The sequence below is a fragment of the Streptomyces sp. NPDC055025 genome (genome assembly GCF_053608565.1).
This window is the reverse complement of the sequence record NZ_JBSGVS010000002.1, coordinates 101621-159291: the sequence shown is the minus strand read 5'-3', so window position 1 is coordinate 159291 and position 57671 is coordinate 101621. Positions and strand designations below refer to the sequence as shown.

The window sequence follows — 57671 nt, the reverse complement described above, 5'->3', positions numbered from 1 at the left end:
ACTCCGGCTTCGAGAACACCGGTACGCGGTCCAGCCCGAAGCAGCAGTACGCGAGCCCGTTCTCGGCGAAGACGGGCCAGGACACCCCGACCCGGACGGGCGCGAAGATCGTCGACGGCGAGGTGTACGTCAACAACGGCTTCTGGGACACCTACCGGACGACCTGGCCCGCGTACTCCTTCCTCACCCCGGACCGGGCGGGCGAACTGGTGGACGGCTTCGTCCAGCAGTACAAGGACGGCGGCTGGATCTCCCGCTGGTCCTCGCCGGGCTACGCGGACCTGATGACCGGCACGAGTTCGGACGTGGCGTTCGCCGACGCGTATGTGAAGGGCGTCGACTTCGACGCGGAGGCGGCGTACGAGGCGGCGCTGAAGAACGCCACGGTGGTGCCGCCCAGTTCGGGTGTGGGCCGCAAGGGCATGGAGACCTCACCTTTCCTCGGCTACGCCTCCACGGAGACGCACGAGGGCCTGTCCTGGTCGCTGGAGGGCTACCTCAACGACTACGGCCTGTCGAAGATGGGCGAGGCGCTCTACAAGAAGACCGGCGAGGCCCGGTACAAGGAGGAGTCGGAGTACTTCCGCAACCGGGCGCAGAAGTACGTCACCCTCTTCGACACGAAGGCGGGCTTCTTCCAGGGCCGTGACCTCAAGGGCGACTGGCGGGTGGACTCGGAGAAGTACGACCCGAGGGTGTGGGGTTACGACTACACCGAGACGAACGGCTGGGGCTACGCCTTCACCGCCCCGCAGGACTCGCGCGGTCTGGCGAACCTGTACGGCGGGCGCGCGGGCCTCGGCGAGAAGCTGGACACCTACTTCGCCACGCCCGAGACGGCCGGTCCCGAGTTCGTCGGCTCGTACGGCGGTGTCATCCATGAGATGACGGAGGCGCGCGACGTACGGATGGGCATGTACGGCCACTCCAACCAGGTCGCCCACCATGTCACGTACATGTACAACGCGGCCTCGCAGCCCTGGAAGACCCAGGAGAAGGTCCGCGAGGTCCTGGGCCGGCTGTATGTCGGCAGCGAGATAGGGCAGGGCTACCACGGCGACGAGGACAACGGCGAGCAGTCGGGCTGGTATCTCTTCTCGGCGCTCGGGTTCTATCCGCTGGTGATGGGCAGCGGGGAGTACACGATCGGCTCGCCGCTCTTCACCAAGGTGAAGGTCCATCTGGACAACGGCCGCACGCTGGTGATCAAGGCCCCGGAGAACAGTGACAAGAACATCTATGTCCAGGGCCTCACGGTCAACGGCAAGGCGTGGAACTCCACGGCGCTCCCGCACGAGGTGATCGCGAACGGCGGCACGCTGGACTTCACGATGGGCCCGAAGCCCTCGGCGTGGGGTACGGGCAAGGACGCGGCGCCGGTCTCGATCACCCAGGACGACAAAGCCCCGTCCCCCCGGACGGACGCCCTGCCGGCCTCGGCGGGCCCGCTCTTCGACAACTCCTCGCGCACGGAGGGGACGGCCGGGTCGGTGGACCTCCCGGTCGGCTCGGCGACCCGGGCGGTCCAGTACACCCTGACGTCCTCGGCGGCCTCGAAGGCCCCGACCGGCTGGACCCTCCAGGGCTCGGCGGACGGTACGACCTGGCAGACCCTGGACACCAGGTCGGCGCAGTCCTTCGCCTGGGACAAGCAGACCCGGGCCTTCACGATCGCCGAACCGGGCGCGTACGAGAGGTACCGCCTGGTGACCACCGGCCCGAACGACACCCCGCCGACCCTGGCGGAGGTGGAACTGCTGCGGTGACGGGGTGAGTTGATCCGCCAGTACGGATCACGGGAACGGGCCATGGGAACGGGCCACCGGTACGAGCCGGTGGCCCGTTCCCGCCGTTCCGCTCACGGATCGGCGCGACCGCGCGGCGCGACCACGGGGCGCGGACACCGCTCAGTCTTTGCCGGTGGCGTCCCGGTCCGTACTCCCTACTCATCCGATCCCGGCGCGACGGCCCTCGGCCCGCTCGCGCGCCGCGACCGCGCGGGGGTCGTCATAGCCGGCGAGGAGCCGCAGCGCGTCCGTCCAGTGCGTACGGGCGGCTTCCGGGTCGTCGACGACCACGGCCTCGGCCAGTCCGTCCAGGGCCATGGCCTCGTCCCAGGTGTCACCGAGCTCATGGTGGACGGCGGCGGCCCGGCGGTGGAACTGGGCCGCCTCCTTGTGCCGGTCGAGCCGGCGGTACGTCTGGGCCGCGCCGTGCCAGGCCATGGCCTCACGGCTCCGGTTCCCGAGGCGACGGTGCAGGGTCGCGGACCGCTGGTAGGAGACGAGCGCCTCCGCCGGCTGATCGTTCGCCTGCTGGGCGTCGCCCAGGGTGAGAAGCCAGTAGCCCTCCAGCCGGTGATCGCGCAGTGCGAGCGCGATGTCCACGGCGTCGCGGGCCGAGCCGAGTCCGTTCTCCTCCTGCCCCTGCTCCAGCTCCAGATGGCTCAGGAGCCGCAGGATGTTGCCCTCGCCCCGCGGATTGTCCAGGGCGCGGTGCGCGGCCAGCGCCTGACGGGCGACGGCGGCGGCCTCCGGGAGACGGCCGGCGCGGTAGTGGGTACTGGCGAGGTTCGAGAGAGTCGTGGCCTCCCAGTGGGCCGAGTCCAGCTGCTGGAAGATGGCCGCGGCTTGCTCGAAGTGCTCCGCGGCGTCGCCGAGTCGCCTTGCGTGGAGATGGACCAGCCCCACCAGGTTGAGCGAATCGGCCTCTCCTGTACGGTCACCCAGCTCGCGCCGGATCCGAAGTGCCTCGCTGTGGTTCTCGTAGCTCTCGGCCAGGCGATTGTTCCGGGTGTGGCTCATGCCCAGTTCGGTGAGGAGCTGAGCCTCTCCGCGACGGTCGCCCAGCCGGCGTGCCGACAGCAGGCCGATACGGCCGGCAGCCGTCCAGTCCGCGACGGGAGCGGAGGGGGAGTAGGCGTTCGCCAGAACGGCGGCCAGTTGCCAGGCGAGCCGGTCGTCTCCCGCGGCCGCGGCGTCCCGCACGGACTGGAGCAGATTGGTGTGCTCACGCTCCGACCAGTCGACGGCGGTGTCGTAGTCGGCGAAGGACAACGGCTCCACGCCCTCCGCGGACAGCGCCAGCTCCAGATGGAGTTCGGCGGGGTTGATCCAGCTCTGCGCCGCGTCCGCCGTATGCAGATACCAGTCCAGTACGCGACGCAGCGCGGCTTCCCGCCGGCCGGGCGGCTCCTCGTGCTGAGCCTGGTCGGTGGCATAGGCACGCAGCAGATCGTGGAACTGGTAGCGGTCCGGTGCGGTCTGCTCCAGCAGATGGGCGCCGACCAGCGAGTCCAGCAGTTGCCGGGTACGGGCCGCGGTCAGTCCGGCGAGGGCCGCGGCCGCGTGGAGGCCGAACTCGGGGCCGGGATGCAGACCGAGCAGCCGGAACAGCCGGGCCGCTCGGTCGGGAAGGGCGCGGTAGGACCAGGCGAAGACGGTACGGACCGCTTCCGCCTCCTCGTCGTCCCCGGTACTGAGCGCGTCCCACAGCGCGCTCTCGTCCCTCAGATCGGCGATCAGGTCGTCGAGCCGTAGATGCGGCTGGCTCGCGGCGCGTTCGGCCGCGATCCGCAGGGCCAGCGGCAGCCGGGCGCAGAGCCCCGCCAGTTCGGTGAGCTTTTCGAGATCGTCCTCCGGCCGGTATCCGGCGGTGACGGCCCGCAGCAGGGCGACCGCTTCGGGCTGCGGCAGCGTCCCGAGCGTCAGCCGACGCGCCCCGTCCCGGACGGCGAGCCCGGAGAGCCGGCTCCGGCTGGTGACGACCACCAGACACCCCGCGCTGCCCGGCAGCAACGGGCGGACCTGGCCGACCGTGGCGGCGTTGTCGAGGACGATCAGCATCCGACGGCCGGCCAGCAGGGAGCGGTACAGCGCGGCGGCGCTGTCGGGGTCCTGCGGGACCGACGACGGTCGTACGCCGAGTGCGCCGAGGAAACGGTGCAGAGCCTCCTGGGCCGTGACCGGCTCCCCCGGGTCGTAGCCCCGCAGATTGACGTAGAGCTGGCCATCGGGAAAGCGGTCCTGGACCTGGTGGGCCCAGCGCAGCGCGAGCGAGGTCTTACCCGCGCCGGCCGTACCGGCGATCACATAGACCGAGATGACAAGCGGTTGGCCCTCGTCGTCGGCCAGCACGGCGTTCAGCTCGTCGAGTTCATGCGTACGGTTGACGAATCCGCGTATGTCGGCGGGGAGCTGGCGGGGTGTGGTGTTCAAGGAACTGTCCTCGTCCTCTGTGCCGCGTCCGAGTCCGTGGAAGTGGATCCCTCCGCTCACGCTTCCGGCCTGTACGACATCGCGCGACGTTCCCGACAGGTCATTGTTCGACCTGCCGAGACGCTTCTCGTCTCCGCTGTGCTCGTTGATCGTCTACTCCGCGTCCATCGTCGGCGGGGGAAGGTGCGCCACCTCGCGGTCGAAGTAGCTCTCCACGTCCTCACCTGCCGCGTAGAGTCCCCTGATGTAGCTCTCCCAGCGCTCGATGAGCTCCGAGTCGGTGTAGCGGAGGGCCCCCTGCGGGACGCCGGACTCGGTATAGAGCACGTGGTAGAGCGTATGTCCGCCGAGGATCACCACTTCGGGCAGGAGGGATTCCCGCTCCGAGGCGGCCGCCAGCTCGGCATTGACCGTACGGACTTTTTCTCCGCATTGCGCACGCTGCCGCAGCGAATGCAGCTCCCATTGCAGATAGGGCGTCAGCGGTTTCTCGACAACCCTCAGTCGGTGAAAGACCGAGCCGCGGCGGCGGTCGTCACCGGCGGCTTCGAGCAGATTGCCGCGCTGTTCCCGCATGAGGCGCAGTGCCTCGTCCCAGTCGCCCCGCGCAAGCGCGTCCCGGCTGGCGTTTCCCTGCTCCTGGAAGTGCTGGCGTCGCTCCAGCTTCCAGGAGTGCCGGTTGCGGAGCGCCGCGTCCCGTTGCCGGAAGTCCCTTTTATAGACGTCACGTACGAGCCTCTCGCCCTGCTCGGGCGGCAGCTTCGGAGCCAGTAGATCAAGCATCGGCGATATCCGCCTTCGCGGCGCTGAGCATGTTCCCGGGGATGATCACCAGCCGTTCATCCGCGGCAAGCGCGACACCTTCCGGCAACCGCGCGACATAATGCGAGGTGAGATCCCGGCCGATCACCGCGATATCGCCGTTGTCGAGCTGCCAGATGTCCGGGCATTCATCCTTACCGTTGGAATTTCCCAATTCCTTCAGCGACTTTCCCAGCCGCCGCTCGAATAACGCGGACGGATCGGGCTCCCAGGCACGTGCCATGCCTTGCCTCCACTCCGGGATGATTGAGCGCGCAACTGAACCACATTGTATATGCATCCGATTACTCAGAGCAATGTTCCGTGAGGGCGGGTTCGCGCCATCGGGACGCGGTGAGGGCCGTGTTCCGTACAGGTACGGACGGAACACGGCCCTCAGTTCACTGCCACCGGTGCCAACCGTTTGCGCTCCGGACATGGTTGACCGCTGCCGGGCTGTCCGCGAAGTGCTCGGCGGGTCTCCGATCGGTGAGGTCGCGGCCCGGTACGGCACCTCGCGCCAGACCCCGCACAGGCTGGCGGCGGCGGTTCGAGCAGGAGGGCATGGCCGGTCTGCTGGATCGCTCCCGCCGGCCGCGGAACAGTCCCACGCGCCTGTCCGCCGAGGTTGAGGCCGAGATCTGCGAGTCGCGCCGCCGGCATCCCCGGTGGGGTGCCCGCCGGAGCTCCCGCGAGCTGTCCGGCCGCGGGCTGGAGTCGGCGCCGTCGCGGGCCACGGTCCACCAGGTGCTGTCCCGCGATGGCCTGGTGACGCGAAGACGTGGGCGAAGGGCGTCACCCGGCGCAGCGGGGCCCGAGCCTCCACCGGAGCGCCGACCGGTTCGTCTGTCCGGCAAGCTCGGCCAGGACAGCGGCTCCCGACTGCCCGCTCATCAGGGCCAGGGACATCCCCTCAACCGCTTCAACCGCTGAGAAACCCGATGACCGCCTCGTTCACGGCGTCGGGCCGCTCCAGGTAGCCGTAGTGACCGCAGCCGGGTATCTCGGTGTACGCGGCTGCCGGGATGGCCGCGGCGAGTTCGCGTGACAGGTGTGGGCGGACGACCAGGTCGTCCTGGAAGGCGAGGACGAGGCAGGGGCGGGTGATCCGTCGGTAGCGCGGAAGGCGGTTCGGGATGACTTCGAGGCCGAGTTGTGCGCGGACCGTCGACGGGTCGGGGCCGGCGAGTTCGAGGATGCCGAGCCAGTCCCGCAGTCTGTCCTCGTCGTTGAGTGTCCGTGGTGAGAGGTTCTGCAGGGCTTGCCGGTACGCGGACACGGCGGGAGGGATCTTGACGCCGCTGTCGGCCAGTTCGATGTCGGCGGCCGACATGGCGGTGATCAGCGCGTCCGCTCGTCCGCAGCTGGCCATCAGGACGGCCCGCGTGACGAGTTCGGGCCGGGCGAGGAGGAGTTCCTGCGCGATGAGACCGCCCAGCGAGTGGCCCACGACCCGGCACGGTCCCGCGCCCAGGTGCTCGATCAGACCGGCGACGTCCGCGGCCATGTCGTCGAGAGTGAATCCGGCGGGGGACGGACCGGTCGGCGGGATGCCGCGGTTGTCGAGCGTGATCACCCGGTGGCCGGCCGCCCTGAGGGCGGGCACCTGGTGGGTCCGCCAGATCCGTCCCGGGGCGCCGGTGCCGGCGACCAGCACGACGGGCTCCCCCGGGCCGCCGTAGTCGTCGTAGCCGAGGTCTGTTCTGTTGACACGCGCGATCGGCATCGTCCTGTCCTTCCACCGCCTCCTGTGAGGCGGCCCCTGGCGGACGGAGCGAACCGCCACGCTGTTCGGAAACCGAAACGCCCTGGCCCGCCGACAGGTTCACCCCCACCGGCGGACCCGGATCACCTCACCGGCCGGACCACACGGGATCCCGCTTCTCCGCGAAGGCCCGTGGGCCTTCCACGGCGTCCCGGCTGTGCATACGCCGTTCCTCCCACGCGTACCTCGTGGCGAACGCCTCCTCCAGCGGCTGGTCGAGCGAGCGCATCACCGCTTCCTTGATGGCCCGTACCGACAGGGGCGCGCTGCGGATCAGGTCGTCCGTCCAGGCGTCGACCCGTCGGTCCAGGTCTCCTTCCTCGGCGACCTCGTTGACCAGTCCGAAGTGCAGCGCTGTCGCCGCGTCGATCGGCCGCCCGGTGAGCAGATGTCCTATGGCCGTCTTCAGGGGCAACTGGCGGGCGAGCCTGAAGGCGCCGCCCGCCCCCGGGACCAGCCCGAGCCGCGCCTCCGGCAGGGCGAACCGCGCGTCGTGCGAGGCGATGACGAGGTCGCAGGCGAGCGCCAGCTCGAAGCCGCCGCCGAGGGCGTAGCCGTTGACCCGTGCCACGACCGGTTTGGAAAGGGTGAACCGCTCGGTGAGCCGGGGCCAGCCTGGCAGGCCCCGGCTTCCGAACGTCGTCCGAGGGGTCCCTTCCGCGTCGAGGCGGCTGCGTTCCTTCAGGTCCTGTCCGACGGAGAAGGCCCGGTCGCCCGCGCCCGTGAGGACCACGACGCGGATGTCGTCGTCGGCCTCCACGTCGTCCCAGACACCGGCGAGTTCCTCGTGCATGCGCAGGTCCATCGCGTTCAGCACCTCGGGACGGTCGAGGGTGACGCGGGCGACGTGGTCCTTCTTCTCGTACCGCACCCGGTCACGGTCGTCGGGGCTCACCCGGTCCCCGGTCACGACGACGACCTCGCCGCGAACCTGCCCACCTTGTGGATCACGTCCTCCCCGTACAACCGCAGTGCCTGCTGGAAGGCGAACTCCGCCATGTACGCGCGAAACGCCTCGACGGGCTCCTCGGCGAGGTTGAGCATGCGCCGGTTGGCGAGCACCGCCTCGCCGTCGAGGCGCTCCAGGCTCCGCTCGACGGCGGCGTCCAGCTCGCGCGGGTCCACGACCTCGTCCACCAGCAGCCGCGCCTGCGGCTCCGTGGCCCAGATCCTGCGCCCCTCCAGGATCACCTGACGGGACAGCCGGGGTCCGGCGTATCTGCTGAAGCGGAAGTTGGCCACGCCGGGGATGATCCCTTCCTTGGCGGCGGGGAGGCTGAGGTAGGCGTCGGACGCGGCGAGGACATGGTCGAACACCAGCAGTAGCTGGGCGCCCCCGCCGATCGCGAAGCCGTCGACAGCGGCGACCCACGGCTTCTCGACGTACGGCGAGTGCCACCGGTCCGGGTCCTCGACGAGCAGGCCCCGGACGAGTTTGTGGATGTAGCCGAGTTCACGGCGCAGCAGGAAGTCGACCAGGGAGATGTCACCGGAGCTCAGGTTCTTGAGGTTGATGCCCGCGCTGAACACCCGCTTGCCGCGGTGGCGGGGATGGCTCATCTCCCCTCCGCGCAGCAGGCCGACCCGGACGGCCGGATCGAGGAGAGCAAGGTCTACGGCCGTCTCCATGTCGTCGACCTGCTGGTTGTCCTCGGCGTTGAGCCGGTCGTGCCGGCACATCGTCAACCGTGCGACGCCGTCGCGGCGTTCGAGCCGTACGGCCTCCATCTCCACGACACCGCTCCGCAGGAACTCCGGCAGCAGCCCCCGCGCTCTGGCCGTCGGCCGGAGCATGGCGTCGAGGAGGTGCGGACCGGCCGAGGCCGACCGCAGAACGGCCCTCAGGAAGATGCCCTGGTCGATCTCGTGGCCTTCCTTGTCGGCCTGCGGCCGGCTCCGCTCCTGCGCGAGCCGACCGGCGTCCGGCACCAGGCCGGGGAAGGCGGTCGCCACGGCCGCGACCAGTTCGTCGATCCGCAGGCCGCGGGTGCGCCCTTCGGTGAGCCGGTCGTACACGGCGTCGCCGTACCCGTCCAGGAACCGGGCGCGCAGGGCGCGGGCCCGGTTCTTCACCGCCTCGGCCAGGTCCCGCTGTTCGGGTGTGCGGCGCGTCGGGTACGGCAGTGACGCCAGCGTCTTGTCCACGCGCTCGGCGGCCTCCGTCAGCGCCGACCACTCCGCACGCGCGGTCTCCTGCTCCAGCGGGGCGGTCGTCATACGGCCGCCCCGCCTTCCGCCCTCACCCGGTGCGGTCGGGGGGTGTCCGCACCGGGGAGTCCGCGGCTGGGCCGCGTCATCACGCGGCCTCCTCGACGGTGCGCCGCAGAGCGCGGTCGCAGGCCGCCAGGTGCGGGCCGAGGGCGTCCTCGAAGCTGACCGTCATCGCGTCGAGGAGCAGCTGACGCCGTAGGGCGAGCTCCTTGCCGGACAGTCCCTCGCAGCGCTGGACGGCTGCGGCCACCGCGGTGTCCGGCGCCTCGGTCACCTCGTCGGCTATTCCCAGCGTCAGCGCCTCGGGCGCCGGGATCGGGTCCCCGAACAGGACGGCACGGCGGGCGCGCGCGGCGCCGGCCAGACGGGCGAGCCGGAACGCGGCCATGCCGGGCCAGGTGGCCTCCCCGTCGAACGGCAGGAGAAGACGACTGCCGCGCGTCGCGATCCGGATGTCGGCGGTGAGGAAGGCGTCGAGGGCCGCTCCGCCGCAGTCGCCGGCCGCGACCGCGACAGTGACCCCGGGCAGCCGTTCGAGCCGCCGCAGCACCCGTTCCCACTTGGTGACAAGGGAGACGTCGAGCCCGTCGGCCCAGCCCGGTGCGGGTGCACCGGTGACCCGCAGGATCGCGGCCCCGCCCCGGTCCTCCACCTCGTCGCACAGGACGGTGAGGTCCTTGACGGTCCTGATCGACAGCGGCCGGGATCCGTCAACGGCCAGTGACCGCACGGTACTTACGTCACTCACTGCGCTCTCTCCTGTCTTCACCACTGGACCAGCGCCGTTTCGAGCGTGGATCCCGGGCCCATGGTCATGAGCACTCCGTAGTCGCCGGGCCGGGTCACCCGCTCGTCGAGGAGCCGTTCGTACGAGAAAAGGAACGACCCGCTCGACACGTTGCCGTAGTCCCGCAGGACGCCGACGGTGTGGCGCAGGTCGTGGCGGGTCAGGCCGAGGTTGACGACCACCGCGTCGATCACCTTCTTGCCGCCGGAGTGCACGAGCCAGTGGCGGATGTCGCTCCTGCGCAGGCCCGTGTCCTGGAGCAGGCGGTCGACCACGATCTCGGCATGGGCACCGACGACGTAGGGGATCTGGGGGTCGAGGTAGAAGCTGAACCGGTCCAGGTCGCGGTCCCAGTCGTAGCGCATCGCGCCGATCGCGTCGGGGATGATGCAGCTGGCGAACTTCAGGAGGGTCGGGCCCTCGGCCGCGCCGGACGCCTCGTCACCGGGTCCTGACCTCAGGGCGATCGCTCCGGCGCCGTCGCCGAAGAGGCTGTTGACGACTGCGGTCCGCATCGAGGAGTCCATCGCGTACGCCGCGGAGCAGGCCTCCGCGCAGAGGACGACGGCGAGTTCGCCCGGGTGGGCCGCGGACCAGCCGGCCACGACGTTCAGCGCGTTGAGCCCCGCGTTGCAGCCCATGCCGACGATGTCGCTGCGGCCGCAGTGCCGGTCGATGCCCAGCTCACGGATCATCAGGGCGCTCAGGCCGGGGGTGAGGAAGCCGGTGGACGACACGCAGCACAGGTGCCGCAGATCGGAGAGTTCGGCGCCGGCCCGCTTCAGACAGGCGCGCAGTGCCTCGGCGCCCATCTCCGTAGCCATGGCCTTGTGCTTGTCGAGCAGGTCGCCCTGCGGCTCGGGGGCGCGGACACCGTCGGAGTCCGGTTCCGGCAGGGTCAGGTGGCGCCGGTCGATGGCGCTGTTGGCGAACACGGACCGGATCTTCGGGTCGGTGATGCGGAAGGCGTCGAGCACCTCCTGCTGGGAGTAGGCGGTGGCCGACGTGGCGGTCCCCACCCCGACGATCCGCGGTCGGTACGGCGTCTTCAGAGCGCCGTCGCCGGTCAGGACGACGGGCGCCGGAATGTCGTCCGCCAAGGCGGTCTCCAGTCCTTCCGGCCGGTCCAGATTGATGGTCATCGGAAAGTCCACCCCCACATACGCGGCTTGGTCCGCGGTCGCTGTGCATTGCTGTTCCCGATCACTTGCTTCGCCTTTCCCGGAGAATTCACGACACCGCGGCCTGCGCCTCGATGAACCGCGCGAGACGCGCGGTGCCCTCTTCGATATCGGCCGTCGTCAGATAGCTGGTGGAGAGACGGAGGGCCTGATGGCCGCCGCCCTGCGGATAGAAGTAGTTCATCGGCGTCCAGATGACGCCGAATTCCTGTGCCGACCGGGTCAGCGCCACATTGTCCGTCCGGAAGGGGACGTGGACCGTGAGGAAGAAACCACCGGTCGGTTCGTTCCATCGCACGCCCAGAGCGGCTCGCCGGGCCGCCGGCAGACGGGCGTCCAGATTGCGCAGCGTGGTCCGCATGGCATTGCCGTAATAGGCCGCCGGTTCGACGTTGATCTCGGAGATCCGGCCTTCGCCTGCCAGCAGGGCGCCCGCCACCGCGGCCTGGCTCAGCGACGAGGTGTTGACCGTCACCATGCTCTTGATCTTGGCGAGCTCGTCGGCCAGGAGACCGGTCCGGCCGAAGGCGTCGACCACCCGCTGGTCGGCGACGGCGAAGCCGACCCGGGCGCCGGGGAAGACCGTCTTGGCGAACGAGCCCAGGTGGACGACGCTTCGTGAACGGTCCATGGACTTGAGCGTCGGCAGCGGCGTACCGGGGCTCACCCTGCGGTAGGGGCTGTCCTCGATGAGGAGGATGCCGTGGCGCTCCGCCGTCTCCAGCAGCGCGGCGCGCGTCGGCGCGTCCATCGTGGTTCCCGACGGGTTGGAGTGATCGGGAATCACGTAGAGGGCCCGGGGGCGCCGTCCCCGGGCGCGCTCCCGCGCGATCGCGCTCTCCAGGTCGACGCAGGAGAACCCGTCCTCCCGCTCCTCCACGGCCGTCACCGGCACGCCCAGCAGCCGTGCCACGCCCGTGATGCCGACATAGCAGGGGCTCGCCACGAGCAGCACGTCGTCGGGGCCGGCGGTGAGGGCCCGCACCGCCAGCAGCATGGCTTCCTGCGCGCCGACCGTGATCACGATCGACTCCGCCGGGACGTCGACGCCCTCGTCCTCGCGCAGGGAGTCGGCGACGATCCCACGGATCTGGCCGGCGGTGGGACCGTACTGGTACATGGCGGTGCGGATGTCCTGCTCCGTGCGTCCTTGCGCGGCCAGATGGTCCAGGTAGCGGCGGAGGTACGTGAAGATCTGCTCGGTGTCGAAGAACCCGTCGTAGGGCCGCCCCGGCGCGAAGGAGACGGCGTCCGGGTAGCGGTGGGTGACCTCGTTGAGGAAGTTCATCGTGTCCAGGACGGGATCGGAGAGGCTGGGGTGGAGGTCCTCCTTGCGCAGGGCACCCACGGCATTTCCCTGGGCGCTCACGGCACCGCCCCGGGTGCCCGTCGGGCGTGCGGGGAGCGGCGGACGGTGTCCGGTACGGAGGCTGTCGGGGCGGCTCTCGGCGATCAAGGCGGTTCCGGTGAACGTCATCGCCTCCTCCAGTTCGCGCACGAGAGCGCCCAGCACGTCGGTGACGCCCGGCTCCCCGTCGACGATCAGCCCGTCCAGCACCAGCCGTCCCACGAGGACCGCGTCGGCCCCCAAGGCCAGGGAGACCAGGATGTCGGCGCCCCGGCGGATGCCGCCGCCGAGCAGGACAGGGCGGTGCGTGCCCGCGACCGCGGCCAGGTCGGGCAGCGCGTCCAGCGAGTCGGTGACGATGCCGTCGGCCCCGGTGTCGAACACGCGGGCGGCGTCGGCGGCAGTGCGTACGCCCGCGACGAGCAGGGGCAGCGCGGACGTGGCGCGCAGCCGCTCCAGGTCGGCCCAGTCCGCGTGGGGAGCATCGGGGCGCGCGAGTCGGCCGCCGCCCTGGGACCTCGAAGAGAGAAGGAGTGCGGCGAACCCGGCACGCTCCGCGTCGGCCACCGACCGCTCGACGTCACCGTGCTCCCGGTGGCCGTACGTGCGGAGCCACCGCGGCCCGTCGGCGGCCGGCACCGGGTTCGCGAGGTCGTTCGGGGTGACCATGTCGACCACGACGGGGAGTCCCGCCGCGTCGGCCGCCCGCAGCACGGCGGGCTCGTCCGCGGGCCGGGCGAGTCCGGTGAGCGGGCCGACGGCGATCGGCGCGGCCCAGGGACGGTCCAGGATCTTCGTGGTGGTGTCGGGCGGCCCGGACCGGGTGGACCGGCCCGGCCTCAGACCGGTTCGGTCGAAGGCCGCCCTGTTCTCCGCGGATGCCCGTTCAACGGCTTCCAGGGATTCCGCCAGAACGTGATCGAATCCTTTCCGGGCCAGTCGCGCATAGTCGTCGAGGCTCCGTCCGGCCATGGAATTCCTCCCGGCGGAATCGGGTATTGGAAGGCTGATTCGGCGTTCAGGATCACACGATCGCAATCCTCACCACAACACTGTCCAACGGTCCGAAACCGCCACTTGGACGGGTGGTTGACTTGGACGGGGAACTGTCCAACGGATGCGAAGGCTTTTCTTTTCACCGTCCATACGGAGGGCAAGCGACCTCCGAAAAAAGCACGAGTGTCGTCGGAAGATCCGCCCTGCCGCGCACCTTCAATTTCCGATATATTTTGGTGAGATGCTGTTCCACCGTACTGACCGTTATGGAGAGCCTGTCGGCGATCTCGCGGTTGGTGCGGCCGGACGCGGCGAGGGCTCCGACCCGGCGTTCCGCCTCGGTGAGTTCGGCGAGCGCCGCGGGCACCGCGTCCGTATGGGCGGCGCCCGTCGGGACCACGCCCTGGGCCGGCGGGGACGGAGCGCCCCACAGTGCTCCCAGCGGGTGCTCGCGCCCGAGCGCGATGGCCTCCCCCTCCGCACGGCGCGCGGCTTCCTCGTCGGCCCGAGCGCGCCTCAGCTCCAGCCCGTCGCCGCAGGTTTCGAGGATCTGTACCGCCTCCTGGAGCAGCCGCGGCCGGTTCCGGGACGGGCCCACCGCCGCGAGATGGCGCAGCGCGATGCCACGGGCGCGGGTGGGCCGCTCGCCGAGCCGGGCGAGGTGTTCCTCGGCCCGCTCCCGGGCCCGCCGGTGATCGCCCATGGCGATGAGGGCGGCGACCGCGTCATTGCGCCAGTCCACGAGTTCCGGTGCGTCGAGCCGCCACTTCGTCATCAGCTCGCCGCACGACTCGAAGTCCCGCAGGGCGGCGCGCGGCCGGCCCAGGGCGAGGTGGAAGCGGCCCAGGGCCTGGAGGTAGGGCAGCGCGAAGGGGGTACCGAACATGACCATGGGAACGGGCAGGTCGAGATAGGTCCGCGCCGTGTCGACATCGCCGCTGTCGGTCGCCGCGCGGATCGCCAGGGCCAGCGGCAGACCGACCGCGATGCCCCATGCCTCCGGACCGACCAGGCTCAGCGCGGTCCCGGCGGCCTCGCCCGCGTCGGCGGCGTCACCCCGGCTCAGCGCCACGGCCGCTCGGATCGTCTCCAGGAGCGCCCGCCGCATGGGGACACGCCGGTTGCGGGGCTCGTCCAACAGCCGCTCCGACCAGAGCAGCGCCTCGTCCAGCCGCTGGGCCCCGATCAGGAAGACCAGCGCCACCAGCGTGTCCGCGAACGGGCTGGCCCTGCCGGTGCCGCGCAGCAGTTCGTCGGGGTCCGGATCCTTCCCGAGCTCGACGAGGTCGGCCGAGAGCCTGAGTAAGGTGCGGGGCGACATCGGGGCGCCGCGCCGCAGACCGCGGCAGCAGAAGGACAGCCACACCCGGACCAGGGTGTGGTCCGAGCGGATGACGGCCCGGGAGTAGCCCGCGCCGTCCCAGGCGTTCTCCGCGCCGGCGCCCTCCCGTGCCTCGATGATCCGCAACAGGTCGTCGGCCTGTGCGAACTCGCCGCGCCACACCTTCTGTTTCACCACGATCAGGGCGTCGGACCCGGTGAGCAGACCGGCGCGCACCATACGGCTGAGCTGCGGGAGGTACCGGGATGCCTTCGCGGGGTCGATGAGCCACTGCGCCTCCGCGAGGGCGGCGATCACCTCCGCTTCCTGGTTGGCGTCCGTGCAGAGGCCGGAGGCGTGCCGCAGATAGTCGACGCCGGCACCGATGTCTCCCGCCGCCAGGGCCTCGCGCGCGGCCTCCCGGAGGATGTCGGGCTGCCAGGCGGCCGGGGCCGAGTCGTGGCCGGCCAGCAGTTGTTCGGCCACCACCGCGGCGGGCGCACCGCTCTCATGGAGCAGCTCGGCGGCTCGGGCCCGCAGGGCGGGGAGGTCCTTGCCGGGAATGTCCGCGAGCACGGTCAGCCGGGCGCACTCGTGGCCGAACCACGAGTCCGAGAGCAGCCCGGCCGCACGCAGGTCGGTGACGCCGCGGCGTACGGAGGTCGCGTCCTCCCCGAGGAGGTCGCCGATCAGGGCGGGTGTCACGGACTTGCCGAGGACGGCGGCGGCGCGCGCGACGGCGAGCAGGGTCGGCTCGCAGCGGTGCAGGCAGCGCAGAAAGGCGTTCCGGAACGACTCGCACGGCACCGGGGCACCCCGCCCCGCGGCCTTCGCCGTCCCCTGCCCGGCGAAGTCCTCGATCAGGGCGTCCAGCAGCAGAGGGTTCCCCCCGCTCGTCCGCGCCCACAGCTCGGCGGTCTCCGGCGCCACCGAACGTGTCGCCGGATGATCCGTCAGATATCCGGCGACCCCCTCGGCCGAGAGCGGACCGAGCCGGATCCGATGGCAGTAGGGCAGGTGGAGCGTCTCCGCGTGGAGCGTGGCGAGTGCCTGTTCGTGGCTGGAACTCTCGGTCAGGACGACCAGGACGGGCAGCGAGTCGATGCGCCGTACGAGATACCTCAGGCACTGGAGCGATGCCTCGTCGGCGAAGTGCACGTCGTCGACGTGGAGGACGAGCGGCTGTTTCTCGGCGAGTTCGGCGACGGCCCGGTAGACGTGCCGCATGAGCGCGCGTGGCACCCGTCCGCTCGCCTCCGCCGCCGTCGCGGCCTCCGCGACGTCCGGTGGCCCGTAGGCCGGGCCCGCCGCACCCATCGCGGTCACCAACTGGTCGATCAGCCCGAGCCTGTCGAGGATCTCGCTCGCGGAACCGGTCGCCGACAGGACGGCGCTCCCCTGCTCCGTCACCTGCTCGATGAATGTCTGGATCAAGGCGGTCTTGCCACACCCCACAGGACCGTTGGTAATGACCAGGGAACCCTTTCCGGCCACACACCCTCTGTAGAGACGACGCAGCAGACCGATTTCCCCGTCCCTTTCACTGAGCTTCACAGGCACCCCCGTACCTTCACCGATCAGTCAGCGCAACCCAGGTTAGCGTCTCATTCACAGCCGACACAGGCAGGGTTTCGGCCACCCAGCCAGGAAATTGGGGGTTATTTTGAGACATTGAACGGCCGAGAATTCATGGAAAATCAAAAAGGAAATGCACACCCCCTCCCGGCAGAGAGCGGAATGATTCACGCCACTTTCCTGACCCCGCACACGACTCGGGGCCGTCGCGAAAGCGCACCTTTCGCGACGGCCCCCTGCCCGAGGCGCGGGCTCAGCCGATCTGCGCGACGTCCTCCCCGACCCTCTCGGCGAACTCCGACCACAGGCCGGCGAACTGCCGGGCGAGGTCGGCCACGATGTCGCTGCAGTGCGGCGGGACGTTGCTGATGATCGCCTCCCACTCCTCCTTGCGCAGCGTGTGCGGAGCGAGCAGACGCAGCAGATTGCGGCCCGTCTCACTGAAGCGCAGTGCCGGGTCGGCCATGAGCCGCTTGACCAGCACGGCGTGGTCCGAAGCCGGCACGACGTCCGGACGGGTCCGCTGTCCCGGCCGGGCGAGCCTCAATGCCCCGAACTCCCCTCCTACGGTCCGTTCCTCGTCCGGTGCGGCCTCCCGCCGGCGCCGCCGGGGCAGCGGGTCCTCGCCGTTGCCCAGCCGGTTGCGCACGTCCCGGGCGGTCTCCGGGGAGATGCCCGCCGCTCGGGCGACCTGCCGCAGCGAGAGGTCCGGGTTCTCGGCGAGCAGCTCACCGGCGCGGATGCGGCCGGTACTGCCGTCGACCGGCCGCATCCTGCCGTCCCTGCCGAGCCGGCGCCCCTCCGGCCCCGGCCCCCGCACGACCCGCTTGCGGATGTCGCCGACGGTCCCGGGGGCGATCCCGGTGACCGAGGCCACTCTCCGGTCCGACCACTGGGGATGCGAGACGATGATGCGCTCGGCGGCGCGCTTGCGGTCTGCGAGCGCCAGCGGCAGGCCGTGAGTGACGTTGAGCCTCACCGACAGGACGAAGGCCGCCGTTTCGTCCCCGTCGAAGAAGCGGGCCGCGATCCTGCTCTCGCCGCGCAGCCGGGCGGCTTTCAACCGGTGGTGGCCGTCGATGACCCGCATCGTGGGACGGTGGACGATGATCGGCGGCAGCGGAGTCGCCACCGCCGCCAGCAGTTCGATGTGTTCTTGTCTTTCGCCGGCCAGCCGGGGTGACCCGGTCGGCCGTAAAGCGTCGATTTCCACTTCCACTATGGATTGTTGATCGATGACTCCCCCGGTCTCCACCCCTGCTCCTCACCGGTCCTCGCCGCCACACGACGAGCGGCCGTTCTCGTTCTCGAAGAGGAATTCGCTTCCGTACCGTCCGCCGCGGGATCGCTGCCGTGCGGTGCGTGCCACACCGACATCTTCCTTACTTAGGCACCTAGCGCCATAAATACCGCCCGCATCGGACAAGGCCGAACGTAACAGTCCCTCAATGCCTTCGAAACCCCTGCCGCCGGGCGAACGGCCGCTCGGCGTAGGGGGGTTGACGGGGTGACGAAAGCGGTGCCCACGACCGCCATGGAGGCGTCGCGGGCACCGCTCGGAGAGGGGATCAGCGGGTTCGGGGACCTCCCCGACCTCCCGGGCCCTCGGGGCCACCGGGACCGAAGACGACCGGCCCGCCGCCGGGCCCGCCCATCCCCGGACCACCGACCATCCCGGGACCGCCAACCACCCGCGGACCGCCGGGACCGCCGGGACCCCCAGGACCGCCGGGGCCGAAGACGACCGGCCCGCCGCCGGGGCCCACTGGTTCCGGGACCCGCTGCTCCGGCAGTCCCTCGACCTCGCTCTCGTCCTCGCCGTCGAGGGCCGGCCGGGCGAACTGCGTGCGGTAGAGCTCGGCGTAGAGCCCGCCGAGCAGGAGCAGTTCGTCATGGGTGCCGCGCTCCACGATCCGCCCCTGGTCAAGGACGATGATCTGGTCGGCGTCCCGGACGGTGGACAGGCGGTGCGCGATGACCAGCGAGGTCCGGCCGGCGAGCGCGGTCTTGAGGGCCCGTTGCAGGGCGGCCTCGGACTCGGAGTCGAGATGCGCGGTCGCCTCGTCGAGCACGACCACCGGCGGGGCCTTGAGCAGCAGCCGGGCCATGGCGACGCGCTGCTTCTCGCCCCCGGAGAGCCGGTAGCCGCGGTCGCCGACCATGGTGTCCAGGCCGTCGGGCAGCGAGGCGACGAGCCGCCAGATCTGTGCGGCCCGGCAGGCCGCGACCAGTTCCTCCTCGGTGGCGTCCGGGCGGGCGTAGAGCAGGTTCTCCCGGATGGTGGTGTGCAGGAGGTGCCCGTCCTGGGTGACCATCCCGACCGTGTCGCCCAGCGACTCCAGCGTCAGGTCGCGCACGTCGCGGCCGTCAATGAGGACGGTCCCCTCCTGCGGGTCGTACAGCCGCGGCACCAGGTGGGTGATGGTGGTCTTGCCGGCCCCGGACGGGCCGACCAGCGCGGTGAGCTTGCCGGCCGGGACGGTGAAGCTGAGGTCGCGCAGCGCCCAGTTGTCGCCGTCGCGCTCGGCCGCCGGCGTGGCGAAGTCCTCCAGAGAGGCCAACGAGACATCGGCGGGCCTCGGGTGGCGGAACGACACCCCGCGGAACTCGACGCCGGGGGCCGTGTCGCGGGTCGCGGCGGGCGGCAGCGCCACCGCGTCGGGCTTCTCGGTGACCATCGGCTTGAGATCGAGGATCTCGAAGAGCCGGTCGAAGCTGACGAGCGCCGTCATCGCGTCGGCCTGGGCGTTCGACAGCTGGCCCACCGGGGCCATCAGCCGGGTGAGCAGCGTGGTGAGGGCCACCAGGGTGCCGATCCGGAAGGCGCCGTGCACGGAGAGCACTCCGCCGACGCCGTAGACCACGGCGGTGGCGACCGAGCCGATGAACATGGTCGACAGGAAGAGCATCTTCATGGAGACCGAGTTGCGGACGCCGATGTCACGGCCGCGGGCGGCGAGCCGCGCGTAGCGGGCGGTCTCCCGGTCCGGGCGGCTGTAGAGCTTGGCGAGGAGCGCGCCGGCGACGTTGAACCGCTCGTGCATGAGCGAGCCCATCTCGGCGTTGACCTGCATGTGCCTGCGGGCCAGGCCCTGAAGGCGGCGGCCGATGAGGCGGCCGGGAAGGATGAAGAACGGGACCAGCACCAGGGAGATCAGGGTGATCGTCCAGGACAGGTAGAACATCGTGGCCAGGACGAAGACGACGGTCAGTCCGGAGGACACCACGGTGGAGAGCATCTGGGTGACCGCCTGCTGGGCGCCGATCACGTCGGTGTTCAGCCGGCTCACCAGGGCACCGGTCTGCGCCCGGGTGAAGAAGGCGAGCGACTGCCGCTGCACATGGTCGAAGACCTTCACGCGCAGGTCGTAGACCAGACCCTCGCTGACCTGGGCGGAGAACCAGGTCTCCCCGAACCCCACCAGCGCGGCCAGGACGGAGACCGCGGCGACCGCGACCGCGAGCCAGACCACGGTCCCGGTGTCCCCGGCCATGATGCCGTCGTCGATCAGGTACTTGAGCAGCAGGGGCGGGGCCACCGCGCAGAGGGCGTTCAGCGTGGTGCAGACCACGAGAAAGCCGATGGAGCGGCGGTGCCCGCGGGTGTACGGGATGATCCTTTTCGTCGTTCCGGGCTTCGCCCGCTGTCTGTCGTTCGAGGAATCCGGCCCGTCGGATCGGACCATGACCGGTCCGGGCCCGCCCATCATGGCCACAGGTACTCCCTGGGTCGCGTCGCCGCGGTCTGGCCTGCCATCAGTGGGCCGCCTCGGTCTTCCTCATCGCGTCGATGAGGCTCTGCGGACGGAGATCCGTCCAGTTCTCCTCCACATAGGCGAGGCATTCCTTGCGCGTGGCCTCCCCGAAAGCGAGCCGCCAGCCATTCGGAATCTCTGCGAATGCAGGCCACAACGAGTGTTGATTCTCCCTGTTCACGAGCACCAGAAAGGTCCCGTTTTCGTCGTCGAACGGGTTCGCCATAATCGCTCCCACGGATCGTATTCCTCGGTGGATGAGAAAACCTTAGCCGCCGCTTATGGGACGAACAAGGCTCACCAATTCGAGGAACAATCCGAGGAGCAATCCGCAGATATAGGTATTGTTTATTCGGGGACGAGTGCAGTCGGGTCACCAGTGTCACGCGCCGGACGCCGACGCGACAGGGGCGTCCAACCGACCGACCCGCGCACTTGGACACCGGACCGGGGTGCGGTGCCCCCTCCGCACGGGGGTGGACGGCGAGGGCACCGCGGTCTGGATATGTCAACTGTCAAGGCATGGCCGCCGCCGGCTAGTTGGTCGCCAGGGCCTCCGTCGGGGGCAGCCGGGCCGCACGGACCGCGGGGTAGAAGCCGGCCAGTCCGCCGATGGCAAGGGTGGCGGCCAGACCGCCGGCCATCGCCCACAGCGGCACCAGGGCGGCCCACCCCTGATAGGCGGCATAGCCGTCGGTCACGCCGATGCCCAGCAGCACGCCGCCCAGGCCACCGAGCCCGGACAGCAGCAGCGCCTCGGCGAGGAACTGGATCCTGATCTGGCCCCGGGTGGCGCCCAGCGAGCGGCGCAGCCCGATCTCCGAGCGCCGCTCCAGCACCGAGATGACCATGGTGTTGGCCACCCCGACGCCACCGACCAGCAGCGCGACCCCGCCCAGGCCCAGCAGCAGCCCGCTCAGCGTCTTGTCCGTGGCGTTCTTGGCGGCCAGCGCGTCGGAGGGACGGGAGACATTGACCTCGTTGGGGTCCTCCGGGGACACCGTGGCACCCAGGACGCCGTGCACCTTCTCGACGTCCGCGTCCTTCGCCCGGGTGTAGATCGTCGTCGGATAGCCGTCGAAGGACAGCTCCTTCTCCGCCACCGGCCAGCCCACGAAGGCCTGTGTGTCAAGGACCGGCAGCAGCTCGTTGTGCGCCAGCAGACCCACCACGGTGAACCAGTGGTTGCCGAGCCATACCTGCACGTCGGGGCCGGCCCGGTGGATCCCGAGACTGCGCGCCGTCTCCGAGCCCAGCACCACGGCCGGATAGCGGCTGTTGGCGCCGTTGAGCCAGCGGCCGTCCACGATCTGCCCGCCGATGGACCGGAGCAGGTCGGTCCGCGCCGCGCTGACCGAGAGGCCGCCGGACTCCACCGACGGAATGCGGTCGTTGCGGTAGAGCTTGGCGTCCGTGGTCCCCGTGGCGGAGGCCGAGATCACCTCGGGACGGCTCCCGACCATCGCGACGGCGTCCTCGGACAGATGGGCGTTCGCGCCGGTCATGGTGGTGCCCGGGGAGACCGTGAGCAGATTGGTGCCGAGCGCGGCCAGCTGCTTGTTCAGGTCGTTCGTCGACGAGGTGGAGATGCCCACCACGCCGATCATCGCGGCGATGCCGATCGCGATGCCCAGGGCGGAGAGGAAGACCCGCATGGGCCGTGAGCGCAGGCCCCAGCCGCCCACCCGGGCCACGTCGGACAGGCTCAGCCGGGCCGCCCGGGGCCGCGGCGGCGGGGGCAGCTCGGCCCAGGGCCGCTCCCGGCCGGCCGACGGCGACCGCGTCGTACTCATCGCTCCACCCCCGTGTACGCCAGGGCCCGGGGCCCAGGCGCCCCCGAATCGTGCTCGATACGGCCGTCCCGGACCCTGACCTCGCGCGGCAGGGACGCCGAGATGTCCCGGTCGTGAGTGATGACGACCACCGTCGTCCCGGCCTCGTGCAGTTCGTGGAGCAGCTCCATCACCACCGTCCCCGAGCGGGAGTCCAGTGCGCCGGTCGGCTCGTCGGCCAGCAGCAGCGGCGGATCGCCGACCGCCGCGCGGGCGATCGCCACCCGCTGCTTCTCGCCGCCGGACAGCTGCTGCGGCTCGTGCAGGAGCCGGTGCCCCAGGCCCACCCTGCGCAGCGCCGCCTCGGCGAGCCGACGCCGCTCACGGCGCGGCCGTCCGCCGTACAGCAGGCCATCCGCGACGCTGTCGAGGGCGGGGACTCCGGCGGCGAGGTGAAACTGCTGGAAGACGAAGCCGATGGTGCCGGCCCGCAGCGCCGACAGCTCGCGGTCGTTGAGGGAGTCCACGGCGTGGCCGGCGATCGCCACCGTCCCCGACGAGGGGCGGTCCAGCGTGCCCATGATGTTGAGCATGGTGGACTTGCCCGAGCCCGACGGGCCGACGACCGCGAGCATCTCGCCGCGGTGGACCACCAGGTCCGTCTCGACCAGGGCGGCCACGTCGCCGTACAACTTGCTGACCCCGGCCAGCTCGATCACCGGGTGGGCTGCGACGGTCACTTCGGGACCCCCACGACCGTGCCCGCGGTGATGCCGGCGCCGGAGATCTCCACCATGCCGTTGCCGAACGTCCCGAGCTTCACATCGCGGTACTCCGTCTTCGCCCCGGTCACCACCTCGACCGCGTAGCCGCCGCCGGGCAGTGCGAACAGGGCGCTGATCGGCACGGCCAGCACGTTCGCGCGTGTCTCGGACGCGAACTCGACGCTGACGGAGGCGGCCTGGTAGGCGCCGATCTTCGCGGCGTCCTTGACCTTCAGCTCCACCGGGACGGTGGCGTTCGAGGAGCCTGAGCCCGAGGAACCCCCCGAACCTCCGGCGGGTGAGGAGCCCGCGGAGTCGTTCGACGACGTCGGTGTGCCGATGTCCGTCACCAGGGCGGTCACCGTGGTGTTGTCCGGGAGCGTGACCGTCGTGGCCCCGCCCTTCTTGGCCAGGTCCGCGTACTGCACGGGCAGGTCGACGGAGATCACCCGGTCGGTGCCTGTCCAAGTGAGCACGTCCCCGGCGAGGGTGTCGCCGACGGCGAGCTCCGCCTTGGCGACCCGTCGCGCGCCGGAGGCCACCAGCGCGTCGCCGACCCGCACCTCCCCGGTCTGCGAACGGCCGAGCTTGTCCTGCCACTTCTCCACGACGGCGGCCGTGGCGTAGTCGTAGGTGTCGTCCACCGTGAAGCCCCGGTAGCCGAGCGCCCGGAGGTTCTTCTCCAGCATCTCGACGTCGCTTCCGCTGTTGCCCGGCTTCAGTGTCCGGTACAGCGGCACCGAGCCGTACAGCAGCGGCACCGACCGCTGGTTGACCTTGTAGACCGGCTCTCCGCGGGTGATGGTGTCGCCGTCCGAGGGGATCCAGGTGACGATCCCGGAGCCGGCCCCGCCACCGCCCTGCGCCGACCCGCCGGACTGCGCCGAGCCGGACGACCCGGGGGCCTGGACCGCCGCGGTGTCGCCGTACCCGAGCTGCCCGTCCACGGTCTGGGAGCTGGTCAGCGTCGTCCGCTTCACCTGCTTCGTGGCGGGCGGTCCGGAGGGCGCCGTCGCCTCGGTCTTGTCGTCCCCGCCGCCGAACACGCCCGAGGCGGCGCCGGCCGCGACCACGGCGACCACCACGGCGCACGCGACGATCAGTGCGATGCGCATCCCGCGGCGCCGCGGGCGACCGCCCTCGGGCGGCGGCGGCGGCTCCACGGCACCGCCGTTCCCGTCGAAGGAGGCGAGGGCCGCGGCCCTCGGCTCCAGTTCCCCGCCCGGGACGTCCGCCGCACTCCCGGGGGCGGCCGTCTCCACGGTCCCCTCCTCGCGACCGGTCACTGCCCCCCTCCTGTGACCATCAGGCTGCCGCCGGGCCGGACGCTGTAGCAAGCGGCCGTGGCCTTGGCGAAGTTGGGGTCGTCCTGCCCGGAGATACCGGCCGCGTCGGCGTCGATGATGATCGTGCTGCCGTCGACCTTGGGGTCTTGGAAGTTGGGCATACCGTTCTCGCGGATGCACTTCGCCCACGCCGCGACCTTCGTCGCGTCGAAGGACCGGCTGTTGGCGGCGGCCCCGGTGTCGCCCTGCACCAGCTGGGACTGGCAGGCCGACTGGGCCGACTTGAAGGTCGGCGAGTTCTGGTCGATGTCCGCGGGGACCGTCAACTGCACCCGGCCCTCGCTGTCCTCCTTCGGGTCGGGGTAATTCGAGACGCCGTTGTCGCGCATGCACTGCGAATAGGCGACGGCCGAATTGGAGGAGTCGCTCGACGAATTCGACGAGCCCTGGCTGTCGTCGGACCCGTCAGTAGATTTCGAGTCCGACGAACAGCCGACGAGCATTGTTCCGGCCGTCAGCACGGAAAGGACCGCCAGGACCGGCCCGGCCATACGCTTCTGAAATGTGTTCGGCATAGCACCAGTTCTACGGGGCACCCGGTCACACCGAGGTTGCAACGGGCGCCCCACGCGACCGTTCAGTCAGCCCGGTCCCCGGCGGCACTCTCCCGCGCGTCGGGCGCCACCAGCGTGATGGCGCCGGCGGGGCAGCGGGCCGCGGCCGCGCGCAGCGCCGGCAGCGCCTCCGGTGCCGCCTCGCGGACGCGCGACAGCGCCAGGCCGTCCTCCTCGGACTGGTCGAAGTACCTGGGCTCGAACAGGGCGCACACCCCCGAGCCCGCGCAGCTGTCGCGGTCGACCCGGATCCCGACGCGCGCCGCGCCCCCGTCCGCGCCGGTCACCGGCGTCACCAGGCGACCGGAAGCGTCTCGACACCGAACTGCGGAGCCAGCAGCCGGAAGCGCAGTTCCTCCACCCCGGCGCCGAGGCGCAGGCCGGGGAACCGCTCCAGCAGCCCGGCGAAGGCGATCCGCATCTGCACGCGTGCCAGCCCGGCGCCCAGGCAGAAGTGGTTGCCGTGGCCCAGGGCCAGGTGGTTGGCGGACTCCTCCCGCGCGATGTCCAGGCCGTCCGCGACGCCGTCGCCGTGCGGGCAGCGGTTCGCGGCGAGCACCGAACACGACACCACCTCACCGGCCTTGATCACCTCGCCGGCGATCGCCACGTCCACCAGCGCCGTGCGCGGCGAGACGACCGCCACCACCGAGACGTAGCGCAGCAGTTCCTCCACGGCCCGGTCCATCAGCTCGGGCCGTTCCCGCAGCAGGGCCAGCTGCTCGGGATGGAGCAGCAGGGCCAGGATGCCCAGCGCGATGGCCTCCGCGGTGTTCTCGATCGAGCCGTTGGCGATGCCCTCGCAGAGTCCGGCCAGCTCCTCGTCCGTCACCCCGTCCCCGTGCTCCCGGATCAGCGTCCCGACCAGACCCTCGCCCGGATGACGGCGCTGCTCCGCGACCAGTTGCTCGAAGTGCCTGAAGTACGCCGTCGCCGCCGGTTTCCGGCGGGCGCTGTGCCCGGCGGCCCGGTAGTCGCTCAGCCGGGACAGCTCGGGCAGGTCGTCCCGGGGCAGGCCGAGGATCTCGGCGAGGACCAGGCCGGACACGGGCCGGGCGAAGTGCCGCATCAGGTCGGCCGGTTGGCCCGCCCGCTCCAGCACGTCCAGGTGGTCCGCGACGATCCGCTCCATCATCGGCTCCAGCCGGCGCATCTGCCGCACCGTGAACATGGGCGCCACCAGCCGCCGCAGCCGGCTGTGCTCCGGCGCGTCGATGTGCAGCAGGCTGCCCTCGTGCTGATCGAGTTTGCGGCCGCCGGGCTCCGGGGGCGGCACGTTGGAGAACCGCTCGGAATCACCGAGGATCTGCCGCACCACCTCACGGCCGGTCGCGATCCAGCCGGGCATTCCCCCGGGCGCCTTGGAGAGCGGCGCCCGCGCACTGATCTCCAGGAGTTCCGGCACCGGGTCCAGCAGGCTCCGGCGCTTGTCGACCTGTAGCTCGAACGACTGCGTCATGCGGTTTCTACCTTTCTGACGTGTCCGACGTGTCCGACGTGTCCGACGCGGACTGCTGCTCTACGAGCCGTTCCGCGACCGCGCGCCCGATGACCGCGGCGCTCTCGGCCCACAGCAGCCCGATGTGGTCGGCGGGGATCTCTATCCCGTCGACGCGGCCGGCGATGTGCCGCGCCCAGGTCGTGCGCTTCTCGTCGAGGGACATCTGGGCCAGACCGCCCTCGGTGGCCAGGAACAGGAGCGCGTCACCGCCGAAGCGCCGGGGCGTGTGCCGCCGTTCCAGCCCGATCATGTGCTGCTTCGTCCTCTCCATGTCGCGCGTGAACGCGTCGGCCAGCGGCGCCCCCACCTCCGGACCGCTGAGCACCACACGCCCTTCCCGGTCCACTCCGTCGCCGTCCTCCTCGTGGGTGCTCTCCGCCTCCCGGTGTCCGCCGGGGAATCCGTCCAGCAGCGCCAGCAGCGAGACCTGTTGGCCCTGTTCCTCCAGCGCGGTGGCGACGGCCTGGGCGAGCACCGCGCCGAAGGACCAGCCGAGCAGCTGGTACGGCCCCTCGGGCTGCACCGCGCGGATGCGCTCGACGTGACCGGCCACCATCGCGTCCATGCTGTCCGGCATCGCCCCGCGGCCGGCGAAGGCCGGCGTCTGGAGGCCGTAGACCGGGAGGTCCTCCGGAAGATGCTGCAGGATGCCGGAGTAGCACCAGGCCAGGCCCGTGCTGTGGTGCAGGCAGAACAGCGGTGTGCGGGAGTCCCCGGGCCGCAGCGCCAGCAGCGCGTCGAGGTCGTCGCGTCGGCGGCCGGCGCGTCGTGGCGCCGGCAGGTCGGCGCCGACGTCCTCCGCGGCGCGCGGCTCCACCAGTCCGTCGGCGGTCCACGCCGCACGCCGGCCGGTGCGCAGCATCAGGTCGCCACCGGGCCCGAAGGGGTCGGGCACGAAACTGCCCGCGGTACGGGCCGGCGCGCCGGCGTAGACGCGGGCCAGGGACGGGCCCGCCACATACAGGTCGCCGGCCACCCCGGCCGGGACCGGACGGAGCCAGGCGTCGAGGACGTAGGCGCGTGCGGTGCGGGGCAGCGGGACGGCGGCCGGCGCGGGCTCGCGGTCCGGCCGCTCCGTCGCGGATACGACGGCGGTGTCACCCATGTCGACGGTGCCGCCTCCGCGCAGCGCGGCCAGCACCCCGACGAGCAGTTCGGCGACGGGTGCGCCCGCGTCCAGACGGACCGCGCGGGAGGCCGATCCCGTTGCCGGGGTCGCCGCCTGACGGTCGATCACCCGGCCGAGCAGGGACCGGTGATCCAGCATTTCGCCCACCAGAGTGCCGTCCGGTGCCTCCACGGGGAGTACCACCGCCGGCTGGGACGGCGACGGCGCCCGGACCGCGGCGGTGCGGCGCAGCCGGCTGTTCCCGGCCCGGATCGCGTCCTCCACCCGCAGTACCGGTACCGTCCCCGCCCCCGGCACGGCGGCGTCGCCGGACCGGACGAGCGCGACCGGGCGGTCGCAGCCCAGCTCGGCGGCCGCCGCCAGCGGGCCCGCGGGGTCGTCCGGGTCCGCGATCAGGCATGCGGCACCGGACCTGAGCACCCCGAGCACGGCCACCGCCCAGCCGGTGCCGCGCCGGGCCGCCACCACGACGACGCCTCCCGCACCGGCCCCGAGCCGGTCCAGCCGCGCGGCGAGCCGGCCCGCCGCCCGGTCCAGCGAGCGCCGGGTGAGGTGACCGTCCCGGTCGCGGACGGCCACGGCACGCGGATCGCGGGCCGCGGACTCGGCGAACGCCGGGAGCACGGTGCCGTCCGGGACCCGGGCCGCGCCGAGGTTCCACTCCTCGGTCAGCCGCCGGAACTCCGCCGCGCCGAGCAGGATGTCGATGCGGCTCAGGGTCAGTTCGGGGTCTGCCGCCACCTGTTGGAGGACGTGGACGAGCCGCTTCGCGAGGCGGGCCGCGGTGGCCCGGTCGAACAGTTCCTCGGCGTAGTCCAGGGTGCCGTCGAGGCCACCCGGTCCGCCGTCGTCCCGGTAGCGGTCGGTCAGCCGGACCGACAGATCGAACCAGGACGCCGGCACGCCGAGGTCGACCGTCGAGGCGTTCAGTCCAGGGAACGCCGGGACGTCCCACTTCTCCGCGGTGTCCTCCCGTACGTCCAGGACGGTCTGGAAGAGCGGATGCGGGTCGCCGGGCGCCTCGTCCGCGACGCCCAGGATCTCGGCGATGCGCGCGAACGGCACGTCCCCGCGTACGTCGGCCTCCCCTGCGGTCTCCCACACGCGGCCGAGCAGTTCCCGGAACGTCGGGTCGCCCGAGACGTCGGTGCGCAGCGGCAGCAACCCGGCGAACGGGCCCATGGCTGCTTCGAGTTCACCGCCGGCCGCCGGCCGCTGCGTCACGGCGCCGACCGTCAGATCGGTGCCCGCGCCCATCCGGGCGAGGAGCATCGCAAGACCCGCGTGGACGACGGCCGCCGAGGTCGCGCCGAGCGGTCGGGCCACGTCCATCAGGCGGGCGTGCGTCGCGGCCGGGACGCGCAGCGGCACCGAGCGGGCCCGATGGTTCGGCCGGGCGGGCCGCGGCCGGTCCGTGGGGAGGACGGTGGCGGTCGGGGCGTCCGCCAGCATCTCCTTCCAGTACGCGATCTGGTCGCCGACCCCGCTCCCCTCGGCGTCCGCCGCCGTCGCCTCTGCTTCCGCGTCTGCGAGCCGGCGGTTCTGCCACACCGCGTAGTCGGCGAACTGCAGGGGCAGGGGCGCGCGTTCGGTGGCACGGCCCTCGCGGCGCGCGCCGTACGCCACGGAGACGTCGCGTACGAGAGCGTCCCGAGACGCGTCGTCGGCGCCGATCCGGTGGAGGACGAGGAGGAGGACATGGTCCGTGTCGGAGAGCGCGAACAGGGTGGACACCCAAGGCGTTTCGCGTCCGAGGTCGAAGCGGTGGTCGGCGCGGGCGGCGAGGACGGCGGGAAGCTCCTCCTCGGTCGCCTCGACGAGCGGCAGGGCGGGAACCGCGGCGGGGTCGTCGGCGTCCAGGATCCGCTGGACCAGTCCGCCGTCCGGGGACTCGGCGAAAACCGTACGCAGGATGTCGTGCCGTGCCGCCACGTCCGCCAGCGCTGCCCGCAGGGCATCGTGGACGAGTTCGCCGCGCAGGCGCAGGGCCACGGACGACTGAAGGGCCCGCGTCCCGGGGTTGGCCGCGGCGCGCCGCCAGCCGAGCCGCTGCCCGGACGTCGCCGGCGCCTCACCGCCCTCGTGCTCGACCGCGACCACCGGGGGCCGCTCCTTCAGGGCCAGGATGCGCGCCGCGCCGATCGGCGTCGGCTTGCTGAAGAACTGTTTCATGTCCAGCTCGACACCGGCCTCCGACCGGATCCGGCCCGCGAGGTGCATCGCCAGCGCGGAGTTGCCGCCCAGGTCGAAGAAGTTGCCGTCGGCGGCCACCCGGTCGATGCCCAGTACCTCGGCGAACAGGGCGCAGAGCAGTTCCTCCGTCTCCGTCCGGGGGCGGAGGCCCAAGGCGCCCTCGTCCAGCTCCGGGACGGGGAGAGCCGCATGATCGACCTTGCCGTTGACGGTGAGGGGCAGAGCGTCGAGGACCACGACGGCGGAGGGGACCATGTAGTCCGGGAGGCGGGTCGCGGCGTACTCGCGCACGCTCCCGGTCTCCACACCCTGCCCGCCCTCCGGGTCGGCCGGCAGGACGTAGGCGACGAGGCGCGGGTTGCCCGGCCGGTCCTCGCGGACCGTCGCGATGGCCGTCCTGACGTCCGGGTGGGCGGCGAGGACGGCTTCGACCTCGCCGAGTTCCACGCGGAACCCGCGGATCTTCACCTGCGTGTCCGCACGCCCGACGAAGGCCAGATTGCCGTCACCGTCGGGCAGCCACCGGACCAGGTCACCCGTGCGGTACATCCGCTCGCCGGCGCCGAACGGGCAGGCCAAGAACCGCTCCGCGGTCAGCTCGGGCCGGTTGACATAGCCCCGGGCCAGACCTGAACCGGCGATGTAGAGCTCCCCGGTGACACCCGCGGGCACGGGCCGCAGATACGCGTCCAGCACATAGGTACGGACGTTGGGCAACGGCCGACCGACGGCCGGGGGCGCGTCCTCACCGGTGATGCCTTCCTCCAACAGCACGGCGGTGGTGATGACGGTGGCCTCGGTGGGCCCGTACGTGTTCCACACCCGGGCGCCCTCACGCCACCTGGCCGCGAGACCGGCCTCCAGCCGCTCCGCACCCAGCACCCAATTCCCCACCCCCGCAACCGACTTCGGCTCCAGGGCGCGCAGCAGGGAGGGCACCACGCTCGCCACCTCGACCCCGGCCGCCTCGACCATGCGCGCCAGCGCCGCACCGTCGAGCCGCTCGTCGGGCGAGGCGATCGCCAACGTGCCCCCGGCGGCGAGGGTGACGGCCACGTCCAGCACCGCGGCGTCGAAGCTGAACGACGCGAACTGGAGCGCCGTGACACCGGGTTCCGCTCCCAGGACGGGACGCATGACCGACGCCAAGTGCGCCACGGAGGCGTGCGCGACCGCGACACCCTTCGGACGGCCGGTGGACCCCGATGTGTAGATGACGTACGCCAGTTGGTCGGAGGTGACGTCCGGCAGCTCACCCGATTCGGTCGCCAGCTCGCCCACCAGGGCCGTCTCCACGTCCGCCGACAACCGGTCCACGGTCTCCTCCGCGACCAGCACCAACTCCGCGCCGCTGTCGGCCACCATGAACAGCAACCGGTCCGAGGGATACTCCGGATCCAGCGGGACATACGCGCCACCGGCCTTCCACACCGCCAGCATGGCCACGACCATCTCGGCCCCACGCGGCAGACACAGACCCACCCGCGACTCCCGGCCCACACCCCGGGCGATCAGCCCACGGGCCAGCGCGTCCGACCTCGCGTCCAACTCGGCGTAGGACAAGCCCTGTTGCCGGAACCACAACGCCGCCGCCCCCGGCGTCCGCACGGCCCACCCACGGAACCGCTCCACCACCATCGACGCGTCCACATCCCGCGCCGTGCCGTTCCACTCCTCGACGACCGCGGACCGCTCCGCCTCGTCCAACAACTCAAGGGCGCCCAGACGAACTTGGGGGTCGGCTGCGGCCTGCTCCAGCACCCGCGCCAGGCGTTCGGCCAGACGGCGTACGGTCCGCTCGTCGAACAGATCCGCGGAGTAGAGGATCCCGCCGCCGAGACCGGCCGGGGCTCCGCTGTCGGAGCGGCGCTCGTTCAGAGACAGGGAGAGATCGAAGCGGGCCGCGGGAGCCTGTGCCGGCGGGACCGCCTCGACGGTCAGGCCTTCGAGGTCCCAGCGCGCCTCGGGCAGATTCTGCAGCGCCAGCATCACCTGGAACAACGGGTTGCGGGCCGCGGAGCGCGCGGGGTTCAGCTCGTCGACCAGCCGCTCGAACGGCACGTCCTGGTGCGCGTACGCCGACAGGTCCGACTCGCGCACCCGCCGCAGTATCTCGGCGAACGACGGATCCCCCGCCAAGTCCGTTCGCAGGACCAGGGTGTTGACGAAAAACCCCGCCAGCTCCTCCAGTTGAGCATCCGCGCGGCCGGCCACCGGTGTGCCGATGCAGACGTCCTCCCCGGCGCCCATCCGCGCCAGCAGCGCCACCAGCGCGGCATGCACCACCATGAACATGGTCGCCCCGCTCCGGGCAGCCAACTCCACCAACCGGGCATGCGTCGCCGCGTCCACCCCGACCGGCACCGAACCACTGCGGAACGAGGGCGTCGCCGGGCGCGGGCGGTCGAAGGGCAGTGCCGTCTCCTGCGGCGCCCCGGCCAGCGCCTGCCTCCAGTGCGCGATCTGACCGGACCCCGCGCTGTCCGGGTCGTCCAGCTCGCCCAGCACCTCCCGCTGCCACAGCGCGTAGTCCGCGTACTGGACCGGGAGGGGTTCCCACTCCGGCGGGCGGCCGCCGTGCCGGGACCGGTACGCCGTCCTGAGGTCCCTCGCCAGGACGCCCATCGACCAGCCGTCGGACGCGATGTGATGGGACACCAGCAGCAGCACCCACTCGTCCTCCGCGACCCTCAACAAACTGGTCCGCCACGGCAGTTCGGCCCCGAGGTCGAATCCGCGCCCGGTCTCCTCCGCCATCGCCTCCCGCCAGCGCGCGCCGGCCTCGATCACCCGAAGCCGGGGCCGGCCCCCGGCCCCCTCGCGGATCTCCTGGTACGGCACTCCCTCCACGTCGGGGAAGACCGTACGGAGGCTCTCGTGCCGGTCCGCCACGTCGCCGAGCGCCGCCTCCAGCGCCGCCATGTCCGGCCGGCCCAACAGCCGCAGGGCGAACGGCTGGTTGTAGGCGGCGGCACCCCCACCGTCGCCGTCGGCGCCTTCGATCCGGTTGAGGAACCACATCCGCTGCTGCGCGAACGACAGCGGCACCCGCTCCGGACGTTCCCGGCGACGCAGCGGCGCGCCGGCGGTCGCCCCGGCCGCGTCGACCAGGCGCGCCACCCCGGCCACCGTCGGATCCGCGAACACCTCGCGGACCCCCACCGACACATCCAGCTCCGCTCGCATCCGCGCGATCAACCGCATCACCAGCAGCGAGTCGCCGCCCAGCGCGAAGAAACTCTCCTCCGCCCCGATCTCCTCCACCCCGAGCAACTCCGCGAACAGGGCGCACAACGCCTCCTCCGCGGGCGTCTCCGGGCCCCGGGAACCGCCCGCTCCGAGGTCGGGGGCGGGCAGGGCGGAGCGGTCGATCTTGCCGTTGACGGTGAGCGGGAACGTGTCGAGTACGACGACCGCCGACGGGACCATGTACTCGGGCAGGCGGGTGGCGGCGAAGACTCGGACCTTCTCGGCGTCCGCGTCTCCGACGACGTATCCGATCAGCCGTCCGTCGCGTGCCAGCACCGCAGCCCGCCGCACCTGTGCGTGGGCGGCCAACACCGTCTCGACCTCGCCGAGTTCGACCCGGAACCCGCGAATCTTCACCTGCGCGTCCGCGCGCCCCACGAACTCCAACAGCCCGTCCGACGTCCAGCGGGCCAGGTCACCGGTGCGGTACATCCGCCCCGTGCCATCACCGAAGGGACAGGCCACGAACCGCTCAGCCGTCAGGTCGGATCGACCGATGTAGCCACGGGCCAGACCTTCCCCCGCGATGTACAGCTCGCCCGCCACACCCACCGGAACAGGCCGCAGGAACGCATCCAGCACGTAGGTCCGGACATTCGGCAGCGGGCGGCCAATCGCCGGTGGCGCGTCGTCCCCGGTGATGCCTTCCTCCAGCAGGACGGCGGTGGTGATGACGGTGGCCTCGGTGGGCCCGTACGTGTTCCACACCCGGGCGCCCTCACGCCACCTGGCCGCGAGACCGGCCTCCAGCCGCTCCGCACCCAGCACCCAATTCCCCACCCCCGCGACCGACCTCGGCTCCAGAGCCCCCAGCAACGACGGCACCACACTCGCCACACCCACACCGGCCGCCCCGACCATCGCAGCGAGAGCAGACGGGTCCTGCCGCTCCTCGGACGAGGCGATCGCCAGCGTGCCTCCGGCAGCAAGGGTCACCGCAACATCCAGCACCGCCGCATCGAAACTGAACGACGCGAACTGGAGAGCCGTCACACCGGGCTTAACACCAAGGACGGGACCCATCGCCGAGGCGAGGTTCGCCACGGAGGCGTGCGCCACCGCCACGCCCTTCGGACGGCCGGTGGACCCTGATGTGTAGATGACGTACGCCAGTTGGCCGCCGACGACCTCCGGTAGCACCCCCGAGTCGGTCCCCAACTCGCCCAGCAGCACCGCCTCCACATCCGCCGACAACCAGTCCACGGTCTCCTCCGCGACCACCACCAACTCCGCACCGCTGTCGGCCACCATGAACAGCAACCGGTCGGACGGATACTCGGGATCGAGCGGAACGTACGCCCCGCCCGCCTTCCACACCGCCAACATCGCGGTCACCATTTCCGCCCCACGCGGCAGGCACAGGCCCACTCGCGACTCCCGGCCCACACCCCGGGCGATCAGCCCACAGGCCAGCGCATCCGACCGCGCGTCCAACTCGGCGTAGGACAGGGCATGTTGCCGAGACCACAGCGCCGCCGCCCCCGGCGTCCGCACCGCCCACCCACGGAACCGCTCCACCACCATCGACGCGTCCACATCCCGCGCCGTGCCGTTCCACTCCTCGACGACCGCGGACCGCTCCGCCTCGTCCAGCAACTCGATCTCACTCAGCCGCAGTCGCGGATCGGCCGCTATCTGCTCCAACACCCTTACCAGCGAGGCCAGCACGCTTTCGGCACGGGCCCCGTCGAAGAGGTCGGGGCGGTAGTCGAGGTGCAGTTCCATCCGCTCGCCCGGGATGACGATCAGCCCCAGCGGATAGTGGCTGGCGTCTTGTGGGGCGCCGCCCGGCCCGATGACGAGTGTGTCCGGGTCGTACGGTGCCGGAGCGGCGGAGTGCGGGTAGTTCTCGTAGACGACGAGCGTATCGAACTCCGCTCCCGGCCCGGCAAGTTGCTTGATCTCGGTCAGACCGAGGTACTGGTGACCCATCAGGCTTACCTGTCGGGCCTGGAGCTCGGACAGAAGGTCGGCCACCGACAGATCCCCGGCCAACTCGGCACGCACCGGCAGGGTGTTGATGAACAACCCGATCAACGACTCCGCACCCGGCAGATCAGCGGGCCGCCCCGCAACCGTCGTCCCGAACACCACATCCCGGCGCCCCGACAGACGAGCCAGCACCAGAGCCCACGCACCCTGCACCACCGTCGCCATCGTCACGCCGCCTCGGCGGGCCACGTCGTTCAGCGCCCGCGTCAGCTCCGCATCGCACTCGCCGAGGACCGTCTCGGGCCGTAGCGGCAGCCGGGCCGGGTTCGCGGGCACGACCAGGGTCGGTTCCTCCGCCCCCGCCAACTCCTCCCGCCACGCGGCGCGCGCCGCGTCCCGGTCCTGACGGCCGAGCCAGGCCAGGTAGTCGCGGTACGACCTGATCGGAGGCAGCGCCCTCGCATCCCCGCCCGCCCGGTACACCACCTCAAGCTCGTTCACCAGGATGGGCAGCGACCAGCCGTCGAGCACGATGTGATGGGTGGTCAGCACCAGTTGGTGGCGCCGTTCGCCCAGGCGGAGCAGCAGCAACCGCAGCAACGGACCCCGCGCGACATCGAAGCCGTCCGCGAGTTCGGCCCCGGACAACCGGGCCGCCTCGGCCTCCGCGTCGGCCTCGGGCAGGCCGCTCAGATCGACCTCACGCCACGGCAACTCCACCTCGCGCGCGATGATCTGCACCGCCTCACCCGACTTGCGCCGGCGAAAGCTGGCCCGCAGGGTCCCGTGGCGGGCGATCAGGCCCTCCCAGGAGCGGCGGAGACGGTCGACGTCGAGCGGTCCGTCGAGGGCCAGGGCCCGTTGGCCCGCGTACACGTCGGAGGCCTCGTCCCCGAGGGACGCGTGGAACAGCAGCCCCTCCTGAAGCGGCGACAGCGGCCATATGTCTTCGATGGCGGTACGGGTCCGAGTCATCGCGTACGTCTCCTCACAGCGGTTCGCAACTTCGTTTCGGCGGCAGGGACAGAGCGGTGGGGGCGGGTGGCGCGGACGGAGCTGTGGGGGTGGGTGGCGCGAACGGAGCTGTGGGGGTGGGCCGGCAGTGAGCGGTGGTCAGTGGTCGGGGGACGGAGACCGAGGGGCAGCGGCCGGGAATCAGAGGTGGTCGTCGGCGAACTCGGCCTCCAGATCATCGACTTCGTCCTGGTCGAGATCGAGGAGTGAGAAGTCGGAGGGGGTGTGGCCGCCGGCCGACGGGTCGGCGGTGTGCGCGGCGAGACCGTTCAGCAGCCCGAGCCAGGCCTGCCCCAACTCCTGTACGTCGGCCTCGTCCAGGAGCGCGGCGGGCCAGCTCAGGGTGAGCGTCAACTCCGGGCCACTCGCGGTGTCCGCGACCACGGCACCCACGTCGAGCACGTGCGGCACCGGCATGCCCGGATCAGCAGCGCCACCGACGGCCGTGTCCCCGGCCGCCTGCCAGGGCTCGGCCGAACTCTCCCCGGCACCACCGGCGGTCGCGAACCGGCCCAGGTAGTTGAACCCTACCTGTGGCACCGGCAGGGCCGCCAACGCCGACGCCGTCTCCGGATTCAGGTGACGCAACAGGCCGTGACCGAGCCCGTCCCCGGGCACCGCCTGCACCAGCTCCTTCACCCGCTTCACCAGCACACCAGCCGCCGTACCGCCGGCCGCAGCCTCCGTCAGGTCCACACCGGAGGCGTCCAGCCGTACCGGATAGGCGGCGGTGAACCAGCCCACCGTCCGCGACAGATCCATCCCCGCCGACAACGGCTCGCGGCCATGCCCCTCGACCTCCACCAGGAACCCACCCGGCTCAGCCCCGAAGCCCGGCCGCCACCCCGCCACCGCACCGGCCAGCGTCGCCAGCAACACCTCATGCAGACCGCAGTGGAACACCGCCGGCACCTCACCGACGAGCACCGCGGACTCATCCACCGGAACCGACCAAGAACAACGCCGCAAGGACGCGACCGTGTCGGCGGCCGGGTCCAGAGCGCGGTGGCCGATCAGCGGCTCACCGGCGGTGCCCACCAGCTCGACCCACTTCGCCAACTCCTCGACCCGCCGCGGGTCTTCCGCCGACCGCTCCAACTCCCGGGCCCAGGTGCGGAAGGAGGTCTGCGCCGGATCGAGGACCGCTGGCCGGCCTGCGGCCGCCGCCTCGCACGCGGTTCCCAGATCCTGCGCCAGGACGCGCCACGACACCCCGTCGACCGCCAGGTGATGAGCCGCCAGCACAATCCGGCCAACCCGGCCCGGCCCGGCATCCACCCACACCACCTGCACCATCACACCAGCCGCCGGATCCAACCGCGCCACCGCGGGCCGAGCAGCGTCCACCGCCACCCGGTCCAACTCGCCCTCGGCGAGGCCTACGGCATCCACCCGGACCACCAGCCCGGACGCGTCGATCTCACCTGCCTCCGGAACCATCAGCGTCCGAAGGTCGCTCCCGGTCCGGGCCCGCAGCATCCCGTGCGCCCGCAGCAGCGCATCCACGCCTGACGCCAGCACATCCACACCCAGCCCGGCCGGCGCACCGATCACCGTCCACTGCGCGAACTCGCCCCGCAGCGCGTGCGCGCCCATCGACCGCATCGCCGGGGTCCACGGCACCTCACCGACACCCGTGTCCGCGGCCACCCGCCGCCCCGCCGCCCCACCGGACACCGCGACCGCCACCAGGGCCAGCCGTTCCGGCGTCTTCTCCTCGAACACCTGCCGCGGCGAAACGGTCCACCCCGCGGCACGGGCCCGGGACGCGAGCTGCATCGACATGATCGAATCGCCGCCCAACTCGAAGAACCCATCCCCGACCCCGACGACCTCCAGCCCCAACACCTCGGCGAACAGGGCGCAGAACACCTTCTCGGCAGGCGTCTCCGCAGCCCGACCGGCACTCACCGCAGCTTCCGGCGTCGGCAAGGCGGAACGGTCGACCTTGCCGTTGACGGTGAGCGGGAACGTGTCGAGTACGACGACCGCCGACGGGACCATGTACTCGGGCAAGCGGGTGGCGGCGAAGGCCCGCAGCGTTTCGGTGTCCGCGCCTCCGACGACGTATCCGATCAGCCGACCGTCGCGCGCCAGCACCACGGCCCGCTCAACCTGTGCATGGGCGGCCAACACCGTCTCGACCTCGCCGAGTTCGACCCGGAACCCGCGGATCTTCACCTGCGCGTCGACACGCCCGACGAACTCCAGCTGCCCGTCCACCGTCCAGCGGACCAGGTCACCGGTGCGGTACATCCGCCCCGTGCCATCACCGAAGGGACAGGCCACGAACCGCTCAGCCGTCAGGTCGGATCGACCGATGTAGCCGCGGGCCAGACCCTCCCCCGCGATGTACAACTCCCCCGCCACACCCACCGGAACAGGCCGCAGGAACGCATCCAACACGTAGGTACGGACATTCGGCAGCGGGCGTCCAATCGCCGGTGGCGCGTCCTCACCGGTGATGTCTTCCTCCAACAGGACGGCTGTGGTGATGACGGTGGCCTCCGTCGGGCCGTAGGTGTTCCACACCCGCGCGCTCGCACGCCACTTCGCCGCGAGACCGGCCTCCAGCCTCTCCGCACCCAGCACCCAGTTCCCCACCCCCGCAACCGACTTCGGATCCAGAGCCCCCAGCAACGACGGCACCACACTCGCGCTGTCGACACCGTTGAAGTCGATCATGGCCGCCAGAGCAGCGCCGTCCTGTCGCTCCTCCGTCGAGGCGATCGCCAACGTGCCCCCGGCAGCCAGCGTGACCGCCACGTCCAGCACCGCCGCGTCGAAACTGAACGACGCGAACTGCAACGCCGAAAGCCCCGGCCCCACACCCAGAACGGGGCCCATCGCCGAGGCGAGGTTGGCCACGGAGGCGTGCTCCACCGCCACGCCCTTCGGACGGCCCGTGGACCCTGATGTGTAGATGACGTACGCCAGTTGGTCAGAAGTGACGTCCGGCAGCTCACCCGAGTCGGTCCCCAACTCGCCCAGCAGCACCGCCTCCGCATCCGCCGACAACCGGTCCACGGTCTCCTCCGCGACCACCACCAACTCCGCACCGCTGTCGGCCGCCATGAACGCCAGCCGGTCGGACGGGTACTCCGGATCCAACGGGACGTACGCGCCACCCGCCTTCCACACCGCCAGCATCGCGGTCACCATCTCGGCCCCACGCGGCAGACACAGACCCACCCGCGACTCCCGACCCACCCCACGGGCGATCAGCCCCCGCGCCAGCGCATCCGACCGCGCATCCAACTCGCCGTAGGACAGCGGTCGGTCGTTGAACCACAGCGCCGCCGTGTCCGGCGTGCCGACGGCCCAGCCGCGGAACCGTTCCAGCACCGTGCCGGGAACCCCGTCCCGCGCGGTGGCGTTCCACTCCTCTACGATCACGGACCGCTCGGGCCCGTCGAGGAGATCGATGTCGGCCACTCGTAGCGTCGGCTCGTCCGCCACCTGTTCCAGCACCCGTATCAGCCATCCGGCGACGCGGGCCGCCGCCTCCTCGTCGAAGAGGTCCGGCCGATGTGTCATCACGATCCGCAGGCCGGCGTCGGGGACGATGCCGACGGTCAGCGGAAAGTTGGTGGCCTCGTGGGCATCCATGCGGGTGAAGGAGATGGTGCCGGGCACGGGCGCCCCGTCCGGTGGGGTCGGGTAGTTCTCGTAGACCACGAGGGTGTCGAACGTCGCTCCCGGCCCGGCCGGCCCCTGCACCTCGCTCAGGCCCAGATGCTGATGCGGCATCAGCGACGACTGCCTCGCCTGCAGGTCCGCGAGCATGTCCAGCACCGGCTGCCCGCCGGCCAGCGGCACCCGTACCGGCAGCGTGTTGATCATCAGGCCGACCATGGACTCGGCGCCGGGCAGATCCGCCGGCCGCCCCGACACCGTCGCGCCGAACACCACGTCGTTCCGTCCCGTCAACCGGGACAGGACCAGTCCCCATGCGCCCTGCACCACCGTGTTCAGCGTGAGGTTCCGGCCGCGGGCGAGCTCCCTCAACCGCGCGGTGGTCTCCTCGGGAAGATCCAGGACGAGGTCCCGCGGCAGTACGGAGACCTCGGCCCCGCCTGCCGCCTGGGGGGCGACCAGGGTCGGTTCCTCCGCCCCCGCCAACTCCTCCCGCCACGCGGCGCGCGCCGCCTCCCGGTCCTGGCGGCCGAGCCACGACAGGTAGTCGCGGTAGGAGGTGACCGGGGGCAGTACCCGGATGTCTCCACCGGCCGTGTACACCGCCTCCAGCTCGTCGAGGAGCACCGGCATCGACCAGCCGTCCAGGAGGATGTGATGGGTCGTCACGACGAGGCGGTGGCGGGCTTCCCCGAGCCGAGCCAGCACCAGCCGGAGCAAGGGCGGGGAGGCGGGGTTCATCCTGTCCTCCCGCTCCTCGCGGGCCAGCCGCTCGAACCGGGTCAGGGCCTCGTCCTCGGCGAGGTCCGACAGGTCGACGTCGCGCCATGGGAGCACAACGCTCCGCGAGATCAGCTGCACCGCCTCGCCGGACCTGCGCCGTTGGAAACTGGCGCGCAGGACGGCGTGGCGCTCGATCAGAGCCTCCCAGCACGCGCGGAAGAGCTCGGTGTCCAGGGGGCCGTCCACGCCGAGGACGCACTGGAGGCCGTAGACATCCGGTCCCTCGTCGTCGTAGGAGGAGTGGAAGAGCATCCCTTGCTGGAGGGGCGAGAGCGGCCACACTTCCGCGAGGGCGGATCCCTTGGCGGGCGGCGAGAGGGGCGTCGGGGGCTTCACAGGAACCGTCCTTCGTCGAGTTCGGCAGCTATGGCTTCGAGGTCCTCGACTTCGTCCTGGTCGAGATCGAGGAGTGAGAAGTCGGAGGGGGTGTGGCCGCCGGCCTGGGGACCGGCGGTGTGCGCGGCGAGGCCCGACAGCAGCCCGAGCCAGGCCCGGCCCAACTCCTCCACGTCGGTCTCGTCCAGCAGCGCGGCGGGCCAGCTCAGGGTGAGCGTCAGCTCCGGGCCACTCGCGGTGTCCGCGACCACGGCGCCCGCGTCGAGCGCGTGCAGCACCGGCATCCCCGGATCGGCAGCGCCTCCTACGGCCGTGTCCCCGGCTGTCTGCCAGGGCTCGACCGGGCCCGGCTCGGCACCACCGGCGGTCGCGAACCGGCCCAGGTAGTTGAACCCGATCTGCGGCACCGGCTGGGCCGCCAACACCGGCGCCGTTTCCGGGTTCAGGTGACGCAACAGGCCGTGCCCGAGACCGTCCCCGGGTACCGCCTGCACCTGCTCCTTCACCCGCTTCACCAGCGCACCGGCCGCCGCACCACCGGCGGCGGCTTCGGCAAGGTCGACTCCGGAGGCGTTCAGACGGACCGGGTAGGCCGCGGTGAACCAGCCCACCGTCCGCGACAGGTCCATGCCCTCCGACAACGGCTCGCGGCCGTGGCCCTCGACCTCCACCAGGAACCCGTCGGAGCCGATGCCGGCGCCGGTCCCCGGGTTCGGGCGGCGGTGCGTCACCGCACCGGCCAGTGTGGCCAACAGCAGTTCATGCAGCCCGCAGTGGAACACCCGCGGTGTCTCGCCGACGAGCACCTCGGCCTCCTCCGTCGGGAGCGACCAGGAGAGCAGGCGCAGGGTGGACGTGGTGTCGACAGCCGGGTCCAGCGGACGGCGGCCGATCAGCGGTTCCCCAGCACCGGCCGTCCCGACGACCATGCCGACCCAGGCGTCCAACTCACCCACCCGCGCGGGACCTTGCGCGGCCCGCCGCAGTCCCTCCGCCCAGGCACGGAACGAGGTCCCCGCCGACTCCAACTCCGGTGGCTCTCCCACAGCCGCCGCCTCGCACGCGTTCTGCAGGTCGGGTACTAGGACGCGCCACGACACCCCGTCGACCGCCAGGTGATGAGCGGCCAGCGCAATCCGACCGACCCGCTCCGGCCCGGCATCCACCCAGACCACCTGCACCATGACCCCGGCCGCCGGATCCAGCCTGGTCACCGCCTGCCGAGCGGCATCCGCCGCGAGCCGGTCCAACTCACCCGCGGCGGCTCCTACGGCATCCACCCGAGCCACCAGCCCGGACACGTCGATCTCACCCGCCTCCGGAACCACCAACACCTGGTCGCTCCCGACCCGGGCCCGCAGCATCCCGTGAGCTTCCACCAGCGCGCTGGCGCCCGCCGTGAGCACGTCCACGCCCAGGTCGGCCGGCGCACCGATGACCGTCCACTGCGCGAAACCGGGCCGCAGCACGTCCGCGCCCATCGACCTCATCAACGGCGTCCACGGCACCTCACCAACACCCGTGTCCCCGGTGTCCGTAGACGCGTCCTCGGTCACGGCCGCGACCAACGCCAGCCGCTCCGGGGTCTTCTCCTCAAAGATCTGGCGAGGCGTCACCACCCAACCGGAACGACGAGCCCGCGAGGCGAGCTGCATCGACATGATCGAATCGCCGCCCAACTCGAAGAAACTGTCACCGACCCCGATCGCGCCCGCCTCCAGGCCCAGCACCTCCGCGAACAAGCCGCACAGTGCTTCCTCTGCCGCCGTGCCAGGCCGTCGTGTCGAGCCCGAACCACCGAACTCCGGGTCGGGAAGAGCAGCTCGGTCCACCTTGCCGTTCACCGTGAACGGGAAGGCGTCGAGCACTACCAGCGCCGCCGGAACCATGTACTCCGGCAGCCGCGAGGAGGCGAAGACCCGCAGGGCGTCGGCATCCACCTCGTGGCCGACTACGTGGCCCACCAGCCGCCCCTCGCGGACCATCACGACGGCGTGGTCGACCTGGGGGTGGGCCTCCAACGCCGCCTCCACCTCGCCCGGTTCGATGCGGAAGCCGCGGATCTTCACCTGCTCGTCCGCCCGCCCCACGAACTCCATCTGGCCCTCGGCGGTCCAGCGGATCAGGTCGCCGGTGCGGTACATCCGCTCGCCCTCACCGAAGGGGGCGGCGACGAACCGCTCCGCCGTCAGGTCCGGGCGCCCGGAGTAACCGCGCGCCAGACCGGGCCCGGACACGTACAGCTCACCGGCCACGCCGACCGGCACCGGCTGGAGGAACTCGTCGAGCACGAACGTCCGCGCGTTGCGCAGTGGACGGCCGATCGGAACGCTTCCCCCGGATCCGTCTTCGGGGTTGAGGGGCAGGCTCATCGCCGCGCACACCGTCACCTCGGTCGGACCGTACGCATTCACCATCCGCCGACCGACCGACCACCGGTCCACCAACCCCGGCGGACACGCCTCACCCGCCACCACCAACGTCTCCAACACCCCCGGCAACGACTCCTCCACCGCCAACACACCCGGCGGAACCGTCACATGCGTCGCCCGAGCCCGCTCCACCGCCTCACCCAACGACACCCTCGGCGGCAACCCCCCAGCCCCGGCCACCACCAGCACCGCACCCGACACCAACGCCATACACAACTCCGACACCGCCGCATCAAAACTCAACGACGCGAACTGCAACACCCGCGCCCGCCCATGCACCCCGAACCGGTCAACCTGCGCCCACGCCAGATTCGCCAACCCCGCATGCGACACCACCACCCCCTTCGGCCGCCCCGTCGAACCCGACGTATGAATGACATACGCCGCGTTCGCCACCCCCAACGGCACAACACGCTCCGCATCCACCACCCGACCCGGCACACACCCGGCCACAGCCGTCACGGTCTCCGGATCGTCCAGGACGATCACCCGCCCGCGGGTTCCTTCCGGCAGCACGGACCAAGTGGCCTGCGTGCACAGCACCGCGACCGGGTCGGCGTCCTCCAGCACCAGAGCGAGCCGGTCCGCGGGGTGCGCGGGGTCCAGTGGAACGAAGGCCCCGCCCGCCATCGAGACCGCCAGCAACGCCACCACCGTGCCCACCGACCGCTCGGCCACCACCGCGACCCGCCGCTCCGGACCCACCCCCGCGGCAATCAGATACCGCGCCAGCCGACCCGCCGCAGCCTCCAACTCCGCATAACTCAGGGCGCGCTCGCCGGATCCGGCGGCATCACCGGACTCAAGAGCCGGCGCGTCCGGCGTCCGCCGCACCTGCTCCGCAAGCAGCTCAGGCAGCGTCCCGGAAGGCACCTCGGGGGACACGTCCTGCCAGTCCCGCGTCAGACGGTCCAACCGTTCCCTGTCCAGCAACCCGAGTTGGCCGAGAGGCATCTCCGGGTCGGCCGCGAACTGCTCCAACACCCGCACCAACGCTGCCAGCACCTCATCGGCCCGCGCCCGGTCGAACAGGTCCGGCCGGTGATCCAGCTGCAACTCCATCCGCTCACCCGGCGCGACGATCAACCCCAGCGGATAGTGACTGGCGTCGTGGGGGATGCCGCCCGGCCGGATGGTGAGGGCATCGGGGCCGTCAGGCGTGGCCGGGGCCGAGTGCGGATAGTTCTCGTAGACGACGAGCGTGTCGAACTCCGCCCCTGGCCCGGCAAGTTGCTTGATCTCGGCCAGACCGAGGTATTGATGACCCATCAGGCGCACCTGTCGGGCCTGGAGTTCGGACAGAAGGTCGGCCACCGACAGATCCCCGGCCAGCTCGGCACGCACCGGCAGGGTGTTGATGAACAACCCGATCAACGACTCCGCACCCGGCAGATCAGCGGGCCGCCCCGCAACCGTCGTCCCGAACACCACATCCCGGCGCCCCGACAGACGAGCCAGCACCAGAGCCCACGCACCCTGCACCACCGTCGCCATCGTGAACCCGCGCTCCCGCGTCAGCTCCTCCAGCGCCCGTGTCAGCTCGGCGCCGCACTCGACACGCACCGCTTCCGGCCGCATCGGCAACCGGGCCGGATCCACCGGAGCAACCAGCGTCGGCTCCTCCGCCCCCGCCAACTCCTCCCGCCACGCGGCGCGCGCAGCCTCCCGATCCTGACGGCCGAGCCACGACAGGTAATCCCGGTACGACCGCACCGCAGGCAACGCCTGGGTGCCGCCGTCCGCGGCGTACGCCGCCGAGAGTTCATCGATCATCACGGACAACGACCAGCCGTCAACAACGCTGTGATGTGACGTCATCACCAGTCGGTGACGCCGCGCGCCGAGACGAAGCAGCAACAGCCTCAGCAGTGGACCCCTCGCGAGATCGAAACCGGCCGACAGCTCGTCCCCGGACAACCGGGCCGCCTCAGCCTCCGCCTCGGCCTCCGTCAGACCACTCAAGTCGACCTCCCGCCAAGGGAGTTCCACCGCCCGCGGCACGGCCTGCACCGCCTCTCCCGAGGCCAGTCGATGGAACCCCGCACGCAAAATCGCATGCCGCCCCACCACCACATCCCACGACGCCCGCAGCCGACCGACATCCAAAGGCCCCTCCAGAGCGAGCGCACGCTGACCGGCATACACATCCGCCCCGGCCTCGTCATCGAACGACGAGTGGAAGAGCAGACCCTCCTGGAGCGGGGACAACGGCCACACATCCTCCAGACCGGACACCGCCGACTCCAACTCCTCCACACCCCCCTGAGACAGGAAAACCAGCGGGAAGTCCGACGGGGTGTGGCCGCCGGCCGAGGGGTCGGCGGTGTGCACGGCGAGCCCGGACAACAGCCCGAGCCAGGCCCGGCCCAACTCCTCCACGTCGGTCTCGTCCAGCAGCGCGGCGGGCCAGCTCAGGGTGAGCGTCAGCTCCGGGCCACTCGCGGTGTCCGCCACCACAGCGCCCGCGTCGAGCGCGTGCAGCACCGGCATGCCCGGATCGGCAGCGCCTCCGACGGCCGTGTCCCCGGCCGTCTGCCAGGGCACGACCACGTCCGACCCGACACCGGCGGTCGCGAACCGGCCCAGGTAGTTGAAGCCGATCCGCGGCGCCGGCAGGGCCGCCAACACCGGCCCCGTCTCCGGGTTCAGATGACGCAGCAGGCCATGGCCGAGCCCGTCCCCGGGCACCGCCCGCACCTGCTCCTTCACCCGCTTGAGCAGGTCACCGGCTGCCGCACCACCGGCCGTAGCCTCCGCGAGATCCACGCCGAAGGTATCAAGGCGGACCGGGTAGGCGGCGGTGAACCAGCCCACCGTCCGTGACAGGTCCATGCCCTCCGACAACGGCTCACGCCCGTGCCCCTCGACCTCCACCAGGAACCCACCCGGCACAGCCGACCGCGTACGCCAGCCCGTCACCGCACCGGCCAGTGTCGCCAGCAACACCTCGTGCAACCCGCAGTGGAACACCCCCGGCACCTCACCGACGAGCACCGCGGCCTGACCCGCCGGCACCGACCAAGTACGGTGGCGCAGCGTCGCGACCGTGTCGGCCACCGGGTCCAGCGCACGGTGACCCACCAGCGGATCTCCGGCACTGGCCGTCCCGGCGACCATGTCGACCCAGGCGTCCAGCTCACCCACCCGCGCCGGACTCCGAGCGGCCCGCCGCAGCCCCTCCGCCCAGGCCCGGAAGGAAGTCGGCGCCGGTGCGAGGTCCGGCCGCCGGCCCGCGACCGCCGCCTCGCACGCGGCCCGCAGATCGGGTACGAGCACCCGCCACGACACCCCGTCGACCACCAGGTGATGAGCGGCCAGCGCAATCCGACCGACCCGCTCCGGCCCGGCATCCACCCACACCATCTGCACCATGACCCCGGCCGCCGGATCCAGCCTGGTGACCGCCTGCCGAGCGGCATCCGCCGCGAGCCGGTCCAACTCACCCGCGGCGGTCCCTACGGCATCCACCCGGACCACCAGCCCGGACACGTCGGTCTCACCCGCCTCCGGAACCACCAACACCTGGTCATCCCCGGCCCGCGCCCGCAGCATCCCGTGGGCCCGCAGCAGCGCGTGCACGCCTGACGCCAGTACGTCCACGCCGAGCCCGGCCGGGGCACCGATCACCGTCCACTGGGCGAAGCCGGGCCGCAGCGCGTCCGTGCCCATCGACCTCATCAACGGCGTCCACGGCATCTCGCCGACACCCGAGTCCTCAGCCCCGGCGGAGGCATCCCCGGTCCCGGCCGCCACCAGTGCCAGCCGCTCCGGGGTCTTCTCCTCGAAGATCTGCCGGGGGGTCACCACCCAACCGGAACGACGAGCCCGGGACGCGAGCTGCATCGACATGATCGAGTCGCCGCCCGACTCGAAGAAACTGTCTCCGACCCCGATCGCGCCCGCCTCTAGGCCCAGCACCTCCGCGAACAGAGCGCACAACGCTTCCTCGGCCGCCGTACCCGGCTGCCGCCCCGACGCCGGACCACCGAACTCCGGGGCAGGCAGGGCAGCCCGGTTCACCTTGCCGTTCACCGTCAGCGGGAACGCGTCGAGCACCACCACCACCGCCGGAACCATGTACTCCGGCAAGCGTGCAGCGACGAACTCCCGCAGTTCGCTTCCCTCCACTCCGCCCACGACATGGGCGACGAGCCTGCCGTCCCGTACCGTCGCGACGGCCTGCGCGACCTCCGGGTGGTCGTCGAGGACGGCTTCCACCTCGCCCAGTTCGATGCGGAAGCCGCGGATCTTCACCTGCTCGTCCGCCCGCCCCACGAAGGTCAGTTGACCTTCGGGAAGCCAGCGCACCAGGTCGCCGGTGCGGTACATCCGCTCGCCCTCACCGAAGGGGGCGGCGACGAACCGCTCCGCCGTCAGGTCCGGGCGCCCGGAGTAGCCGCGCGCCAGACCGGGCCCGGACACGTACAGCTCACCGGCCACGCCGACCGGCACAGGCTGGAGGAACTGGTCCAGGACATAGGCCCGCATATTCGCCGTCGGCCGCCCGATCGGCACGCCGTCGGTGTCGCCCGCGCCCGTCCTGGACCCGTCTTCGGGGTTGAGGGGCAGGCTCATCGCCGCGCACACCGTCACCTCGGTCGGACCGTACGCATTCACCATCCGCCGACCGACCGACCACCGGTCCACCAACCCCGGCGGACACGCCTCACCCGCCACCACCAACGTCTCCAACACCCCCGGCAACGACTCCTCCACCGCCAACACACCCGGCGGAACCGTCACATGCGTCGCCCGAGCACGCTCCACCGCCTCACCCAACGACACCCTCGGCGGCAACCCCCCAGCCCCGGCCACCACCAGCACCGCACCCGACACCAACGCCATACACAACTCCGACACCGCAGCATCAAAACTCAACGACGCGAACTGCAACACCCGCGCCCGCCCATGCACCCCGAACCGGTCAACCTGCGCCCACGCCAGATTCGCCAACCCCGCATGCGACACCACCACCCCCTTCGGCCGCCCCGTCGAACCCGACGTATGAATGACATACGCCGCGTTCGCCACCCCCAACGGCACAACACGCTCCGCATCCACCACCCGACCCGGCACACACCCGGCCACGACAGCGGCCACCTCCGGATCGTCCAAGGCGATCGCCCAGCCCTGGTTCGCCTCGGGCAACACCGCACGGCCCGCCTGCGTGCACAGCACCGCGACCGGATCCGCGTCCTCCAACACCAGCGCCAGTCGCTCGGCAGGGTGGCCGGGATCCAACGGAACGAACGCTCCACCCGCCATCGAAACCGCCAGCAACGCCACCACCGTGCCCACCGACCGCTCGGCCACCACCGCGACCCGCCGCTCCGGACCCACCCCGGCCGCGATCAGATACCGCGCCAGCCGACCCGCCTCAGCCTCCAACTCCGCGTACGTCAGCCTGTGTTCACCCGCCTCAAGAGCCAGCGCATCCGGCGTCCGCCGCACCTGGCCGGCAAGCAGATCCGGCAAGGTCCCGGACGGCACCTCAGCAGAGATGTCCTGCCAATCCCGCGTCAGACGCTGCAAACGTGCCGCGCCCAACAACCCGAGTCGCCCCACAGGCATCTCCGGGTCCGCCGCGAACTGCTCCAACACCCGCACCAACGCGGCCAACACCTCATCCGCACGGGCCCGGTCGAACAGATCCGGCCGGTGATCCAGCTGCAACTCCATCCGCTCACCCGGCGCGACGATCAACCCCAACGGATAGTGACTGGCATCCCGCGTCCGGCCACCCGGCCGAATGACAAGAGCGTCGGGGTCATCCGGCATCACCTCGGCGGACTGCGGATAGTTCTCGTAGACCACGAGCGTGTCGAACTCCGCGCCCGGCCCGGCGAGCTGCTTGATCTCCGCCAGCCCGATATGTTGGTGGCCCATCACGCCGAGTTGGCGGCGTTGCAATCGGTCCAGCATTTCGAGTACGGATTCCCTGCCATCCATCTGCACCCGTACCGGCAGGGTGTTGATGAACAACCCGATCAACGACTCCGCACCCGGCAGATCAGCGGGCCGCCCCGCAACCGTCGTCCCGAACACCACATCCCGGCGCCCCGACAGACGAGCCAGCACCAGAGCCCACGCACCCTGCACCACCGTCGCCATCGTCACGCCGCCCCGGCGGGCCACGTCGTTCAGCGCCCGTGTCAGTTCGACGCCGCACTCGACACGCACCGCTTCCGGCCGCATCGGCAACCGGGCCGGATCCACCGGAGCAACCAGCGTCGGCTCCTCCGCCCTCGCCAACTCCTCCCGCCACGCAACCCGCGCAGCCTCCCGATCCTGACGGCCGAGCCACGACAGGTAATCCCGGTACGACCGCACCACAGGCAACGCCTGGGTGCCGCCGTCCGCCCGGTACACCGTCTGGAGCTCTTCCAGCAGGATCGGCAACGACCAGCCGTCGAGCACGATGTGATGGGTCGTCAGCACCAGCCGATGGTGCCGTTCGCCCAGGCGGAGCAGCAGCAATCGCAGCAGCGGAGCCCGCCCGAGTTCAAAGCCGGCCGACAACTCCTCCCCCGACAGCCGGGCCGCCTCAGCCTCCGCATCAGCCTCGGGCAGACCGCTCACGTCAATCTCGTGCCACGGCAGTTCGACCTCCCGCGCGACAACCTGCACCGCCTCACCCGACGCCAGTCGATGGAACCCCGCACGCAAAATCGCATGCCGCCCCACCACCACATCCCACGACGCCCGCAGCCGACCGACATCCAAAGGCCCCTCCAGAGCGAGCGCACGCTGACCGGCATACACATCCGCCCCAGCCTCGTCATCGAACGACGAGTGGAAGAGCAGACCCTTCTGGAGCGGGGACAACGGCCACACATCCTCCAGACCGGACACCGCCGACTCCAACTCCTCCACACCCCCCCGAGACAGGGAAACCAATGGGAAGTCAGAGGGGGAATGGCCGCCGGCCCCGTCACGGACCTGCGCCACCAGTCCTGACAGTGCCTCCGCCCACGCCTCCAGCAGCGCGCGTGCCCGGTCGGCCTCCATCAACCGTTCCGGCCAGGCCAGCACCAGTTCCAGCACTGGGCCGCCTGCCAACTCACGTACAGAGCCCAGCAGTTCCACCGCATGCATCACCGGAGCATCGGGCGCACCTCCCGCCCGGAAGCCCTCGCCCGTCCCTACGCGCCCGAGGTAGTTGAAGCCGACCTGCGCCGAGGGCAACCCCGCCAACTCGTCGGTGGTCTCCGGATTGACGTAGCGCAGGAGGCCGTAGCCGAGGCCGTCCCCGGGCACCGCCCGCATCTGCTCCTTCACCCCGAGCACCGACACACCGCCATCGGCGCCCGCGCTCAGCCGTACGGGATGCGAGGACGTGAACCAGCCCACCGTCCGCGACAGATCAGGGATGCCCGGCAACGGCTCACGGCCGTGCCCCTCGACATCCACCAGGAACCCGCCGTCCACACCGGCCCACTCGCCGACCGCCTCGGCAAGCCCGGCCAACAGCACCTCGTCCACCCCGGCATGGAACGCCGCCGGCACCGCCGTCAACAGCGCCGCCGTCACCTCCGCCGGGACGGTCACCGCCACCTCACGAACCGTCGCACCCACATCCACCAGCGGATCCAGCGGCGCGTCCGTCAGCAACTCCTGCGGACCATCCACCACCGCCCGCCATGCGGCCAGCTCAGCCACCCGCTCGGCCCGAACCGCCTCCACCGCCAACTCCCGTGCCCACGACCGGAACGACACCGGAACCGGACCCAACTCCACGGACCGTCCCTCAACCACCGCCTTGCACGCCTGCTCCAGGTCAGGCAGCAGGATCTGCCACGAAACGGTGTCCACGACAAGGTGGTTGGCCACCACGACCAGCCGCCCAGGGACCTCCGGCCCCGCGTCCAGCCACACCACCTGGACCATCACCCCGGCCGCAGGATCCAACCGCCCCACCGCCGCATCGATCTGCTCCCCCACCACAACAGCCGGATCAACCCCGACCACATCCACCCGAGCCACCAACCCGGACACATCCACCGCATCCGCCCCAGGCACCACCAACACCCCGGACTCCACCACCAACCGCGCCCGCAAGATTTCATGACGATTCATCACTGCTTGCAGAGCGGCGACAAGCACTTCAAGGTCCAGCCCCGCCGGCGCCGCCATGACCCCCGGCTGGACGATCTGCCGTACCGCCTCCGGGCCGACCCGCTCCAGCAGCTCGCGCATCACCGGGGTCAGCGGCACCTCACCGACACCCGTGTCCAAGACCTCCGCAGTCGCCTCCTCGGTCACGGCCGCGACCAACGCCAGCCGCTCCGGGGTCTTCTCCTCAAAAATCTGGCGAGGCGTCACCACCCAACCGGAACGACGAGCCCGCGAGGCGAGCTGCATCGACATGATCGAATCGCCGCCCAACTCGAAGAACCCATCCCCGACCCCGACGACCTCCAGCCCCAGCACCTCGGCGAACAGGCCGCAGAACGCCTCCTCGGCGGGCGTCGCGGGCGCACGGGTGGCAACGGAGTCGAGGCCAGGCGCGGGCAGCGCGGACCAGTCGATCTTGCCATTGACGGTCAACGGGAACGTGTCCAGGACGACGACCACCGACGGGACCATGTACTCGGGCAGCCGGGTGGCGGCGAAGACCCGTACGTCCTCGGCGTCCACCGCACCGACGGTGTAGCCGATCAGGCGGCCGTCCCGCGCCAACACCACCACCCGCTCAACCTGCGCGTGGGCGGCCAAGACAGCCTCCACCTCACCGAGTTCGACCCGGAACCCGCGGATCTTCACCTGCGCGTCCGCACGCCCCACGAACTCCAGCTGCCCGTCCGACGTCCACCGGACCAGATCCCCGCTGCGATACATCCGCCCGCTGTCGTCACCGAACGGGCAGGCGACGAACCGTTCCGCCGTCAGATCCGCACGACCGATATAACCGCGGGCCAGACCCGAACCCGCGATGTACAACTCCCCCGCCACACCCACCGGAACAGGCCGCAGGAACGCATCCAACACGTAGGTACGGATGTTGGGCAGCGGTCGGCCGATCGCGGGCGGCGCGTCCTCACCTGTGATGCCTTCCTCCAGCAGCACGGCGGTGGTGATGACGGTGGCCTCGGTGGGCCCGTACGTGTTCCACACCCGGGCGCCCTCACGCCATCTGGCCGCGAGACCGGCCTCCAGCCGCTCCGCACCCAGCACCCAATTCCCCACCCCCGCAACCGACCTCGGCTCCAGAGCCCCCAGCAACGACGGCACCACACTCGCCACATCCACACCGGCCGCCTCGACCATCGCGGCAAGGGCAGACGGGTCCTGCCGCTCCTCGGACGAAGCGATCGCCAACGTGCCCCCGGCGCCCAGCGTGACCGCCACGTCCAGCACCGCCGCATCGAAACTGAACGACGCAAACTGCAACGCCGTCACACCAGGCTCCACACCGAGAACGGGACCCATCGCCGACGCCAGATTCGCCACGGAAGCATGCGCCACCGCCACACCCTTCGGACGCCCCGTCGACCCCGACGTATAGATGACGTACGCCAGCTGGCCCGGATCCACGGCGCTGTCCGGCCCGTCGCCGAACTCGACCTCCAACTCCGCGGGCAGGACGGTCTCCACCTCGGCCGACAGCCGGTCCGCGGTCTCCTCCGCGACCAGCACCAACTCCGCACCGCTGTCAGCCACCATGAACGCCAGCCGGTCGGACGGGTACTCCGGATCCAACGGGACGTACGCGCCGCCCGCCTTCCACACCGCCAGGACCGCGGTCACCATCTCGGTTCCGCGCGGCAGGCACAGACCCACCCGCGACTCACGTCCCACACCCCGCGCCACCAAACCGCGAGCGACAGCGTCCGAGCGCGCGTCCAACTCGGCGTACGACAGCGACCGGTCCCCGGACCGCACGGCCGTCGCGTGCGGAGATTCCACGGCCCATCGTCGGAACCGGTCGAGGACCGTGCCGGGCTCCGTCGGCAGGGCGGTGGCGTTCCACTCCTCCACCACCGCGGCCCGCTCGGACTCGTCCAACAGCTCAAGCTCGGCGAGCCGGACCTCCGGGTCCGCGGCGAGCCGCTCCAACGCGCGCACCACGCGATCGATCAGGGTCCGGGCGGCGTCGCCGTCGAAGGCGTCCGGGCGATAGTCCAGCCGTAGCGTCAGCCCCTGCTCGGGCCGGACGCCCAGTGCCAGCGCGAAGCTCGTCGACTCGCGCGACGCGACACCTGAAATCGTCAGGCCCGGCGCTGACGGCTGTGCCGCCGGATCGCCCGGGTAGTTCTCGAAGGCCAGGAGCGTGTCGAAGGTCGCGCCGGGGCCGGCGGCCCGCTGTACTTCGCTCAGCCCGACATGCTGGTGGTCGAGCAACGCCGACTGCCGCGCCTGAAGCACCTCAAGCGCCTCACTCACCGACCGGGCCGCGTCCAGATCAACGCGCACCGGCAGCGTGTTGATGAACAGGCCGAGCATCGCCTCCATCCCCGGAAGCTCCGCCGGACGCCCGGCCACCGTCGCCCCGAACACCACCTCACGACGCCCCGTCAACTGCCCCAGCACCAACCCCCAGGCCAGCTGCACCACGGTGTTGAGCGTCACACCGGCACCACGAGCAACCCGCTCCAGGCCCTCGACCAGCCCCTCCCGCGCCTCGACCGTCAGCGACCGAGCCAACACGGCGTCCGTCCCGGCGACAGTGGGCGCGACGAGCGTCGGCTCCTCGACCGGCGCCAACTCGGCCCGCCACGCCTCCAGCGCCACCGACGTATCCCGACCGGCCAACCACGTCCAGTACGGTCGCGACGACACCGGCACACCGAGTCCGACCGCCCGGCCGCCTGCCGCGTAGAGCGCCCACAACTCCCGCATCACCAGGGGAAGCGACCAACCGTCAAGGAGCAGGTGATGGAGCGTCACCACCATCTGGTACCGACGGTCGCCAACGCGCACCAGCGCCACCCGCAGCAGCGGAGGCGCCGCGAGGTCGAACCGCGCAGCCCGTTCCTCGATACCCACCCGATCCACGGCATCGCCGTCCAGGCCCGACAAGTCGACCTCGCGCCACGGCAGTTCGGCCCACTCGACCACCACCTGCACCGGACTCGCAGCGCCCCCGACCTGCACGAAACCAGCCCGCAACGCCGCATGCCGATCCACCAACGCCTGCCACGATGCCCGCAGCAGGCCCCCGTCCACCTCACCATCGAGCGCCAGGACCATCTGCTCGACATAGACATCCACACCGTCCTGGTCAAACAGGGAGTGGAACAGCAGACCCTCCTGAAGCGGAGCGACGGGAAGGATGTCCACCAGCCCCGGAACCGCTGCCTCGACCTCCTCCACCCCGGCCTGGTCCAGTACCACCAGCGGGAAATCGGACGGCGAGTGACCACCCGCACCCGCCCGGACATCCGCGACCAGACCCGTCAGCGCATCTACCCACGCCTCCGCCAACTCCCCCGCCCGGTCAACCCCCAACAACCGCTCCGGGTAAGCCAACCGGAGCTCCAGTACCGGCCCGTCCGCCGACTCGTGTACCGATCCCAGCAACTCCACCGCGTGCATCACCGGAGCATCGTGCGCGCCCCCGGCCCCGAATCCGTCAGCGGAACCCACGCGGCCGAGGTAGTTGAAGCCGACCTGCGCCGACGGCAGAACCGCCAACTCGTCTACGGTCTCCGGGTTCAGCTGGCGGAGCAGCCCGTAGCCGAGCCCGTCTCCGGGCACTGCCCGCATCTGCTCCTTCACCCCGAGCACCGACACACCGCCATCGGCGCCGACGCCGGCGCTCAGTCGTACGGGATGCGAGGACGTGAACCAGCCCACCGTCCGCGACAGATCCATTCCCTCGGACAACGACAACCGGCCGTGCCCCTCGACATCCACCAGGAACCCGCCGTCCACACCGGCCCACTCGCCGACAGCCCCGGCAAGCCCGGCCAGCAACACCTCATCCACCCCGGCATGAAACGCCGCCGGCACTCCCGTCAATAGCGCCGCCGTCACCTCCGCCGGGACGGTCACCGCCACCTCGCGAACCGTCGCACCCACATCCACCAGCGGATCCAGCGGAACATCCGTCAACAGCGCGTCCCGACCCTCACCCGCCACCACCGCACGCCACGCCGACAACTCGGCCACCCGCTCGGGCCGACCCGCCTCCACCGCCAACTCCCGCGCCCACGCCCGGAACGACACCGGAACCGGATCCAACTCCACGGACCGTCCCTCAGCCAACGCCTTGCACGCCTGCTCCAGGTCAGGCAGCAGGATCTGCCACGAAACGGTGTCCACGACAAGGTGGTTGGCCACCACGACCAGCCGCCCAGGGACCTCCGGCCCCGCGTCCAGCCACACCACCCGCACCATCACCCCGGCCGCAGGATCCAACCGCCCCACCGCCGCCTCGATCTGCTCCCCCACCACAACAGCCGGATCAACCCCGACCACATCCACCCGAGCCACCAACCCGGACACATCCACCGCATCCGCCCCAGGCACCACCAACACCCCGGACTCCACCACCAACCGCGCCCGCAAAATTTCATGACGGTCCATCACGGTCTGCACAGCACCGACGAGCGCCTCGCGATCCAGCCCCGGGGGCACCGTCAGCACACCCGGCTGGACGATCCGGCCGACCCGCTCCGGGCCGACCCGGTCCAGCAGTTCGCGCATCACCGGGGTCAGCGGCACCTCACCGACGCCGGTGTCCGAGCGCCGTGCGCTCCCGGTGCCGGACGAGACCACGGCCACCTGTGCCAGCCGCTCGGGCGTCTTCTCCTCGAAGATCTGGCGGGGCGACACGGTCCAGCCCGCGGAACGGGCCCGGGACGCGAGCTGCATCGACATGATCGAGTCGCCGCCCAGCGCGAAGAAACTGTCCCCGACCCCGGCCTCCTCCAGCCCCAGCACCTCGGCGAACAGGGCGCAGAACACCTCCTCGGCCTCGGTCGACGGGGCACGCGTATCGGCGGACGCGAGGTCGGGGGCAGGCAGGGCGGACCGGTCGATCTTCCCGTTGACGGTCAACGGGAACGCGTCGAGGACGACGACCACCGACGGGACCATGTACTCCGGCAGACGAGTAGCGGCCAACTCCCGCAGCGCCTCGGCCTCCACGTCACCGAGGACGTATCCGACCAGCCGACCGTCACGGGCCACCACGGCGGCCCGCTCGACCAGCGGATGACCCGCGAGGACGGTCTCGACCTCACCGAGCTCCACACGGAACCCGCGGATCTTCACCTGCGCGTCCGCACGCCCCACGAACTCCAACAGCCCGTCCGAAGTCCACCGGGCCAGGTCCCCCGTCCGATACATCCGCCCGCCGTCATCGAAGGGGCAGGCCACGAACCGCTCGGCCGTCAGGTCGGGGCGATTGATGTAACAGCGGGCCAGGCCGGATCCGGCAACGTAGAGGTCACCCGTTACGCCGTCGGGGACGGCCCGTAGGAACGCGTCCAGGACGTAGGTACGGACGTTGGGCAGCGGGCGGCCGATGGCCGGCGGGGCATCCTCGCCGGTGATGCCCTCCTTCAACAGGACGGCAGTGGTGATGACAGTGGCCTCGGTGGGCCCGTACGTGTTCCACACCCGGGCGCCCTCACGCCACTTCGCCGCGAGACCGGCCTCAAGCCGCTCCGCACCCAGCACCCAATTCCCTACCCCCGCGACCGACTTCGGCTCCAGTACCCCAAGCAACGAGGGCACCACACTCGCCACTTCAACCCCGGCAGCCTCGGCCATGGCCGCCAACGCGGCCCCGTCCTGCCGCTCCTCCGCCGAGGCAATCGCCAACGTGCCCCCGGCCGCCAGCGTGACCGCCACATCCAGCACCGCCGCATCGAAACTGAACGACGCGAACTGCAGCACCGCCACCCCGGCATCCACACCGAGCACCGGTCGCATGGCCGACGCCAGATTCGCCACGGAGGCATGCGCCACCGCCACACCCTTCGGACGCCCCGTCGACCCCGACGTATAGATGACGTACGCCAGCTGGCCCGGATCCACGGCGCTGTCCGGCCCCTCACCGAACTCGATCTCCAACTCGTCGAGCCGGACCGTGTCGACGCCTTCCGACAGCAGATCCGCCGTCTCGGGTGTCACCACCACCAATTCGGCGTCGCTGTCGGCCACCATGAACGCCAGCCGGTCGGACGGGTACTCCGGATCCAGCGGGACGTACGCGCCGCCGGCCTTCCACACCGCGAGCATGGCTACGATCATCTCGGCGCCGCGCGGCAGACACAGACCCACCCGCGACTCACGTCCCACACCACGAGCGACCAGCCCGCGGGCCAACGCATCCGACCGCGCATCCAACTCGGCGTAGGACAAGGCCCTTTGCCGGAACCACAACGCCGTCGCATCCGGCGTCCGCATCGCCCACCCACGGAACCGCTCCAGCACCGTGCCGGGCTCCGTCGGCAGGGCGGTGGCGTTCCACTCCTCCACCACCGCGGCCCGCTCGGACTCGTCCAGCAACTCGATGTCGCTGAGTCGCAGTCGCGGATTGGCCGCGATCTGCTCCAGCACCCGGACCAGGCGGCGAGACATCCGCAGGGCGCTCCGGCGCCTGAACACGTCGGCCCGGTAGTCGAGACGGATCGCAAGGCCGTCGTCCGGGGTAACCCCCAGCGCCAGCGCGAAGTTGGTCGACTCGCGGAGCTCGGTGGCCGTGACGGTGAGACCGTCGCCGAGGGGCTGGGCGTCCAGGTCGCCCGGGTAGTTCTCGAAGGCCAACAGGGTGTCGAAGGTCGCGCCGGGGCCGGCGGCCCGCTGCACCTCGCTCAGCCCGACATGCTGGTGGTCGAGCAACGCCGACTGCCGCGCCTGAAGCACCTCAAGCGCCTCACTCACCGACCGGGCCGCGTCCAGATCGACGCGCACCGGCAGCGTGTTGATGAACAGGCCGAGCATCGCCTCCATCCCCGGAAGCTCCGCCGGACGCCCGGCCACCGTCGCCCCGAACACCACCTCACGACGCCCCGTCAACTGCCCCAGCACCAACCCCCAGGCCAGCTGCACCACGGTGTTGAGCGTCACACCGGCACCACGGGCAACCCGCTCCAGGCCGTGCACGAGCTCGGCACTCGCG

23 protein-coding genes and 1 pseudogene (2 of these 24 running past the window's edge) are annotated in these 57671 nt (G+C 71.2%); 2 read left to right on the top strand and 22 right to left on the bottom strand.

What is annotated here, in order from left to right; genetic code table 11:
* Window positions 1-1766 carry the end of a GH92 family glycosyl hydrolase gene (locus ACWGDX_RS01820; RefSeq protein WP_453621203.1) on the top strand. 2089 nt of this gene lie to the left of the window's left edge, so the window shows 1766 of its 3855 coding nt (coding positions 2090-3855); the start codon falls outside the window, past its left edge; its stop codon occupies window positions 1764-1766.
* A gap of 180 nt (window positions 1767-1946) precedes the next feature.
* Here ACWGDX_RS01820 and ACWGDX_RS01815 read toward each other — a convergent pair whose 3' ends face one another.
* The 3 genes from ACWGDX_RS01815 to ACWGDX_RS01805 form a co-directional block, all read right to left on the bottom strand.
* The gene (locus ACWGDX_RS01815) at window positions 1947-4217 is read right to left on the bottom strand and encodes an ATP-binding protein (protein ID WP_453621201.1); all 2271 of its coding nucleotides are present in this window, start codon (window positions 4215-4217) and stop codon (window positions 1947-1949) included.
* 153 nt (window positions 4218-4370) lie between these two features.
* Window positions 4371-5000 (bottom strand): DUF6879 family protein, encoded by a 630-nt coding sequence (locus ACWGDX_RS01810; protein WP_453621199.1) that lies wholly within the window; start codon window positions 4998-5000, stop codon window positions 4371-4373.
* Entirely contained in the window at window positions 4993-5262 is a 270-nt protein-coding gene (locus ACWGDX_RS01805; protein ID WP_453621197.1) for a hypothetical protein, read from the bottom strand. The genes ACWGDX_RS01810 and ACWGDX_RS01805 overlap by 8 nt, the downstream gene beginning before the upstream one ends.
* Window positions 5263-5455: 193 nt before the next feature.
* Between ACWGDX_RS01805 and ACWGDX_RS01800 the strand changes: the two are divergent.
* Window positions 5456-5789 (top strand): annotated as a pseudogene (locus ACWGDX_RS01800) (helix-turn-helix domain-containing protein); the annotation flags it as partial.
* A 151-nt stretch (window positions 5790-5940) separates the two neighbouring features.
* On the opposite strand, the gene ACWGDX_RS01795 reads toward ACWGDX_RS01800, so the two are convergent.
* The 19 genes from ACWGDX_RS01795 to ACWGDX_RS01705 form a co-directional block, all read right to left on the bottom strand.
* Complete coding sequence (locus ACWGDX_RS01795; protein WP_453621196.1) at window positions 5941-6744, bottom strand: alpha/beta fold hydrolase; 804 nt, start codon at window positions 6742-6744, stop codon at window positions 5941-5943.
* A 127-nt stretch (window positions 6745-6871) separates the two neighbouring features.
* A complete protein-coding gene (dpgD, locus tag ACWGDX_RS01790; protein WP_453621194.1) occupies window positions 6872-7693 on the bottom strand; it encodes an enoyl-CoA-hydratase DpgD in 822 nt (273 codons plus the stop codon).
* The gene (gene dpgC, locus ACWGDX_RS01785) at window positions 7690-9000 is read right to left on the bottom strand and encodes a (3,5-dihydroxyphenyl)acetyl-CoA 1,2-dioxygenase DpgC (protein ID WP_453621192.1); all 1311 of its coding nucleotides are present in this window, start codon (window positions 8998-9000) and stop codon (window positions 7690-7692) included. The genes dpgD and dpgC overlap by 4 nt, the downstream gene beginning before the upstream one ends.
* 79 nt (window positions 9001-9079) lie before the next feature.
* Window positions 9080-9742 carry an enoyl-CoA-hydratase DpgB gene (dpgB, locus tag ACWGDX_RS01780; protein ID WP_453621190.1) on the bottom strand — a complete coding sequence of 221 codons (663 nt, stop codon included), beginning with the start codon at window positions 9740-9742 and terminating at the stop codon, window positions 9080-9082.
* A gap of 17 nt (window positions 9743-9759) precedes the next feature.
* Window positions 9760-10923 carry a 3,5-dihydroxyphenylacetyl-CoA synthase DpgA gene (gene dpgA / locus ACWGDX_RS01775; RefSeq protein ID WP_453621188.1) on the bottom strand — a complete coding sequence of 388 codons (1164 nt, stop codon included), beginning with the start codon at window positions 10921-10923 and terminating at the stop codon, window positions 9760-9762.
* 88 nt (window positions 10924-11011) lie between these two features.
* Window positions 11012-13282, bottom strand: coding sequence for an aminotransferase class I/II-fold pyridoxal phosphate-dependent enzyme (locus ACWGDX_RS01770; RefSeq protein ID WP_453621186.1), 2271 nt, complete (start codon window positions 13280-13282; stop codon window positions 11012-11014).
* A gap of 163 nt (window positions 13283-13445) precedes the next feature.
* Entirely contained in the window at window positions 13446-16181 is a 2736-nt protein-coding gene (locus ACWGDX_RS01765) for an AAA family ATPase (RefSeq protein WP_453621184.1), read from the bottom strand.
* A 274-nt stretch (window positions 16182-16455) separates the two neighbouring features.
* Window positions 16456-17415, bottom strand: coding sequence for a streptomycin biosynthesis protein (locus ACWGDX_RS01760; RefSeq protein WP_453621182.1), 960 nt, complete (start codon window positions 17413-17415; stop codon window positions 16456-16458).
* Window positions 17416-17770: 355 nt separating this feature from the next.
* Window positions 17771-19888, bottom strand: a complete 2118-nt coding sequence (locus ACWGDX_RS01755; RefSeq protein WP_453621180.1) for an ABC transporter ATP-binding protein — start codon at window positions 19886-19888, stop codon at window positions 17771-17773.
* Between the two features lie 70 nt (window positions 19889-19958).
* Window positions 19959-20183, bottom strand: a complete 225-nt coding sequence (locus ACWGDX_RS01750; protein WP_033280615.1) for an MbtH family protein — start codon at window positions 20181-20183, stop codon at window positions 19959-19961.
* A gap of 310 nt (window positions 20184-20493) precedes the next feature.
* Window positions 20494-21750 carry an ABC transporter permease gene (locus tag ACWGDX_RS01745; protein ID WP_453621178.1) on the bottom strand — a complete coding sequence of 419 codons (1257 nt, stop codon included), beginning with the start codon at window positions 21748-21750 and terminating at the stop codon, window positions 20494-20496.
* Complete coding sequence (locus tag ACWGDX_RS01740) at window positions 21747-22469, bottom strand: ABC transporter ATP-binding protein (protein WP_453621176.1); 723 nt, start codon at window positions 22467-22469, stop codon at window positions 21747-21749. Before ACWGDX_RS01740 ends, ACWGDX_RS01745 begins: the two co-directional genes overlap by 4 nt.
* Complete coding sequence (locus ACWGDX_RS01735; protein ID WP_453621174.1) at window positions 22466-23779, bottom strand: peptidoglycan-binding protein; 1314 nt, start codon at window positions 23777-23779, stop codon at window positions 22466-22468. Before ACWGDX_RS01735 ends, ACWGDX_RS01740 begins: the two co-directional genes overlap by 4 nt.
* Window positions 23776-24354, bottom strand: a complete 579-nt coding sequence (locus ACWGDX_RS01730; protein WP_453621172.1) for a hypothetical protein — start codon at window positions 24352-24354, stop codon at window positions 23776-23778. The genes ACWGDX_RS01735 and ACWGDX_RS01730 overlap by 4 nt, the downstream gene beginning before the upstream one ends.
* Before the next feature lie 62 nt (window positions 24355-24416).
* Window positions 24417-24689, bottom strand: coding sequence for a ferredoxin (locus ACWGDX_RS01725; protein WP_453621170.1), 273 nt, complete (start codon window positions 24687-24689; stop codon window positions 24417-24419).
* Window positions 24686-25852, bottom strand: a complete 1167-nt coding sequence (locus ACWGDX_RS01720) for a cytochrome P450 (RefSeq protein WP_453621168.1) — start codon at window positions 25850-25852, stop codon at window positions 24686-24688. The genes ACWGDX_RS01725 and ACWGDX_RS01720 overlap by 4 nt, the downstream gene beginning before the upstream one ends.
* Window positions 25853-25859: 7 nt before the next feature.
* Window positions 25860-35372: an amino acid adenylation domain-containing protein gene (locus ACWGDX_RS01715; protein WP_453621166.1), complete on the bottom strand. Its 9513-nt coding sequence runs from the start codon at window positions 35370-35372 to the stop codon at window positions 25860-25862.
* 180 nt (window positions 35373-35552) lie between these two features.
* Window positions 35553-40166, bottom strand: a complete 4614-nt coding sequence (locus tag ACWGDX_RS01710; protein ID WP_453621164.1) for an amino acid adenylation domain-containing protein — start codon at window positions 40164-40166, stop codon at window positions 35553-35555.
* Window positions 40163-57671, bottom strand: the 3' portion of a protein-coding gene (locus ACWGDX_RS01705) for a non-ribosomal peptide synthase/polyketide synthase (RefSeq protein WP_453621162.1). It continues 5177 nt past the right edge of the window; only the last 17509 of its 22686 coding nucleotides appear in the window; its start codon lies beyond the right edge, outside the window — the gene reads right to left on this strand; the stop codon is at window positions 40163-40165. The genes ACWGDX_RS01710 and ACWGDX_RS01705 overlap by 4 nt, the downstream gene beginning before the upstream one ends.

Bases quoted from the DNA above. Each gene is read 5' to 3' on its own strand.
- ACWGDX_RS01810 (WP_453621199.1), bottom strand. From the start codon at position 5,000: ATGCTTGATCTACTGGCTCCGAAGCTGCCGCCCGAGCAGGGCGAGAGG.
- ACWGDX_RS01805 (WP_453621197.1), bottom strand. From the start codon at position 5,262: ATGGCACGTGCCTGGGAGCCCGATCCGTCCGCGTTATTCGAGCGGCGG.
- ACWGDX_RS01795 (WP_453621196.1), bottom strand. From the start codon at position 6,744: ATGCCGATCGCGCGTGTCAACAGAACAGACCTCGGCTACGACGACTAC.
- dpgC (WP_453621192.1), bottom strand. From the start codon at position 9,000: ATGACGACCGCCCCGCTGGAGCAGGAGACCGCGCGTGCGGAGTGGTCG.
- dpgA (WP_453621188.1), bottom strand. From the start codon at position 10,923: ATGACCATCAATCTGGACCGGCCGGAAGGACTGGAGACCGCCTTGGCG.
- ACWGDX_RS01770 (WP_453621186.1), bottom strand. From the start codon at position 13,282: ATGGCCGGACGGAGCCTCGACGACTATGCGCGACTGGCCCGGAAAGGA.
- ACWGDX_RS01755 (WP_453621180.1), bottom strand. From the start codon at position 19,888: ATGGTCCGATCCGACGGGCCGGATTCCTCGAACGACAGACAGCGGGCG.
- ACWGDX_RS01750 (WP_033280615.1), bottom strand. From the start codon at position 20,183: ATGGCGAACCCGTTCGACGACGAAAACGGGACCTTTCTGGTGCTCGTG.
- ACWGDX_RS01745 (WP_453621178.1), bottom strand. From the start codon at position 21,750: ATGAGTACGACGCGGTCGCCGTCGGCCGGCCGGGAGCGGCCCTGGGCC.
- ACWGDX_RS01730 (WP_453621172.1), bottom strand. From the start codon at position 24,354: ATGCCGAACACATTTCAGAAGCGTATGGCCGGGCCGGTCCTGGCGGTC.
- ACWGDX_RS01720 (WP_453621168.1), bottom strand. From the start codon at position 25,852: ATGACGCAGTCGTTCGAGCTACAGGTCGACAAGCGCCGGAGCCTGCTG.
- ACWGDX_RS01715 (WP_453621166.1), bottom strand. From the start codon at position 35,372: ATGACTCGGACCCGTACCGCCATCGAAGACATATGGCCGCTGTCGCCG.